Genomic DNA, 48,242 nt, shown 5'->3' with positions numbered 1-48,242 from the left:
GCGTCAAGTTATCGGCGGCTTTGACGCGCGGGGCGAGAGCGGTGACCACCAGCAGCACTCCGGCTAAGGCTGCGTAGGTGGCGCGGAAGCCGATGTGATCGGCGATGAAACCGATGCTGGAGGGGGCGACCAGGATGCCTGCATAGCCGACCATTGTGACGGTCGAAATTGCAGCACCCGCAGCCATGCCGGGATGGTTACCTGCGGCCGAGAATAGGATCGGCACCATATTGGCGACACCCAAACCCGCGAAGGTAAAGCTTGCGATGGCCGTAATGTCATTGGGGGCAAACGCGCCGCCCAGCAGGCCAGCGGCAGAGATAAGCCCCGAAATTTGCAGAGTTTTTACGGCGCCAAAGCGGTTGCGCAAGCGATCTCCTGCAAAGCGCATCAGCGCCATCGCACCTGCAAATCCCGCGAAACCGAGTCCTGAGCGAAACAGGTCGGCGCCAAGCTCGCGCCCAAGATAAATTGCGGCCCAGTCGAGCACGGCGCCTTCCGGCACCATGCAGAATAGCGCCATGAAGCCCAAGATCCATAGGCCGGCGTCACGGGGCAATAGGGCGTGTCGTTCGGGCTTACTTTCGCTTGCGTGAACGGCATCTGCGAGCAGATTAGGGCTGGCGAGCAGCACGGTCACAAGTGCGATTGCGGCGACGATCATCGCTTGGGTTTCAGCGCCCCAATAGGCGATGACATAGCTGCCGGCGAGGCCGCCGGTGAAGCCGCCAAGGCTCCAGAATCCGTGGCTTGAGGACATGATGGCGCGCCCCATACGGCGCTCTACCTCAATCGCGTTGGCGTTTATCGCTACATCCATGCAGCCTATTACTGCGCCCATCAGGGCCATCGCCGGGGCGAGCAGCCAGAGATTTGGCGCGAACACGACCAGCGGCAAGGTGGGAACGCAGGCCAAGCCGAAGGCACGGGCGATGCTGCGCGAACCGTGGGTTTGGATCAGACGGCCTGCAAACAGCATTGCGCCGACCGCTCCGAGGCCAAGCGCCAAGATCAACAACCCCAAGGTGGTGTTGCTGATGCCGTGACGGGTCAACAGGAGCGGAATTTGGGGTGCCCATGCGCCCATGATAAAACCGTTGGTGGCGAACATCGCCGCCACGGCCCAGCGTCCGGCCTTTGCCTGTTGCATCTGTCTCTCCCGTTAGCGCTGACAGGATTAGGCGGTGGTATGGCCAAGCGAAAGGGGCGACGGCTGCACCTTTTGTTTCAATCGTTTCAGCGTTAGCGGCCTAGGCGCGGCGAAGCGCCACTGGAGCGGCCTTATAGGAAGACATCGCGCAGGGGTTGTTGGGGTTGGCCTAGACAGAAGCAAATCCTCAAAGCCGGGTGCGTGGGGTTTGGCTCGTTTATGGTAGCGAAAATCGAACATGTCGGTGGTATCCCGGCAGTTATGTCAAGGCTCGGCGCGTTTAGCCGTTGAGGCAAGCGGTCAGTGCATTGGCGATGCTGCGCATCAGGGTGTCGTAGGCGTCGGGGCCGAAGGCGAGGCTGGAGCCGACCGGGTCGAGGGGTGCTCCGAGTTTGGTGGCGGTGCCTTGCATAAGTTGGGTGAGCATGGCGGGGTCGTGTTGCACCTCGGGGAAGGCGCAGGCGTATTGGCCGGATTTGAGTTGACCTTGCAGTTCGGTGAGTTTGGCAGCGCCGGGGGTGGTGGCATCGCCTAGGGCGAGCGATCCGTGGTGTTGCAGGCCGTAATGGCTGGCGAAATAGCCGTAGGCGGCGTGGAAGGTGACGAAGGGTTTGTGTTTGATATCGGTTAGTTGAGCGGTGATTTCGGCATCCATCGTGGTGATGCGGGCTTTGGCGGCGGCGGCGTTGGCGGTGTAGGTGGTGGCGTGGTCGGGGTCTAGGGTGGCGAGATCGGCGGCGATCAGATCGACCCAGATAGCGGCGTTAGCGGGGTTCATCCAAGCGTGGGGATCGGTGCCGTCGTGGGCGTGGGTGTGTTCGGTTGAATTGGCGTGATCGGCGTCGTCGTGAGGTTCTTCCTCGCCTTGACCGTCGGGATAGGCTTGGGTTTGGGTGGCTTTGGCATACAGCAGCGGCAGCGACACGGCCTCACTATCGGTCATCGCGCGGCTCAACCATGGGGTGAGTTCGGGGCCGATCCAGATCACCGTATCGGCGTCGGCGATGCTTTGCATCTGGCTGGGGCGGAGTTGGAAATCATGCTCATCAGCGCCTTTTTCCAGCAGCAATGCCGGCGTGCCGAGGTCCCCCATCACTTGCGATACAAGGGCGTGGACGGGGGGGATATCGGTGACCACGTTGGGGACTTCGGCGAGGGCAAGCGTCGGCAGGCTGGAAAGGGCGAGTGATATGATATAACGCATCATTACGGTCTTTCATTTGGCGATGAGGGGCGGTATGAATGTTATATTATAACGTGTCAAGGGGGCCGCATGGCGCATCATCATTCTGAGGCTTGCCCCGGGTGCGAGGTGCCTGATCTGGCTTTCGCCGCGCATGACCACGCGCATTGCAGCACGGATGCTTTGGCGCGGGCCGAGGTTATGGTGGCGGAGAAGGGGCTGCGGATGACTCCGGTGCGCCGCCGTGTGCTGGAGATTCTGCTGGAGGAGCATCGGGCTTTGGGAGCATATGATGTGCTGACAAGACTTGTGGCGGACGGGTTTGCCAACCAGCCGCCTGTCGCCTATCGGGCATTGGATTTCCTTGAGGAACAAGGGCTTGCGCATCGTATTCGGCGGCTGAATGCCTTTGCGGCTTGTATGCATCCGGGTGAGGCGCATCAGCCTGTTTTCCTGATTTGCCGGGGGTGCAATGTGGTGGCGGAGGCTCCGGCAGCGCCTGTTACGGCGGCTTTGGGAGAGGCTGCGGAGCAGAGTGGGTTTGTGATTGAGCGGAGCACCATTGAGGCTTTGGGGCTTTGCCCGAGCTGTCAGGTGGCGGCATGAGTTTGCTTTCGGCGCATGGAATCACGGTGCGGTTCGGCAATGAGGCGGTGCTGTCGGACGTGTCTTTGGCGATAGAGCCGGGCGAGATCGTGACGATACTTGGGCCGAATGGCTCTGGGAAATCGACGCTTTTGCGGGCGTTGTTGGGGATTTTGCCGCTCGCCTCGGGGAATATAACCCGCATGCCGGGGTTGCGGCTGGGCTATGTGCCGCAGAAGCTGAGCATTGATCGTTCGATGCCGATGACGGTGCGGCGGTTTTTGTCGCTGCCGGTGCGGGTAGGCGATGCCGAGGCGACGGATGCGTTGGCGCGGGTGGGTTTGCCGGGGTTAGAGTCGCGGCAGATGGCGGGGCTTTCGGGCGGGCAGTTTCAGCGGGTGCTGTTGGCGCGGGCGTTGTTGTCGGCTCCGCAACTGCTGATTTTGGACGAGCCGACGCAAGGCTTGGATCAGCCCGGTGAGGCGGGGTTTTATCGGCTGATCGAGGAAGTGCGGCGGGAAACCGGCGCGGCAATTTTGATGGTTTCGCACGATCTGCATGTGGTGATGGCGGCGTCGGATCGGGTGATTTGCTTGAACGGGCATATTTGCTGTCAGGGCTCGCCTGTCGTGGTGTCGAATGCGCCGGAATATCGGGCTTTGTTTGGGCTGGGCTCGCAGGGGGCGCTGGCTTTGTATCAGCACCAACACGACCACAGCCACGAGCCGGACTTGGTCGATGCCCACGGTCGCGCGCCAACGGACCCGCATCACGGACATAATCATGCTTGATAACCTGCTGGGACTCGACGATTTTCTGGTGCGGGCGGCTTTGGCGGGCGTGGGATTGGCGCTGGCGACCGGGCCGCTGGGGTCGTTCGTGGTGTGGCGGCGGATGGCTTATTTTGGTGACGCAACCAGCCATGCGGCAATTCTCGGCGTGGCTTTGGCGCTGGCTTTGCAGCTGCCGATTGGCGTTGGTACGCTAATTGTGGCGATGGCGATGGCGGGGACGGTTTCGACTTTGGCGGCGCGGGGTTGGGCAGTGGATACCACGCTCGGTGTGCTGGCACATTCTGCGCTCGCGTTTGGATTGGTGGCGATTTCCTATGTGCCGGGGGTGCGGGCGGATTTATCGACTTATCTGTTCGGCGATATTTTGGCGGTGTCTAAGGCCGATCTGGGGTTTATCTGGGCGGGGTCGCTACTGGTGGTGGCGCTGCTGGTTTGGCGTTGGCAAGCGTTGCTGACGGCGACGCTGAATGAGGATTTGGCCCATGCTTCGGGGCTGAACCCGGATCGGGAGCGGCTGGTGTTGACGCTGGCCCTCGCGCTTGTGGTGGCGGTGGCGCTGAAGATCGTCGGTGCTTTGTTGATTGCGGCGATGCTCATTATTCCAGCGGCGGCCGCGCGGGGGTTGGCGCGCAATCCTGAGTCGATGGCGGCTTATGCGACGGGCTTTGGCGCGCTGGCGTGTTTGGTCGGGCTGCGGCTGTCGCTGTGGCAAGACACGCCTGCGGGGCCGTCGATTGTCTCGGCTGCGACGGTGATTTTTGCGCTGGCGGCGGTGTTTGGGCGGATGCGGCGGGGCTAAGCGGGGCCACAATTTCCAGCGAAAATCGTCGCCGTTGGGCGCAAGCGATGCCGCTTTCTGCCACTCATGTCGTTTTTATCCGGGATACGTCGGCTGCCCTTGCTCGTATGGGGCGGCTTGCGGCACATATGGGTGCAAATCCCATTCGGAGAGACTTTATGAAGACTCATGTCAAGGCGCTGGTTGTTGGCGGTGGTGCGGTCGGCAATGGCATTGCCTATCATCTGGCGAAGGCCGGATGGGATACCATGCTGGTGGAGCGCGACGAGCTGACGTCAGGCTCGACTTGGCACGCGGCGGGGCTGCTGCCTTTGTTCAACATGGGCTATGCGACGACGCATATTCATAAATATTCGGTAGATTTTTATAAATCGCTGGAGGCTGAAACCGGGCTGAACGCTGGCTTCGCCGTGGTTGGCAACTTGCGGATGGCGCAGAATGAGGAGCGGATGGATGAGTATAAGCTCTATTCCTCCGTTGCCGAGACGGCGGGGGTTTACCATGAATTTATGACCCCGGCGCAGATGAAAGAGCGTTGGCCGTTGCTGCGCACCGACGATCTGGTTGGGGCGCTGTATCACCGGCAAGATGGCTATATTAACCCGGCGGATGTGACACAAGCGATGGCCAAAGGTGCGCGTCAGCATGGCGTGACGATTGAGCGTAAGGTGCAGGTTGACGGGTATAAGTGGACCGGCAGCGAGTGGATCGTATCCTGCACCCGGATGGTTGAGCAGGGTGGCAATCTGATCGCCTCGGACGACAAGTTTGAGATTAGGGCCGAGCATGTGGTGACGGCGACCGGCAACCATGCGCAGCGCACGGCGCGGCTGTTGGGCGTGAAGATCCCGGCTATTCCGGTGGAACATCAGTTCATCGTGACCGAGCCTGATCCGATGTTGGTCGAATACCGCAAGACGAACCCCGAGCACCCGGTTCTGCGCGATGCCGATGCGAAGTGGTATGTGCGCGAAGAACGTGGCGGCTGGATTCTCGGGCCGTATGAAAAGGGTGCGCCGGCGCGGTTTGAATATTCGGTGCCGGATAGCTTCCGCGCCGATTTGTTCCCGCTGGATTTGGAGCGGATCGAGGCGGAATATATGGCGATGATCCACCGCTTGCCGTCCTCGGAAGTGGTTGGGTTGAAGGACGATTTCAACGGCCCGATCTGCTATACTCCCGACGGCAACCCGCTGGTCGGTCCGGTGCCGGGACTGCGGAATATGTGGATCGCGGAAGGGTTTAGCTTTGGCATCACGGCGGCGGGCGGCACGGGCTATTACCTCGCGCAGTTGATGGTGAATGGTGAGGCCGAGATCGACATGGCTTCGCTCGATCCGCGGCGGTATGGGTCGTGGATCACGACGGAATATGCGGCGCGGAAGAACGAGGAATGCTATGACCACGTCTTCGTGCTGCACCACCCGGATGAAGAGCGTGAGGCGTGCCGTCCGTTGCGGACTGCTCCGGTCTATGATCGCCAGAAGGCTTTGGGCGCGCAGTTTGGGCAGGTGAACGGTTGGGAGCGGCCGATTTATTATGGTCCGCTGGATGCTCCAGAGGATTTTGACCACAAATCGCGCAGCTTTCGGCGCGGGGCTTGGTGGCAATATGCGGTCGAGGAAGCAAAGGCTATTCGCGAAACGGCGGGTCTTATTGATGCGACGGCGTTCACCAAGCATGTGGTGAAAGGACCTGGGGCGACGGCTTTCCTCGATTGGTTCACCTGCAACGCTTTGCCGAAAGTGGGGCGGATCAACCTGACCTACGCGCTGACGCCTTCGGGGACGACGCGGACGGAATATACCATCGTGCGGAACGGTGAGGATGATTATTACCTCGTCTCGGCGGGCGCTTGGACGGCGTATGACGCGGATTTCTTGCGCAAATGTGCGGAAGATAAGGCGCCGGAGTTTGGCTATATCGAAATCCACGATGTGACGACGCAATGGGGGGTGTTCGCGCTGGCGGGGCCGAATGCGCGGAAGATTTTGGCGGAGCTGATCAAGGACGAGAACCCGGAAACCGCGCTGTCGAACAAGCGTTTCCCGTGGCTGTCGGCGCGGCGGATTGAACTCGGGATGTGTCCGGTCAATGCGATCCGGGTAGCGTATACTGGCGAATTGGGCTGGGAATTGCACCATCCGATCGAGATGCAGCGCTATTTGTGGGATCAGTTGATTGCTGCTGGGGCGAAGCATGGCATGAAACTGGTGGGGGCTCGGGCGCAGAACTGGTTGCGTCAGGAGAAATCTTACCGGGCGTTCGGCAATGAACTGGGCCGGGATGCGACGCCATTAGAGGCGGCTTTGGATCGGTTTGTTGATCTGAAGAAGGATTTCCAAGGCAAGCAGGCGATGCTGGATGTGGGTATCCGCTCCAAATGCTGCACGTTGCTGATTGATGGGCCGAGCGATACCGATCCTTGGGGTAAAGAGGCGCTGTTGCTAGATGGCGTGAAGATCGGGCGGTTGACTTCGGGCGGCTATTCGGTGGCTTTTGGCAAGCAGATCGGGATGGGTTATGTGCGGCCTGATCTCGCGGAAGTCGGCACTAAGCTGAAGGTTCGGATGAACCTTGAGCTCTGGGATGCGGTGGTGGTTGAGGATTCACCGTTTGATCCGAGCAATGCGCGGATAAGGGTGGACGGCTGATTGTTCACGTGTGGACACGTTGTAGATCTTTGAGAAATCAGGGGGTTAGCGGGGTTGTTCATCGGTTGTTAAGGGTTGGGGGCGGTGGGAGAGATCCTGCCGCCCTTGGTTTTTTGGGTTGGCCGCCGGGGTTTCACACCCCGGACCCCGTGGGATATTTATGAATAGATGAAATTGGGTGGAGGGGTGCTTGGTGAGGTGGGGAAAATTTTAGGCAAATTGTTGACGTTGTAGGGTGTGGAGTGGAGTCGTAACGGTGTTGCAGGGTCGAATGGGGAAGTCCTAGACGGCTAAAGCCGTGGTTGGCGGCAATGCCAACGAGGTGGCGTTCGTCGGGCGGAACCAACTCAAAGAACAGGTTGGCAAATTCCAGCGTGATGGCAGCCTCGCGCTCACGCAGAACGGGTTGTAAAAACTGTGGTGGTTTTTGCGTTGAGTTGGCTGCTACTTTAATCTGTGCACCAATGCACGCGGCGATCTTCAAGCGCCGCCGATCAACGCGAGGCCGCTGATGGCGAAGTTTTTCTTTGGCATGAACCAGTCGCTGGATGGCTATGTCGATCATGATCGCTTCCCATCTGCGCCCAGCCCGACGCTGTTTCGCAAGTTTATTGAGCAGACGCGCGGCCTCGTTGGCAGCCTTTATGGCCGCCGCCTCTACGAGGCGATGCGGTATTGGGATGACGGCCAGCCTGACTGGACTGCGGCACAGCGCGAATTTGCCGTAGCGTGGCGCGACACACCAAAATGGGTGGTGTCAAAGGCTTTGCAAACCGTCGGGCCAAACGCCAAACTGCTTGGCGATGATTTTGAAGCGGAAATCCGTCGGCTTAAAGCTGAGGTCGAGGGCGAGATTGAAGTTGGCGGACCACATCTGGCGCGCAGCCTTACAGAGTTAGGCTTGATCGATGAGTATCGGATTTACCTGCATCCGGTGGTGCTGGGTCATGGCACGCCTTTTTTCGCAGCCGCCCGGCCGCCGCTGCGTCTAATCGGCAGCGATTGCATCGACGGCGACGTGATGAGGCTGGCTTATGTTCCTGTCTGACGGCGATGGCTTAGGTTAATCGCAGGTCCGCGATCGGGCAGGGCGTTGGCTTGGCGCTGCAGGCGTAGTGGATGCGTGCAGTATGGTGATCCTGCCGCCTCTTGATTTTTGGGCTGGCCGCCGGGGTTTCACACCCCCGCTCCGAAGTTTGTTCGCTCCTTCGAAGCAAACTTCTACGCACCCGTGGGATATTTAGGAACAGGTGAAATTGAGTGAGAGAAGCGCAAATTTTAGTTAAATTGTTTGGGGTGTGAAGGTGAAGCTAGTCGGCGGCTATCGTCGTGTCGATCGCTCGGTGACGTGTTGTGTCAGCTGTGGTTTGCGGCCAGCCATGCGTCCCAGTCACGAGTGCTGCCTGCGAAGGCGTTCAAATCGGTTTTGCCGGGTATGCCGGGGACTTGGCCGGTGCCGCTGTATTGCCAGAACGTCCAGCTGTGGCCGGCATACAGGTCTTGCGGATGGGCTTTGACCGAGCGCAGCCAGAAATCAGCACCTTGGACTTGCCACATCTGGTTGTCCTCAAAGAAGTCGATGGCGGTGTAGAGGATAGGGCGTTTTCCGTAATGCGATCGCAGCGCACTTATAAAAATCTGCGCTTCGGCGCGGATATGTTCAGGGCTGTTGCGCACGCGGCAGGTTGGCGAAGTGGGTGTCCATTCCATATCGAGCACCGGCGGCAGGGCTGCGGTGCTGCGCGGCACATGCGCGATGAACCAGCGGGCTTGCTCAATCGCGGGGCGGCAGTGGTAGTAGAAATGGTATGCGCCGCGGGGGATGCCTGCGCGGGCGGCGCCGCTCCAATGTTGATCAAACAATGGGTCGGACTGATCGCCGCCCTCGGTGGCCTTGATGAAGGCAAAGCTGACGCCGTTGGCCCGGGCGGTTGGCCAATCTATCGAGGGCTGGAACTTTGAGACGTCAATGCCGTGGACGCGGTGACTTTGCGGGCTGACGCGGCCAAAGTCTTGCGGGTTGGCATCGCCGAAATTGGCGCGGCTGGGGGCAGCCGTGGGTGAACTGGTGGACTCGTGGATTTCACGACGACCGCCACCGCAAGCGGCGAGGGTGATGAGCAGCAGAAGGGCAAGGGTGTAGCGCATCGGCGCAAAATGCCAGAGCCTGAGGGGTTTGTCAGTAGGGATAAATGCGCGCGTCGGCGGGAATCCCCGTAAGGTGGGGCGGTCGTGCACGGGAAGGGTTGGAAGGCCAGTTTCACGCCTTCCGGGCGCTTGCAGCTGGATTTGTCCGTTGTGTTTGTGGGGTCGAGGCCCCGGCTTTCGCCGAGGCGGCGTGTTGTGGGGGTTAGCTGAAGCGGGCGGGGGAGAGGGCGGCGACTAGGGCGGCGCTGGCGTTGGGCGGGGTGTTGGTGATCAGGTCGGCTGCGAGTTGGCTGGCGGCGGGGCTCGACTGAAACCCGTAGCCGCCTTGGCCTGCGAGCCAGAAGAACGTGGGGTCGGTGGGGTCGGGGCCGATCACCAGCACGCGGTCGGGGCTGAAAGTGCGCAGGCCGGCCCAGTTTGACAGCAGTTTGGTGACGGGTTCGGTGACGCATTCCTCGTAGCGCGCCAAGCCCTCGGCCAGCACCATATCGTCGGCCCAAGCGTCGTGCGGGTCCATCGGGTGTTCCTCGGCGGGAGAGACGATGAGCGCGCCTGCGTCGGGTTTGGCATACCACGTCTCCCCGCAGCCAAACATCATCGGCCAGTTTGTGACATCGTGGCCGCCGGGGGCGGGGATGCGGGCCATTGAGCGGCGGTTGGGTTGGAACCCTAGGGGGCTGATGCCCGCCATTAAGGCTGTTTGATCGACCCAAGCGCCGGAAGCGTTGACCAGAATGCTCGCCTCGAAGGTTTCGGTGTCGGTGGTGACGCGCCAGCCTTTGGCGGTTTTGCTGATGGCGGTGGCCCGGGCGTTTTGGTGGAACTCGGCACCGTTGTTGCGGGCTTCGCGGGCGAAGGTCTGCAGCAAGAGGTCGGTGTCGATGTCCCATGCGTGATCGGCGATGGCTACGCGGGCAACGGTTTCGGGGTTCAGGATGGGGACGAGGGCGCGGGCCGCGTCGAAGCTGACCTCGGGGAGGTGCATGACGTCGATGTCATGCGCGAAATTGGCATCCTCACCGGGGCGACCGAGAATCATGATGCCGCGCGGCGAGAGCACGTTTGGTAGCGCGCGGAAGAAATCGCCTGAGGCGAGGGACAGCTCAACAACTGGGGCGAGGCCGTAGCGGGGTTCATATAGGGCTGCCGAGCGGCCAGAGGCGTGATGCGCGAGGTTGGATTCAGCCTCGAGCAGGGTGACTTTGCCGTGTTGTGACAGGCGGGCCGCGGCGGAAACGCCTGCGATGCCGCCGCCGATGATCAGGAAATCTGTGTGCATATTCGCCCCTCGGTTTCAGGCGATTGGTCGGCAAGCTTGGGGGGAATGCAAGGGGGGTCGGGGTGGTTTTTTGGTGGCGGAGGCGTTTAGGCGCGGGCGGGGTTAGGATGGGCCACGTGTGGACAAGGGTGCTGGCCGTTAATTTTCAATGGGTTAGTGGGGGTGCCTTAAGGATTTTTTAAGGTTTGGCGGTGATGGAGTGGACTTGTCTAAAGACCCAATGCCTTGCGCAAAGCGGCGTTGGCGCGGGTCTGCCAGCCTTTGCCGCCTTGCTTCAGGCTCGCCAGCACGTCGGGGTCAAGGTAGAGCGTGACGCGCTGCTTGCGTTCCTCGGGCGGTAGGGGCGGGCGGCCAAGGTAGCCATGCTTTTGCAGGTCGGCGACGAGTTCGGGGAAGGCCCAGACGGGACGAAATTTTGCGAGTTCTTCATCGGTCAAGGGCTGTGCGTCGGGATCAGACAGCGCGGCGGCGGTGATCGCGGCGTCTTCCTCGGGCGTCAGCGGGGCCACATACGGCCTTACTTTGCGGGCGTGTTCCATCGTTGCCGTTCCCTTTCATTCGCCTTGCGCAGGCTGATCAACCGCCGGGTCGCACTACGGTCGGTGTAAGCGATGAAATACAACCGCTCGCCAATCATCCCAAGTGCCGCTTTGCGTTCCTCGCCATAGTTAAAACGCTCATCCACCCAGATCTCCGCCGTCTGCCAGTCGAAGCCAGCTATGACAGCAAAATCCACGCCATGCTTGGCGAGGTTGGCTTGGCGCTTTAGCTCGTCCCAGTCCCACATTTATATACATACATTAAGGGGAAATGCAAGGGTGAGGATAGGGGAGGGATGGTTAAGGAAGGGTGAAGGGGGGGTGGTGTCGCGTTGCGCCTATCGCGCGCAGCATCGTCCATTTCTATAGTTGTTTGCGCTTATTCTTTTGTTCAGTAACCGTGAATGTGTTAAATGCAATTCGAGTTGTGGTATATTTTACATAGTTATCAGATAAGCTGCGAAATTTTTTTGCATATTTGCCTGGAAACAAAGGTCCAAATACAACTTCTTTTAGGACAAGGTCATTTCCAAAGTCAATAAATTGCAGGCCATTGCCATCAACGGCGCCTCTAAACTTGATTACATAACGAACTTCATCTTCGTATTGCCAATGTTCATACTTCCTTCGAAAGGCCAGCATTGAGAGGTCAATCTTAGCTTGCTTGTCTAATTCATTCCAACCTCGAGAAATGATAAGATCAGGTCTATATTCCACTTCCATCAATCCTGCGTCGGGCAGGTCAAAGCCTAACGCAACGCCTTGAGCATTCTCTGCGTAATGTGACCAAATTACAGGATTTTCCCACGATTTGCTGAAACAAACTATGCCGCTTTCTTTGGAGGCATGTTCAATGTATTTGGACCAAATTATACGATCTTCACGCGTAGGAAACTTAGTTGCACGGCAGTCAAAGGGATCGTTGAGACTCAGTAGGCTTGAGACCTTTAGTCTTTTCTCCCTTAGAACTCGTTCACCGAATTCGAGGCTAAGGAATTTATATCCCCTCAAACATCCAACTCCTCCACAAACCGAGCGTTTTCCTGAATATACTGGAACCGCAACTCCGGTTTCTTCCCCATCAGACGCTCGACCAAATCCCCGGTTTCGCCCGGTGCTTCCTCGTCAATCGTGACGCGGATTAGTTTGCGGGTTTTGGGGTTCATGGTGGTGTCTTTCAGGTCTTTGGCGTCCATCTCGCCCAAGCCTTTGAAGCGTTGCACGTCAATTTTACCTTTGACGCCCAGACCCTTAGCAAGCCAGATTTCTTTCTCGGCATCATCCGCCACATACAGCCGCCGTGCGCCTTGGGTTAGGCGATACAGCGGCGGGCAGGCGAGATAGAGATGGCCTTTGTCGATCAGCGGGCGCATCTGGGTGAAGAAGAAGGTCATCAGCAGGCTGGCGATATGCGCGCCGTCAACGTCGGCGTCGGTCATTATGACGATTTTATCGTAGCGCAGGTCATCGACTTTGAAGCGGCTGCCCATTTGCACACCAAGCGCCTCACAAATGTCGCGGATTTCGGAATTATCGTTGAGTTTACCGGAGGCAGCCCCCAGCACGTTGAGGATTTTACCCTTTAGTGGCATGATGGCTTGAGTTTCGCGGTCGCGTGCTCCCTTCGCCGAGCCACCTGCGCTATCGCCTTCGACGATGAACAATTCGGTATTGTCGCGGGTTTTTGATGAGCAATCGGTGAGTTTACCCGGCAGGCGCAGCTTTTTAGTGGCAGTCTTGCGCTGGGTTTCTTTCTCTTGCCGACGCTTCAGGCGTTCTTCGGCGCGTAGCACCAAGAAATCCATGATCGCGCCGGCGGATTTGCTGTCGTTGGCGAGCCAGTTATCAAAGTGATCGCGCACGGCGAGTTCAACATAGCGGGTGGCTTCTTCGGTCGCCAAACGGTCTTTGGTTTGGCCGACGAATTGCGGTTCACGGATGAACACCGATATTAAGGCGCAGCCCCCGGCGAGCATATCGTCACGGGTGATCAATTCGGCTTTGCGGTTTTTGGTGAGATCACCGTAAGCACGAATGCCTTTTAAGATCGCACTCCAAAAGCCAAACTCGTGGGTGCCACCTTCTGGGGTGGGCACTGTGTTGCAATAAGATTGCAGGAAGCCGTCGCGCACTGGCGACCAGTTAATCGCCCATTCGACCGAGCCGGGGACTTGGAACTTTTCTTGGAATGAGACTTTGCCCGCGAAGGGGCGGTCGGCGTAGGTGGTTGTTTTCTCTAGCGTATCGGACAGATAGTCGGCGAGGCCGCCGGGGAAGTGGAAGCTGGCCTCCATCGGCGTGTCACCGTCGGGGATGGCGGATTTCCAGCGGATTTCGACGCCGGAGAACAGGTAGGCTTTGGAGCGGACCATGCGGAGCAGGCGCGACGGGCGGAAGTGGTGCGAGCCGAAGATTTGCGCGTCGGGGTGGAAGGTGACGGAGGTGCCGCGGCGGTTGGGGGCTGCGCCGATTTTGGCGATCGGGCCTTGGGGTTTGCCGCGTGAGAAGGATTGGGCGTAGAGCTCTTTGTTTTTGGCGACTTCGACATAGAGGTGATCGGACAGCGCGTTGACCACCGAGGAGCCGACGCCGTGCAGGCCGCCCGAGGTCTCGTAGGCTTTGCCGTTGAATTTGCCGCCCGAGTGCAGGGTGCAGAAGATCACTTCGAGCGCGGATTTGTCGGGGAATTTCGGGTGCGGATCAATCGGGATGCCGCGGCCATTGTCGCGCACGGTGAGGGAGCCGTCGGCGTGGAGTTCGACTTCGATGCGGTTGGCGTGGCCTGCGACGGCTTCATCCATCGAGTTGTCGATGATCTCGGCGGCGAGGTGGTGGTAGGCGCGCTCATCGATGCCGCCGATATACATGCCGGGGCGGAGGCGGACGGCCTCTAGCGGCTCCAACACCTCAATCGAGGAGGCGTCGTAGGTGTCGGGCGTGCTGGAGAGGAGATCGTTGGCCAATGCGTGCTCGATTCTTGTTATGCGGCTTGTTGCGAGCATTAGATCAGATGCGGGGGAGGGCGCGCAAGATGTGGGGGTGTGGCGGTTAGATGTGGGTGCGCAGCCAGTGGGCGAGTTCACCTTCGTCAAGCATGCCTTGGGCGGCGCGGATGATGACGGGGCCGATTTCGAGGGCGGTCCAGGTGATTTGGACGCCGTTGAGGTCGAGGCAGACATCCATGCTTTGGTGAGCGGTGCGTTTATTGGCGTCGTTGAAGCAATGGCCTTGGGAAATGGCGATTGCATAGGCGGCGGCGAGAGCAAAGGCATCGTCGATCATGCCATAAGCAAGGCGGTTGTCGACGCGGGCCAAAGCACCTTCGAGAGCCTTGTTGAGCGCACGACCCTGCAACTCGCCGGGGTTTAGCACGGCGTCATGGATGGCCTCGACCAGTTCGGGGGAATGCAGACGGAGGGTCATTTGTCTTTCAGGTAATCGAGCACGGGCTGGTTGATGGCGCGGCGGCGATTCAGGCTATCTAACACTTCTTCCATCGTTGCTTCACGGTGGTCGGCCTTGCCGACAGCCTCTGCGGGCACCAGATATCCCACCAATGCCGAGTTCTTCAGGATGGCGACAGGTTGGCCGCCGGCGCGGTCGAAGACCTTTTGCGGCTCGCGGAGTTCGGTCATGGTGCAGATCTGGGGTGTGGCGAGACGGGTCATGGCTGGCTCCTGTGATGTGCGGTGAAATATACACTGAAATGTACAAAATGCAAGGAGGATGCGATGCGGGTGTTGTTTACGGGCGGGTCGGGCAAGGCGGGGCGGCATACGGTGGCGTATCTCGCGGCGCAGGGGCACAAGGTGTTGAACGTGGATCGGGTGCCGTTGAAGCATCCGGGTGTGGCGGATTTGAACGCGGATATTTGTGACGCGGGGCAGATGTATACTGCGATGGCCGCGCATATGGATGAGGCGGAGTTGGACGCCGGGGCCGCGCCCGGTTTTGACGCGGTGGTGCATTTTGCCGCCGTGCCTGCGCTGCTGTTGCAGGCCGAAAATGAGACGTACCGGGTCAATGTGATGGGCACGTATAATGTGCTGGAGGCGGCTTGTAAGCTGGGTATCCCCAAGGCGATCATTGCGAGTTCCGAGACGACGTACGGGGTTTGTTTCTCAAACGGCATTGTGGACCCGAAGGTTTTGCCGCTGGAGGAGGATTACGACATTGATCCGATGGACAGCTACGGCATGTCAAAGAAGGTCAATGAGGCCACGGCGCGGAGTTTTCAGCGGCGGTTTGGCAACGATATTTATGCGCTGCGGATTGGCAATGTGATTGAGCCGCACGAATATCGCGCTCGGTTTCCGGGGTTTTTTGCTGCTCCGGGGCAGCGGCGGCGCAACACGTTCAGCTATATAGATGCGCGGGATTTGGGGCAGATCGTTGATCTGGCTTTGCGCAAGGATGGCTTGGGATTTCAGGTGTTCAACGCCACCAATGACACCAATTCGGTTTGCCAGAGCAATCAGGAATTGCTGGCTCGGTTCTTCCCGAACGTGCCATTGAGCCGTCCGATTGGGGCGCATGAGAGTTTGTTGTCGAACCGGAAGGTGCGTGAGGTACTGGGGTTCAAGGAGCAGCATAATTGGCGGAATTACGTGGATGATCCGACGGTGTGAGCGGGATGTGCCCACGCGCGGACGGGGCAAGTTCTTGTTTTATTTCAGGTGGTTAATCGAGTCAGGTAGGAAGTTGTTAAGCGTCTTTGGCAATGCGGCTGAACGCGGTTTTGCAACATCTCAAGCAGCGCGCCCAGCCCGGAAGTAAGGCGCGTGCGCCGCCGGGCAGCGCCTGTCCGCCGCTTCGGGCGGGCGCTGCTTGAGGCTTCTCACTTAACAGGGGCGGCTTACCGAGTGGGGCTTGGAACAGCTGGGGACGAGGCAGAACCTCGCCCCACAGGCACCCGATCAACCCGGCAGCGTCACGATGATCGGGCCTTTGTCGGTGGCGACAACGGTATGTTCATATTGCACGACGGGGGCGGCGGGCTCGCTGTAAAGCGTCCAGCCGTCACGGCCTTGGTTGGCCCAGAGGCCACCAGTGGACAGAAACGGCTCTACCGTGAGCACGAGGCCGCGGTGGATGCGGCGTTTGTCGCGGCTGGGCCAAGTGGGGATTTCTTCGGGGTATTCGTGCAAAGCGCGCCCGATGCCGTGGCTGGCGAGGTTGCGGATCAGGCTGTAGCCGCGCTGATTGGCGAGGCGGCCGACAGCATTGCCGATGCCCGCCAGCGATTTGCCGTGGCTGACTTCGGCGATGCCGATCTGCATGGCGCGTTTGCCGTCCCGGCAAAGTTGGTCAAGCAGGGGTTTGACTTGGCCATGCCGAAAGGTGGCTCCGGTATCGGCGAAGAAGCCATTTTTGGAGGCAGAGACGTCAATGTTTACCAGATCTCCGGCGGCGAGGATGCGGGGGCCGGGGATGCCGTGGGCGATTTCTTCGTTGACGCTGATGCAGGTGGTGCCGGGAAAGTTATAGGTGGCTTCGGGGGCGGAAGTGGCCTCGGCTTGGTCGAGCAGGCTGCGGCCGATGTCGTCGAGTTCTTGCGTGGTCATGCCGGGCTCCATCGCTTTCGCCATCGCGTGCATGGTGTTGGCGACGATGCGACCTATGGCCTTCAGGGCGTCGAGTTCATCTTGGTGGGTGATGGTCATGGGTTTGGGTCCAAGATGAGGGGGTTGGCGTGGCTTTAGCATTGGTTTGAAGGATTGTCTTGGGGTGCTCGGCATTTTGACATTTCAGGCATCGCTTCTACTGCCCGGAATCAAGGCGCTTGCGCCGCCGGGCAGCGCCTGACCGCCCCATCGGGCAGGCGCTTTGTTACGTATCGCTTAGAAGTTCTGGGGGATTGGCCGAGGAATAAAGCGTGCAGAACTTGTGTTGCAGCGCCCACCCGGCGGACAGGCGCTGCCCTGTGTGGTGAGGGTTATGCCGGTTCTGCCAACCGAGCGGCCCACATGGCTTTGAAGGCGGGGCGGGATTGGCAGCGGTCTAGCCATGCGTTCACCGCCGGAAACTCGGCGAGCAGGGTGGGGTGGCCTTGCGCATAGCGCACGACCTCGGCGGTGTTGATGTCGGCGGCGGTGAAGCGATCGCCGACAAGCCACTGATTATGCTCAAGATGCGCCTGCATCCGCGCGAGCGGGCGGCGCAGTTTCTCAACATTGACCGCGATGCTTGCCTGACCCTCGGGGGTTTTGTCGCCGCCGTCGCCGATGATGTACTGGATTTCCAGCGCGGGGGTTTCGATCGAGGTGGCGGCGAACAGCGACCATTGCTCCATCAGAGCCGACTCGGCGTTGGATTGCGGGCCAAGCGGGCCGCCGTGGCAGCGTGCGATATGCAGGGTGATCGCGAGGCTTTCGGTCAGCACAAGACCGTCTTCCTCATAAGCGGGAATCTGGCCTTGCGGATTGACCGCAAGATAGCTTGCACTGGTGGTGTTCAGGGCTGCGTCGGGGGCTTTGGGATCGGGCAATCTGTAGCCTTGGATCACCGGGACATGGGTGAACGGCAGGTCGAGTTCGGTCAAAAGCCACAGCGGGCGCGAGGCGCGAGAGCGGTAAACTCCGTATAGCGTGATCATCGGGGAGCCCTTTCAGAATTGTTCGGATCATTCTTAGGCAAAGTTGACAGCGACCGGAAGGGGCGGGCGGGGGCAATCGGCAGAACGCAAGATTTCGCGTGTTTCCTGCGGTGCCGCAAATGGATTTTACTTGCCCCAAGGTCAACCTTGCGCCACCACATAGGGCATGTCCGAGCCAAAGTCCCGAGTTGAGGCCGCGCTGACCCCTTCGCGCGAAGCTAGAGCCGAGATCGTTGATCGGCTCTACGAGGTTGCGCTCGACCCTATCCGGCTGGAAGATCTGGTCGATGTCTGGGAGGGGCGGATCGGGCCTTTGCGGTCTGGCTCGGGAGATGATCCGGTGCAGTTGGACGACCCGGAGATGGAAGCGCATATGGCGCGGGCCTCGGTTTTTCTGGATCGGTTTGAGGCGACGCGACAGGATGGCGCGTATCGCTCGGTGCTGGAGGATATTCCGCGCTCGGCAGCGTTTTTAAGCGATGGTGGCGCGGTGCTGGCGGGGCATAATCGGCCAGCGGCGGTGGCGTTTGGCTTGGGCGCTGGTGCGCGGCTGAGCGATCTGCCGTTCGAGGTGGAAGATATCGAGTTGTTGCGCGGGGTGATTGCCAAGGTCGCGGCGGGTAAGGCCGAAAAGGTGATGACGCTGCGGATGCGGTCGCTGAAAACCGGCAGTCCGGTGATCGTGCGGGTGGGGCCGGTGGAAAGCCCTGGACCGAAGCCGTTGGCGCTGGTGATGTCAACCGAACTGGTGTGGCCGGAGCGGTTCGAGGAGACGGTGCAAGAGGCGTTCGGGCTGACGGCGGCAGAGGTTGAAATCGTGCGCGGCATCACTTTGGGTTTGCCGGTGAAGGATATTGCCGAGGCGCGCGGGCGGTCGGCCGAGACAGTGCGGACGCAAGTGCGGTCTATCTTGGCGAAGACCGAGACGCACAGCCAATCGGAACTGGTGCGGGTGGTGTTGGGGCTGATGGATGTGGCGGTTCTGCCCTCTGGTGGCGCTGTTGCGCTGGCGAAGGCGGGCACGCTGGAGGCGCTGTCGTTTCAGCAGATGCGCGGCCCGGATGGTCGGCGGTTGGAGTGGATCGAGTTTGGCAATCCTTCGGGTGCGCCATGTTTGTTCATGCATCTCGATTTCGGTCTGATCCGCTGGCCTGCGAGTGCGGAGCGTGCGGCGAGGCGGATGGGGATTCGGGTGATTGTGCCGGTGCGGGCGGGCTATGGGCGCACCGAGCTGCATCCAAAAGGCGTAGACCATTTGGAGGGCGTCACGGCGGATTACATCGCGGTATTGGAGCAGTTGGGCGTGAAGCGGACTGCGGTGATCGCACTGGGTGCAGATTTGCGGTTCGCGATGAGCTTGAGTCTGGAGCGGCCCGAAATGGTGACGGGGATTTTGGGCTGTGCGTGTCAGCTGCCTCTGCGCACCGCGGCGCAGTACGAGCGGATGGATAAGTGGCAGCGGTTTATTCTTGCCAATGCCCGCTATGCGCCGAAAATCCTGCCGTTTCTGGTGAAGGCCGGGTTCTCGCTGGCGCGGAGGTTGGGCAAAGAGAAGTTTTTCGCGCAGGTCAATGGCGGCTCGCCCGCCGATATGGAGGCGTTTGCCGACCCAGAGATACGTGAGGCGATGCTGGCGGGCTCGGAAGTCTGTCTGGGAGAGCGTATTTTGGCGTCGGAAGCTTTTACGCGCGAATGTATCGGCTCGGAAAAGGATTGGTCGCATTTGGTGAAGCGGGTGCAGGTGCCGGTGGTGCTGTTGCAAGGCGACCAAGACCCGCAGACTCCGGTGCAGACCATCCGCGAGTTGATGGCCGAGTATACCCATTTGGATATCACCTTTTTGCCAAACACCGGGCAATTGCTGTTTTTCAAGGAATGGCCACGGGTGTTTGAATTGCTGGAGCGTTTCTTGCCGCGAAGGTAAGGCTGCGAAGGTAAGGCTGCGAACGTAAGGCGGCGAAGGTAAGGCCGCGAAGGTAAGGCGGCGGGGAGGCGCGCGGGGAGATTGACCCCCGCAGGCCACCGAAATATTCAGCCGCCTACCGCAAACGGGGTATGCGGACCGTAGCGAGCATCAGCTATCAGAATGTATGTTCACAAGCGCCTAGCTGGAACCTTTAAGACCAAAGACCTTTCCCCCTGACGTAAGAGCGGCGGCATCTGGGGTGCCGCCGTTTTTTCATGTTTTGCTGCGGGTTCACGCCTCGCTTGGGTATTTCAGGCCGATTTGGGCGCGCAGTTCATCCAAGGTTTGCATGATCTGCACACTTTGAGCCGGCGTCAGCAGCGGGCTTTCTGTCAGGCCGGCTGTGATCAGCGCCTCGGCTTCTTCGGCCTGATACTGCATGCCGCGACCGTGGCGAGGCTCGTCAAACGTCTCAATCACGGTGTTGTCGTTGTTATAGACCCGGAAACTGGTGGGTTCATACCAGACGCGATCAATCTCGATGCGGCCTTTCGTGCCAACCACACAGGCACGATTCGGCCCGGCGCTGCCAGAGGAGGAAAGTGTCGTGGCAATCGCACCCGAGGCATAGTGGAACACCGTGGCAACTTGCGCATCGGCGCCAGTGTCGCGGAAGGTCGCTGCGGCGTGCATTGTATCGGGCTTACCCAGAATATCCCAAGTGAAGGAAATCGGGTAAATCCCAAGATCAAGCAGCGCGCCGCCGCCAAGCGCCAGATCGTTTAGCCGGTGTTTCGGGTCATCGGGCAATTTCTGGCGGTGGTCGGCGGTGATCGAGCGCACCTCGCCAATGGTGCCGTCGGCGATGATCTGACGGACGCGGCGCATGTGCGGCAAAAAGCGCGTCCACATCGCCTCTAGCACCAGGAGCTTTTTGGACTGGGCGAGGTCAGTGATCTCACGCGCCTCGACGGCGTTTATGGTGAAGGGCTTTTCGAGCAGAATATGCTTGCCCGCGTTTAGCGCCAGTTTTGCGGCGGCAAGGTGGTGCGGGTGCGGCGTGGCGATGTAGATGATATCGACATTCGGATCGGCGGCGAGCGCCTCATAGCTGGCATGGGCGGTGGGGATGCCAAACTTGGTGGCAAAGCGCTGGGCGGACTCGAGCGTGCGCGAGCCGACGGCGGTGACGCTGCGGTTGATCAGTTGCAGATCCTTGACGAAAAGCTCGGCGATCCAGCCAGTAGCCAGAATGCCCCAGCGAATGTTCTGTGCCATAAAATGTCCCTTGTCTTGCGTTTGCTGTAAGCCCCGGTTTGTCAGGCGCGGCGGAGAGAATTGCGGCGTAGTATTGCAGAATATTCGATGCGTGCAACGATTGTTGCGAGGACTGTGTGTGCCGCAATGGCAGTTGTTTAGGGGTGGGTTCGCGTTGCAGTTTGTTGATCTCTGAGGATGGAAATTGACAAAGGCCACGCGGTCTATAGCGCGTCTCGCGGCTGCGAGGATACGCGGAAAGCGGCCCAAACAGTGATAAGGCGCTGTAAGGGTCGGTCTTTAGCGAAGATTATTCTAAAGTTTGCCGTTTTTTGAAATGGCCGATGGAGCAGAGGCGAGATAAAATCTAGTAAATTAATCGTGTTTAGGAATCGTGTCGAGGAATTGCTTATGCCAACGCTGAAACTGGTCGGGCTGTCCGGCAACATCACTGCACCTTCGAAAACCCGGGCGTTTGTGGCCTCTGCTGTGGTCTTAGCGGCTGAACGGTTGCACGCCGAGGCTGAGGTCATCGAGATCAATGATTTCGGGGATCAATTGGGGCGAGCGCGCAGTCTGGCTGATCTGGATGCGGCGGGTCAGGCTTTGATTGCGCGGATTGTTGGCGCGGATGCGCTGATCGTTGCGACGCCGATTTACAAGGCGAGTTATCCCGGGCTGTTCAAGCATTTGATTGACCTGCTTGATCCGTTGTCGCTGATTGGTAAGCCCGTGTTGATCGCGGCAGTTGGCGGCGGTGAGCGTCATGCGCTCGCGGTAGAGCATCAATTGCGCCCGCTGTTTGGCTTCTTTGAGGCGCATACATTGCCCACCGCTGTGCATATTTCGGACAAAGACTTTAGCGACGGCGTATTGACGGCGCCCGCTGCCATTGCGCGTCTGGCGCGCGCCGTGGCCCAGTTTGATCTGCATTTTCCGCTGTCGCTGCGTTCCGCAGAGGCCGCCGCGTAAACCCCAAAATCACCGAGTTCACATGACAATTCCTGACAAAATCAACGTGCTATGGTTCATTCCGACCCATGGCGAGAGCCGTTATCTCGGCACCTCGGACGGCGCGCGGCAGGTTGACCTCGCGTATCTGACGCAGGTGGCCAAGGCGGCGGACTCCCTTGGGTTTTACGGCGTGCTGCTGCCGACCGGGCGCAGTTGCGAGGACAGTTGGGTTGTAGCCTCGGCCTTGGTGCCACAGACCGAGCGGCTGCGGTTTCTGGTGGCGGTGCGGCCCGGATTGCAATCTCCGACTTTGGCTGCGCGGATGACGGCGACACTGGACCGGATTTCGGGCGGGCGGTTGTTGATCAACATCGTGACGGGCGGCGATCCTGCCGAGAATAAGGGCGATGGCATCAACCTGCCGCATAGTGAGCGGTATGAGATCACCGATGAGTTTCTGGGAATTTATCGCGCGTTGCTGCGTGGTGAGACGGTGGAGCATACTGGCAAGCATTTCCAAATCGCGGACGGGCGGCTGATCTATCCGCCAGCGCAAAAGCCGTATCCGCCTCTGTATTTTGGCGGATCGTCGGATGAGGGCTTCAAGGTTGGGGCCAAGCATATCGACAAATACCTGACATGGGGCGAGCCTCCGGCACAGGTGGCGGAAAAGATCGCTGTGATGCGGCGTCATGCCGAGGCGGAAGGGCGCGAGGTGTCGTTTGGCATCCGGCTGCATGTGATCGTGCGCGAAACCAGCGCCGAGGCTTGGGCGGCGGCTGACAAGCTGATCAGCAAGCTTGACGATCACACCATTGCCGAGGCGCAGAAGGTGTTTGCGCGGATGGATTCGGTGGGTCAGGCGCGGATGACGGCGCTGCATGGTGGGCGGCGCGACAAGCTGGAGATCAGCCCGAACCTGTGGGCGGGCGTTGGTCTGGTGCGCGGCGGGGCAGGGACGGCTTTGGTTGGCGATGCCGATACCGTGGCAGAGCGGATTGACGAATATCGCCGCATTGGCGTCGATAGCTTCATCTTCTCGGGCTATCCGCATCTGGAGGAAGCCTATAGCTTTGGCGAGCTCGTGCTGCCGAAATTGCCGCTTGCGCATCCGTTGCCGCGCCGCGATTTGGTGGTGAACACCGGGCCTTTCGGCGAAACCATCGCGGGCGATCACAAACCGAAGATGCAGGCGGCGCAATGAGCAAAAGCCATTCCCCGTTAACCGTCGCCATCATCGGTGGCGGTTTGTCTGGGGCGGCGGTGGCTTATCACCTCGCAGGTTTGGCCGAAGTGGACGTGGTGGTGATCGAGCCGCGCGCGGCTTTGGGGCGTGGCGTGGCTTATGCGACGCCCGACCCCGATCATCGGCTGAACGTGCCGGATCAGAAGATGACATTGCGGTCAGATCGGCCGGAAGATTTCAGAGCTTGGCTACATTCGGCGGAGGCTCCGACTTTGCCCGCGAACTCGGCGCGACTTTCGGGTGAGATTTACGCACCGAGGGCAGTGTTTGGCGATTATGTCGCGGCGCAGTTGGCTCCGCTGCTGGCGGCGGGGCGGCTGCGGCATGTGCAGGCGCGGGTGATTGCGGTGGGTCGGCCGGGTAGATATGCGCTGGGGTTGTCGGATGGGGGCCGGGTGATGGCCGATATCGTGGTGCTGGCGGCGACGCATCCGAACCCCGCATTGCCGCGCGAATTGGCGGGGCTTGCGGGCGATACGGCGTTGATTGCGGACCCCTATGCGACAGGTGCGCTGGCTGGGGTTACACCTGACGAGCGGGTGTTGATCGTCGGCAATGGGCTGACCTCGGCGGATATTGTCGCGTCATTGCACAAGCGCGGGCATCGCGGACAGATCACGGCTTTGTCACGGCATGGGTTGCGCTCGCAGCCGCATGGGCCTGCGCAGGCGGAAACTGCGGCGGATTTTGGGCAAGCTCCGGCGCGGACGGCGTTGGGGTTGCTGCGCCGCGTGCGAATGGCTTTGGCGCGGGATGCGGCTTTGGGGCTGACCTGGCACGCGGTGTTTGATCGGCTGCGCGCGCAGGGGCCCGCGATTTGGGCGGCTTTGCCAGCGGTCGAGCGGCGGCGGTTTTTGCGGCATTTGCGCAGCTTGTGGGACGTGCACCGGTTTCGGATTGCGCCGCAGACTTACGAGGCCAATCAGCAGATGCAGCGGTCGGGGCGGCTGATCAGTCTGGGCGCGCGGATTTTCTCGGTTGCGCCGGGGGCTTCGGTGAAGCTGGTGTTGCAAGCGCGTGGCAGTGCGACGCGGTTTGGGCTGGTGGTGGACCGGGTGATTTTGGCAACCGGGCCTGCGCATGGCGGGGTGATTGCGGCGACGCCCGCGCTGGGCGATCTGGCGGCGCTGGGCCTGTTGCAGCCTGATGCGCTGGGGTTGGGATTGATGACCGCAGCCAACGGCCAAGCGGTGCCGCTGTCTGGTGAGCCGGATGGGACGCTGCTGGTGGCGGGGCCATTGGCGCGGGCGACGGTGGGTGAGCTGATGGGGGTGCCCGAGGTGATCACTTGGGCGGAACACATCGCGCGGGAAGTGGCGGTGCAGGTCGCGGCGCGGCGGAAGTTGGTGGCGGCGCAGTAGCGGCGGCAGTTACGCCTGCGCGCCGTCTTCACCGAACAGTTGCGCGAGGATTTTCTGCTCGTAGACCGCGAGATCGGGATGGCCGTGGCGGCGCGGTCTCGGCAGCGGAATTGCCAGATCAAGTGCTACTTTGCCAGCATCCAGCACGATAACCCGGTCGGCTAAGATCACCGCTTCGGCCACGTCATGCGTCACCAGAACGGCGGTGAAGCCTTGGGTCTGCCAGATGCGGCTTAGCAAATGCTGCATTTCAATTCGGGTCAGCGCATCAAGCGCGCCGAGCGGTTCGTCCAGCGCCAGCACGCTCGGCTGACCGATCAATGCGCGGGCGAGGGCTACGCGTTGGCGTTGACCGCCGGACAGAACCGAGGGCCATTCGCCATCGCGGTCCGACAGCCCGACTTTCTCTAGTAGATCATGCGCGCGGGCTTTGGCTTCACTGCGGCTCGCAAGCCCGGTCAGACCAACAGCGACGTTATCGACCACGCGCGCCCAAGGCAGCAGGCGGGGTTCTTGGAACATGATGCGAATGCTGGATTGGCCGGGCTGCACCGGAGCGCGGGTGATCTGGCCGCCGTCGGGCTGATCAAGCCCAGCGAGCAGGCGCAGCAGGGTGCTTTTGCCGCAACCGCTTTTGCCGATGATCGCGACGAACTGGCCTTGCGGCACGGTCAGGTCGATGTTGGACAGCACCGACTTTTCACCGAAGTGCCGACTGACGCTTTGGAAGCTGAAGGCGGGCGGGGCCGAGATTGGGGCGCTGTCAACGCTGCGTAACTGGGGCTTTGGCATCGCTTATGTCCTCGCAGGTTGTTGAGCGGTTTTTTGGAAAGCCGGGTGCCATTGCAGGCAAAGCCGTTCGAGCACGCGCACGAAGCTGTCGGCGAGTTTGCCCAAGAGGGCGTAGATCAGGATGGAAAGCACGACCACGTCGATCATCAGAAACTCGCGCGCCTGCATCGCCATATAGCCCAAACCGGAGGAGGCCGAGATGGTTTCGGCGACGATCAGCGTCAGCCACATGATGCCCAAAGCATAGCGCAGGCCGACGAAGATCGAGGGCAATGCTCCGGGCAAGATCACCCGCAGGAACAGCGCGCGGCGGTCCATGCCGTAGGTGCGGCCCATTTCGATCAGTTGCGGGTCAACGGTCTGGATGCCGAGCAAGGTGTTGACATAGATCGGGAAAAACACCCCGAGGGCGACGAGGAAAAGCTTGGCACCTTCGTCAATGCCGAACCACAGGATGACCAGTGGGATCAAGGCAAGGTGTGGAATGTTGCGGACCATTTGCAGGGTGGTGTCGGTCAGATTGCGGCTGAGCAGCGACAATCCGTTGGCGAGGCCCAAGGCGAAACCGATGCTGCCGCCGATGGCGAGGCCGGTTAAGGCGCGCCACGCGCTGACGCCGATGTTGCGCGCGAGATCGCCGGATTTCAGCACGCGCAGGAAGGCGGCGAAAACTTCGGTGGGGGCGGGGAGGACGTTTTCGGTGATGATGCCAGCGCGGGAGAGGGCTTCCCAGATCAGAAGGATTACGACGGGCAACAGCCAGCCGATTGCTGCGCCAAAGCGGGCTTGAAGGGCGGTCATTTGGGCGATCCGATCAAGAAATGTGGGCGCATCGGTGGGCCTTATGCAATGTGGCGGCTCGGCCCGTTGGGTCAAGCCGCCATTGGTTTGGGAGCAGGATCAGTTCGGGGCGGTCCAGATCGCGTCCGAGATTTTCACCGCTGTGGGGATCAGGCCAAGCCCGAAGAAGCGGTCGGCGGTGGCTTGTTGGCCCGCGATGATTTCCGGCGTGATCGGGTAGATGCCGAACTTCGCGCGGTTGACGGCGAGGGTTTGCGCCTCAATCGGCACGCCGGTGACTTCGGCGACGGTTTCGGCCACCTTATCACGGTTGGCGTCGGCCCAAGTGGCGGCTTCGCCAAGTGCGGCAATCGTCGTGGTGATCACGGCGGCGTTGTCGGCATCGGCGGCGAAATCGCGGTTGGCGAGGAAGTAGGTGTTAACCTTCAGCACGTCGGAAGACTTCGCCAGAATGGTCGGTTGATATTTGGTTTCGGCGATGGCGAAGAAGGGATCCCAGACGGACCACGCGACGATAGCATCCGAGGCGAAAGCGGCGGCGGCATCGGCTGGGCCGAGGTAGACGACTTCGATATCGGACAGCTTCAGACCATTGGCCTCAAGCGCCGCGACGAGCAGGTTGTGCGCGCTGGTGCCTTTGCCGACGCCAACCTTTTTGCCCTTCAGATCGGCGATGGTTTTGATGCCGCTGTCGGATTTCGTGAACACCGCCTCACCGTCGCCGTTCGACGGCAGGGCCGCGACATAGACGATGGCGGAACCTGCGGATTGGCCGAAAATCGGCGGGGCGTCGCCGGTCCAACCAAGGTGGATCGCGCCGACGTTCAGGGCTTCGACCAAGGGCGGGCCAGCGGCGAACTCAACCCATTCAACCGCAACGCCTTGTGGTTCAAGGGCTTTTTCGATCAGGCCCAACTGTTTGGCGACGACCGGAAGGTTGGTTTTCTGGTAGCCGATCTTCAGCGTGGTGACCTTTTCGGCATGGGCGGAAAAGGCGAAAGCCGTGGTGAGAAGCAAGGCGCTTGCGCCAAAAGCCCGTCTGGAAAGCAGCATTGTCGGTGTCTCCCTGTGCCATCAGCGGATGGCGAATTGGCTGGTGAAGGTGTCGATGCGCTAAATCTCGATCAGATTAGTAGATATTGTGGGCGATGCTAGGTTTTTCGTGGAATGGGGCGGTGCGAGTGGGGGTGGACTTGGGCTTTTTGCTTTGACTGGAGGGTGCAAGCTAAGCGGTTGTTTTTCAATGACAGTTATAGGCAGAGGGAGGGAGTCAAGCGGCTCGCCATGTTAAAAGTGGGGAATAAAATTCCCCGAGGGCGATGCAAAACGCGTTCTGTCAACTGTTTGGCGCGCAATTTTAGCAGGCTGAAACGCGCAAGATCGCGGCGGTTAAATCCCCGCTCGCAGCAGATCGCTTAATTTTTCACCGATCATTATGGCGGGGGCGTTGGTGTTGCCGGAAATGATGCTCGGCATGATCGAGCAATCTGCGATTCGCAAATTTTCGATGCCGTGGACTTGCAGGCGATGGTTGACGACGGCTTGCGAGTCGTCGCCCATTTTGCAGGTGCCAACGGGATGGTAAATCGTGGTGGCGGTGTTGCGCGCCCAATCGAGCAGGGCGGCATCATCGGTGGCGTTCGGGCCGGGGCGGAGTTCACCCGAGATTTTGCTGCGTAGCGGGTTCAAGCCAGCGATATGGCGGGCGATTTTGATGCCTTCGACAAGGGTTTGCTGATCGGTTCTGGTGGCGAGATAGTTCGGCTGGATCAGCGGATGATCCATTGGGTTGGGCGATTTCAGGCGAATTTCACCACGGCTTTCGGGGCGCAACTGGCAGACCGACATGGTGAAAGCCGAGAACGGATGCACGCCTTCGCCGGGGCTGTCGGCGGACCACGGTTGGATGCGAAATTGGATATCCGGGGTTTCCAGATGCGGGGCGGTGCGCAGAAACCCGGTGGCGAGGCTCGCGGCCATCGCCATTGGGCCGGAGCGATTCCATGCATATTGCGCGGCCATCGCGAGCTTGTGCAGCGGGTTGCGGGCTTCGTTGTTCAGCGTAGGCTCGTGGCAGGTGAACACAAGGCGGGCTTGCAGATGGTCTTGCAGGTTGCGGCCAACTCCGGGCAGATCGGCAACGACTTCAATGCCTTGGCCGCGCAGGTGGGCGGCCTCGCCTATGCCGGACAGCATCAGGATTTGCGGGGAGCCGATGGCTCCGGCGCTTAGGATGACTTCGCGGTTGGCTTTGATCAGATGCTCGGTGCCCGAGGCGTCGCGGTAGTGAACGCCTGTGACGCGGCGGTTTTCGATAGCCAGCCGCTGCACTTGAGCGCGGGTGATGATGCGCAGATTGGGGCGGTGGCGGGCTGGTTTCAGGAAGGCGGTGGCGGCACTACAACGGCGGCCGTTTTGGGTGGTCAGTTGGAAATAGCCAACGCCTTCTTGGCTGGCACCGTTGAAATCGGCGTTGAACGGGTAGCCTGCGGTTTGCGCGGCCTGCACCCAAGCATCACAGATCGCGCGCGACAGTTTTGGATCGGACACCGAAAGCGTGCCATCGGCGCCGTGATAGTCGTTAGCACCACGTTCTTGCCGTTCAGAGCGCAGGAACAGCGGTTTGACATCATCCCAGCCCCAGCCGGTGTTGCCGAGTTGCCGCCAGTGGTCGTAATCTTGCGGCTGGCCACGCACATAAAGCAGGCCGTTGATCGAGGACGAGCCGCCGAGCACCTTGCCACGCGGCCATGCCAATTTGCGGTTGTTCAGGCCGGGGTCGGGCTCGGTCGTGTAGCACCAGTCGGTCGCCGGGTTGTGCATGGTTTTGAAATAGCCGACCGGGATGTGAATCCACGGGTTCCAGTCACGGCCACCGGCTTCGAGCAAAATAACGCTGGTGTTGGGATTTGCGCTCAGGCGATTGGCTATGACGCAGCCAGACGAGCCTGCGCCGATGATGATGTAATCGGCGGTCAGCTCATTCATCGGCGTCTCTCTGGCAACTTGTTAACAGGCTCGCTTGGGTTGCAAGCCTTGGCTAACACGCATGGCAGACCGGGTGCCAGAGTTGATCGCGTTGAGGATTTGTGAGCAAGCCGCCGAGATGGCGCTGCTGCGAGATGAAATGTGTGGCGACGAGAGGCGCGCGCAGATGGGCGGTGCTTTCATGTGCCAGCAGGCGATTGGCCCAAGCGGTGAGGTTGGGCAGGCCAGTCAGGAAATGCGTGTCGCAGCGTTGGTCGAAGACCTGCAGACGCCACAGCAGGACCGCGCAATCCTGATCGGAGTCGGGCAGGTCGGCGGCGGGCAGGGCTTCGATCTGGTTGCAGCAGGCCGCGCAGTTGGAAGGCCGCCATATCGTAGTGGGTTTGCAGGGTGATCAGCGCAAGACCGGCCAGTGACGCCGCAGCTTGGCGGGTGAGATGCAGCAAAGCTTCATCCGTTGTGCGTGCCTGTTCGGACGCGCGGGTGAAATGGCGATAGGTCATCGGATAGGTCATAGCGGAATCCACCAGTGCAGGTTGTTGTATTACACGACTGAAGATATCGTGTTTACTCTGCACGGTTTTGGGCTGGAGGGGAATTCTAAACTGGGGTGGGTTTGGAGAACGCAGACGCTGCGAGGCGGTGCGGGAGAGAAGATACGTGCTGCTGGTGATGGTGGTTTGCGTTGGATGGATAGCGATCTTGTGTGGAAGTGCAGCGGGTTTGCGCCGGGTTTCGGGCCGATGCAGCCGTGGCTCTGCAACAGGCGGGTGACGGGCTAGAAGAAAGTTACCGTTTTATCGGCCTTGCACAGTGAGCGCATTGCGTTTTTGCCGGTTTGGCAGTGTCTGCGTTATTCGCAGCTTTTGCAAGTTGAACGCGGCGCTATGGTGCGGCAAATCTTTGAGGATTTGTAGATGGTTCGCAATGTGATGGTCTCGGAGGCGCAGGACGCGGTGCTATTCGACTTGGGTCAAATCGTCGAAGATCTGGCCGAAGTGCGCCGGGATTGGCGGCGTAGTCAGGGCGTTACTGCCGAGGCGGGGGGGCGCGAATTGCCCTCGCGTGAGCAGATTGCGGGCATCATGGAAGGCTTGCGCGGGGCGCTGTTTCCGATGCGGCTCGGGCCGCCTGATTTGCAGCCAGAAACCGAGAATGGTTATGTGAGCCACACGCTCGATACGGTGCTGCATGATTTGTTGGCGCAGGTGAAGCTGGAGCTGCAATGGGCGGTGCGCCATGTCGGCCAAGACCTGCCTGACCCGGATGCGGCGGCGCTTCAGATTACCCGCAGCTTTGCGGCGGCGTTGGGGGATATTCGCCGCTTGCTCGACAGTGATATTGTCGCGGCTTTTGCGGCTGACCCTGCGGCTCGCAGCGCCGATGAGGTGTTGCTCTGCTATCCCGGTATCCAGTGCATGATCCATCACCGCATCGCGCACCGGCTGTATCGGCTGGGCGCGCCGTTGTTGGCGCGGTTGATCGCGGAATTGGCGCATAGTGCCACCGGCATTGATATTCATCCGGGTGCCGAGATTGGCGGCAGCTTCTTTGTCGATCACGGCACTGGTGTGGTTATCGGGGCGACCGCCATTATTGGCGAGCGGGTGCAGTTGTTTCAGGCAGTGACCTTGGGCGCGAAAAGCTTTCCGACCGATGCCAGCGGTGCCGCGATCAAGGGGCTGCCACGGCATCCGATTGTCGAGGATGATGTGGTGATTTACTCGGGTGCGACGATTCTGGGCCGTGTCACCATCGGGCAGGGTGCTGTGATCGGTGGCAATGTCTGGATCACCGAAGACGTCGCCGCAGGGGCAATGGTATCGCAAGCCCGACTCACCGGGGTGGAGCGGCAGGTGGTGCGCATTTCGGCATAATGGCTGCGCAGAGCAGTTTTACTGCGCTGCAGCGAAATGCGATAACTTCGTTCTTTGTCCGCCGAAAAAATAGGCAAAGCTTTCTCCAGCTTGAGGTTGCAAATATCTACTAGATTAGTCGATTATTGGGCATCGCCTCGGAAGCCTCTGAAAGCGAAATGAAATTGATACCCTCGGAGAAGATCATGTCGTTGAACTTGTCTAACCTGACCCGTCGTGCAGCTTTGGCCCTATCCGGGGCGGTGCTGGCGGGGATGCTGTCTACGGCGGCGTTTGCCGAGAATACCAAAATCAAGGTCGGCATCATGGGTGGTGAAGATGAAGCGGTTTGGGCGGTGGCAGCCGAGCAAGCCAAGGCCAAGGGGCTTGATCTGGAACTGGTGGTGTTCAACGATTACACCCAGCCGAATGAAGCGTTGCAGAACGGCGAGGTTGACGCCAACGCGTTTCAGCACCAGCCCTATCTGGATGCGCAGATCGCAGCACATGGCTATACGATCAGCCAAGTTGGTTTGACTGCGGTTTGGCCGATTGGGCTTTATTCGAAGAAATATCACTCGGTTGCCGAACTGCCGGATGGCGCGATTGTCGGGATTCCGAACGATCCGGCCAATGCGGGCCGGGCGCTGAACGTGTTGGCCTCGCAAGGCTTGATCAAACTGCGCGACGGTGCGGGGATTTTGGCAACCGCGGCGGATGTTACCGAGAACCCGAAGAACCTTGAGATCAAAGAACTTGATGCGGGCGTCGTCGGTCGTGCGATCGAAGATCTGGATGCTGCGGTGGTGAACACCGACTGGGCGCTGAAATCGGGGCTGGTGCCAGAGACTGATCGCATTGCGCAGGAAGCTGTGAAGGACAATCCGTACAACAACTTCATCGCGGTGAAGACCGATCGCAAGGATGAGGCTTGGGTTAAGGAATTGGTCGCGTCGTATCAGAACGATGCGGTGAAAACCGAGTTTGACAAGGTTTACAAAGGCACTGGCATTTCGGCCTGGTAAGCTTGATGACATCACTTTGGCGGGGCGCAGATTGTGCCCCGTCTTTTCCATTTGCAGAAAACGGCTTGCGATGAATGCGCTAATTGAGATTGAGCGACTGTCAGAAAATGTCGCGCCAGAAAGCGTTGGGCTGCAGGGTGTCAGCCGCAGCTTTGGCGCGGCGGTGGCTTTGCATGACATCAACCTGTCGATCAAGCGCGGTGAGATTGTTGGGCTGATCGGGCGATCCGGTGCGGGCAAATCGACGCTGATCCGTGTTCTGAATGGTTTGGATAAGCCGCAAGCGGGGCGGGTGGTGATTGGCGGGCAGGATATTACCGATCTGGACGAGCGCGCTTTGCAGCCGATCCGCCGTCGGATCGGGATGATATTTCAGCACTTCAACCTGTTGTCGGCCAAAACCGTGGCCGAGAATGTCGCGCTGCCGTTGAAGATTGCGGGGCAGGGGACAGAGGTGCGGCGCAAGCGGGTGATGGAATTGCTCGATTTGGTAGGGCTGGCGGATAAGGCGCAAGCCTATCCGGCGCAGCTTTCGGGCGGGCAGAAGCAACGGGTGGGGATAGCGCGGGCATTGGCACCCGAGCCGGTTTTGCTGTTGTCGGATGAGGCAACCTCGGCCTTGGACCCGGAAACCACCGGGTCGATTTTGGGTCTGTTGGCGCGGGTCAACCGAGATCTGGGGTTGACGGTTTTAATGATCACGCATGAGATTGAAGTGGTGCGGCAGATTGCGCACAGGGTCGTCGTGCTGGACGGTGGCCGCGTGGTCGAAGAAGGCGCGGTGGCGCGGGTTTTGGCCTCACCACAGACCGAGGTTACGCGAGCCTTGGTGCGCGGGTTGTCGCCGAGTTTGCCTGGCGACCTGATGGCTTTGGTTAGGCCCTTAGGCGCGCAGGCTTTGCTGCGGCTGGACGTTTACGGGCCGCAGGCTCGGTTGCCAATATTGTCACGGATTGCCGAGATTACCGGCCAACCGGCGCGGTTGCTGCATGGCGGTTTGAACGATGTGCAGGGCGAGCCTTATGGTCGGATGTTCATTGCTCTGGGGACCGCAGATGCTGCGAAGCTGGCGCAGGTTTTGGCGGCGCTTTCGCCGATTTCCGTTGGTTTGGAGGTGCTTGGCTATGTCCCAGCAGATGTTTGAGCTGTTGCTGAAGGGGCTGTGGGAAACCACGGTGATGACCGGGGTTTCTGGTGCTTTGTCGTTCCTGTTGGGCTTGCCGCTTGCCTTGGTGCTGGTGACAACCGACCGGGGTGGGATATTTGAGAACCTGAGCGTCAACCGGGTTCTGGGCGGCATCGTCAACGCGCTGCGGTCGGTGCCGTTCATCATTCTGCTGGTGGCGGTGATCCCGTTCACTCGGTTGTTGGTCGGCTCTGCGATTGGAATTGCGGCGGCGATTGTGCCGCTGACGATTGCCGCCACGCCTTATTTCGCCCGCATCGCTGAGGTGTCGCTGCGTGAGGTGGATCGTGGGCTGATCGACGCGGCCCGCGCTATGGGAGCGAACCGCTGGACGATTTTGCGCGAAGTGCTGGTGCCAGAGGCTTTGCCCGGGATCGTGTCGGGCTTCACGGTGACGCTGGTGACGTTGATCGGCGCATCCGCGATGGCGGGGGCGGTCGGCGCGGGTGGCTTGGGCGATATTGCCATTCGCTACGGCTATCAGCGGTTTGAGACGGCGGTGATGGTCGCCGTCGTCATTGTGCTGATCGTTATGGTCTGCGGCTTGCAGGCATTTGGCGATTGGCTCACGCGACGGATCGACCACCGCTAGGCTTAGCCCACGCGGTTGCCGTGCACCCAAGTGCCGCGCAGGGCTGCCGAATTGGCAACGCGGGCAACGCGGATGACGTCGGCGCGGGCACCTATTTCCAGCGAGCCTCGGTCGGTCAGGCCCACGGCTTGCGCTGGTGCGGCGGTAACTGTGCGGACACCGCGGGCTACATCGCCCCACAGATCACCGAGCAGCAGGGCGGCTGACAGCAGCGCCGACGGCACGTAATCGGACGAGACGATATCGAGCAGATCGGCCTCGGCCAGACGGTGTGCGGCGACGTTGCCGGAATGGGAACCACCGCGGATCAGGTTGGGCGCACCCATCATCACCTTGATGCCAAGCGCGCGGCAGGCGGTTGCGGCCTCCAGCGTGGTGGGGAACTCGGCAAAATGCGCGCCGTGTCGGGCCGAGGTTGCGACCTGTTCGGCGGTAGTATCGTCGTGGCTGGCGAGCACTGCGCCAAAGCGTCTGGCCTCGGACACCGCTGCGGCTTCGTGGGCTTGGCCAAGCCGGGTCGAGATGGAGACTTGCTCGGCGACATGGCTTTCAAACTCAGACTCCGACAGCCCGTGTTTGCCGCAAACATAGGCGCGGAGTTGGGTAAGGTCGCGAAACTGGCGTTGACCGGGGGTGTGATCCATCAGGCTGACAATGCCGATGCGATCTTCCGGGCCAAACTTCGCCAGTTCTGCAATGAGGGTTTCAGAGCAAACTTCGGCGCGCAGATGCAGGAAATGGCTGATCCGCAACGCACCTTTATTGCGCAGGTCTAGGATTTCATTGGCCAAAGTGCGGGCGTATTCGCCAAGGTCGCCCTTTTTGCTTGAAGTGATCGAGCCAACCCGCAGCGCATCAAACACTGTGGTGATGCCGGTGCTGGCAAGTTCGGCGTCATGGGCGATGATGGCGCTGGCATGTGGCCAGTTGACCTTTGGGCGCGGCTCGATATGGCGTTCGAGGTTGTCGGTGTGCAACTCAATCAGCCCCGGCATCACCAGATCGCCTTCGCAATTCACAGCGCCTACGGACACCGAAGTGCCGTGGTCGATGGCGGTGATCACGCCATTTTCCAGCCGGATCGCGCCGTGGATAACTTCGTTCGGCAAGACCAGAGTGGCATTGGCAAGGATGGTCTGGGACATGGGGGCGGCTTTCGTTATGGTCAGGAGGGAATGGCGAAATTCTGTCACAGCGGTGTGACAAAACCCGGGTATCGGCGGCGGTTATGGAAAATATGAAGCGATACGCTGTCTATTACGCGCCAAAGGCGGGGGCTTTTGCCGAGGCCGCTGCGGCATGGCTGGGTTGGGATGCGCAGAAGGGTTGTGCTGTTGGGCAGCCAGCCGTGGCGTTGCCACGCAGCTTGGCAAATATCACAGCCGAGCCGCGCAAATACGGCTTTCACGGCACGCTGAAACCGCCGTTTCGGCTGGCGGATGGCGTCAGCTTCGATGATCTGAGCAACGCTGTTGCAAGCGTTGCCGCCAGACTGCATCCGCTGGTGATGGCGGGGTTGGAGATGGTCAATCTGCAGGGCTTTCTGGCCTTGGTGCCGCAAGGGGATCTCGCGCCATTGCAAGCTTTGGCGGCTGAGGTAGTGGGTTTGCTGGAGCCGTGTCGTGCGGCTTTGAGCCCGCCAGAGATCGCCCGCCGTAAGCCCGATAGCCTGACTGTGCGGCAGCGCGAATTGCTGGCGATTTACGGCTATCCCTATGTGATGGAACAGTTTCGGTTTCATTTGACGCTGACCGGGACGCTGGCTGATGCCGAGCTTGCTGCCGTCACTCGGGCGGCGCTTGCGCATATCAAAGCCGTGCTGCCGCGACCGTTCAGGCTGGATGATCTGTGTTTGTTTGGCGAGGATGATCGCGGGCAATTCCATCTGCTGCACCGTTACTCCCTGAGTGCTTGAAGCAGTTGGGCTACGCCTTGCGCCGGGGTGCCGGTGTTGCGGATATCGACAACGCGGGTGCCTTCGGGCAACTCGTAGCTGGCGCGGTCAAGACGGGCAGTGATTTCGGCGCGGGTTTCACGGCCCCGTGCGGCAAGGCGTTCGGCGAGCACATCTGAGGGTGCGGAGATGCGGATTACCGTGAGGTCAGGGAAGGCCGTCAGCGCCGCGGTTAATGCCCCGCGAGAGCCGTTGACCAGAACGGTGCCGCCTTCGCTTAAGGATGCGACTTCACGCTTTGGCACGCCGTAGCTCAGGCCGTGCGCTTGCCAGTGCAGGGCAAACTCATCTGCGGCCAAACGCTGTTGGAACTCTGGCGGGGTGACACCTTCAAACGGCTCGCCGGTATCGGTTGATGGCCGAGTGATGACGCGCCGCGCCCAATGCAGTGTTGGATCGGCGGCTTTGGCCCCAGCGAGCAGGGTGTCTTTGCCGACACCCGAGGCACCCACCACAAGGAACAAATGGCCGGTCATGCGGCAACTTTTGGGGTGAAATCGCGGACATCGACCACCCGATCGCAGACTTGCGCACGGGCGGCCTCATCATGGAAGATCCCCAAGATTGCAGCGCCGCGCGCCTTGGCTTCTGCGATCAAATCCAGCACCACCGCCCCATTTACCGCATCCAAGCTGGCGGTGGGTTCATCCAGCAACAGCGCGGGGTAGGGATACGCGAAGCCGCGTGCGATATTGACGCGCTGCTGTTCGCCGCCGGAAAAGGTAGTGGGTGACAGGTTCCACAGGCGTTCGGGGATATTCAACCGCGTCAAAAGACTGGCGGCGCGGTCGCGGGCCTGATCGGCGGGGACGCCGAGGTTCAAGAGCGGCTCGGCCACCACCTCAATCGTTGGCACACGCGGCACGACGCGGAGGAACTGGCTGACATAGCCCAGCGTCTTGCGCCGAAGTTGGATGATCTGGCGCGGGGCTGCTTGTGCAACGTCCAGCGTGCCGACCCGGATCATGCCAGACGCCGCGAGATAATTGCCCCAAACCATCCGCATCAGCGTCGATTTGCCCGCACCTGACGCGCCAATCAAGCCGACACATTCGCCGGGACGCACATGCAGGTTTGCATTCGCCATCACCGGGAGCACCGCAGCGCCCTGATTGTGCAGCGTAAAGCTTTTCGCAAGGTCACGAATTTCGATCATAGTGTGGGCTCTCGTTTAAAGAAAATCGGGATGGAGGCTGGCATCGGATCAGACCTGCAACACGGAAGAAACCAGCAGCTGCGTGTAGGCGTGCTGCGGATCGTCAAGCACCTGATCGGTCAGCCCTTGTTCCACCACATGACCGCTCTTCATCACCATCAGCCGATCCGCCAGCAGCCGCACCACCGCCAGATCATGCGTGACGATGATCGCCGAAAGTCCCATATCGCGCACAAGGCCGCGCAGCAGATCAAGGAGCCGCGCCTGAACCGACACATCCAGCCCACCCGTGGGTTCGTCCATGAACACAAGGCGCGGGCCGGTCACCAGATTGCGGGCGATTTGCAGGCGTTGCTGCATACCGCCGGAAAACGCGCGCGGGCGGTCGTCGATGCGGTCGGCGGCAATCTCTACGCGGCCGAGCCAATCAATCGCCTTGTCGCGGATATCGCCGTAATGCCGCGCGCCGATTGCCATCAAACGCTCGCCCACATTGCCGCCCGCAGATACGCCCATCCGCAAACCATCGCGCGGGTTTTGATGCACGAAAGCCCAGTCGGTGCGCGCCATGCGGCGGCGGTCAGCCTCGGCCATCGTCACGGTATCGCGCGGGCCTTGCGCCGTTTGAAAGATCACGCTGCCCTGATCGGGGGGCATATGACCCGCAAGGCAGGACAGCAGCGTTGACTTGCCCGAGCCGCTTTCGCCGACGATTCCCAGGACTTCGCCGGGAAACAGATCAAACGACACGTCGGCGCAGCCAATCCGCGCGCCGTAACGCTTGGTCAGCCCTTGCACCGACAGCAGCGGCTGATCGGTTTCGGCGGTTAGGTTGAGATTTAGCATTCCCATCACACAGTCTCCTGCATCGGCACACCCAAGGGGCCGAGATGCCCGGCCTCACGTCGGGTTCGGCAGAAATCGGTGTCGGAGCAGACAAACATCCGGCCGCCCTGATCGTCGGTGATCACCTCATCGAGGTAGCTGTCAGAGGCAGCGCACAGATCGCAGTCATGCGGGGCTTTAGAGGGCACAAACGGGTGATCGTCAAAATCGAGGCTCACCACATGGGTGTAGGGTGGCAGCGCGTAAATCCGCTGCTCACGCCCCGCGCCGAACAGTTGGATCGCGGCGGAGTTTGACAGTTTCGGGTTGTCAAACTTTGGGATTGGCGACGGGTCCATCACATAGCGGCCTTCAACCTTCACCGGATAAGCGTAGGCGGTGGCGATGGTGCCGTGCCGCGCGATATCCTCGTATAGTTTGACGTGCATCAGGCCGTATTCTTCAAGCTCGTGCATCTTGCGGGTTTCGGTTTCGCGGGGTTCCAGAAACCGCAGCGGTTCGGGGATCGGCACTTGATAAACCAAGATTTGGCCCTCGGTCAGCGTCGCTTCGGGGATGCGGTGGCGGGTCTGGATAATGCTGGCCTCGGCTGTGGCTTCGGTAACGGCCACCCCGGCGGTGCGCTGGAAGAATTTGCGGATTGAGACGGCGTTGGTGGTGTCATCGGCACCTTGGTCGATGACTTTCAGCGTATCCTCGGGCGTCAGACAAGCGGCAGTCACCTGCACGCCGCCAGTGCCCCAACCGTAAGGCATTGGCATTTCCCGGCTGGCGAAGGGCACTTGATAACCCGGCACTGCAATGCCCTTCAGGATCGCACGGCGGATCATTCGCTTGGTTTGCTCGTCGAGATAGGCGAAGTTGTAAGCCTGATCGGTCATTCCGCAGCCTCTTGTGTGGCAAAAACCTCGGCGCGCAGACGGCGCACCAATTCCAGTTCCGATTGAAAATCAACGTAATGCGGCAGCTTGATGTGTTCGAGAAAGCCAGTTGCCTGCACGTTATCTGCGTGCATCAACACGAACTCTTCATCCTGCGCCGGGGCGCCGGTGTAGTCTTCACCCAGTTCCGCCCATCGCAAGGACCGATCCACCAGAGACATCGCAATCGCCTTGCGCTCGGTTTGCCCGAACACCAAGCCGTAACCGCGGGTAAACTGCGGGGCCACGGTTTTGCTGCCTTTGAACTGGTTGACGGTTTCGCATTCGGTCAGCTCAATCTCGCCAATTTCCACGGCGAAGCCCAATTCGGGGATGTCCATTTCGACCGCCACCGTGCCGATGCGCAACTCACCCACGAAAGCATGGGTGCGCCCGTAGCCGCGCTGGGTTGAATATGCCATCGACAGGATAAACCCCTCATCGCCGCGCGTGATGGCTTGCAGACGCAGGGCGCGGTTTGCGGGCAACTCCATCGGCTCGCGGGTCAGATCGGCAGGCTGGGCGTCGCCTGTCGGTTCGGTTTCAATCATGCCCTCGCGGTTGAGAAACTCGGTGACATGCGGTACGGGCGCGGTGCTAGCGGGCGCTGTCGGAGCGGCGGGAACCTCGCCCTCTGCGGCCAGTTTGAAATCGAGCAGTCGGTGGGTGTAATCAAAAGTCGGGCCAAGGATCTGGCCACCGGGAAGGTCTTTGAAGGTTGCGGAAACCCGCCGGATCACCGCCATTTCTTCAGTTTTGACCGGGAGGGAGGCGCCCAAACGCGGCAGGGTGGTGCGGTAGGCGCGGATGAGAAAGATCGCCTCAATCAGATCGCCGCGCGCTTGTTTGATCGCCAAAGCCGCCAGATCTGGATCGTAGAGCGAGCCTTCGGCCATCACGCGGTTGACCGCCAGCGCCAGTTGCTCGCGGATTTGCGCCACCGACAGTTCCGAAACCGTCGTATCGCCGCGCCGCTCTTCGGCCAGCCACGCATGGGCATTGTCAATCGCCCGCTCACCGCCTTTTACCGCAACATACATCAGCTTTCCTCCACGATGGTTGAGCGGGGCAGGCCAGCGACTTGGGTTCCGCAGGTCAGAAAGGCATCGAAGCCGAGCGGGAACAGGGTGCGATTGGCGCGGAAGGCTGCGGTTTCGGGCAGAGACAACTGCGCCGAAGTGGCGATGCCGGGGCCGGTCAGGCGTTGGCCTTGTGGGGAAAGATCGGGCATTTCGATGATTAGGGTGGCCGAGCGATCCGGATAGTCGGGCTGGCCTACTGCGAAGCGCGTCACAGGCTGCAAGGCGTCCCAATCGCCGACGGCAAACATTGCATCCTCGGCTGCCATCAGCGGCGCGCCACAGTGAAAAGTGATCCAATCGCGCAAGGCGGCGCAGTCATACGCGCCCGCCAAATGCACCGACGTTGTGCCATCGCAAAGGATCAGCAGCAGCACACCTGCGGCGACAGACAGCGGGGCCGGAGGCATAGCGCCCGTCACCTCACGGATTTCGCCGGGTCGGGCCAGAGCCTCAAGCGTGCCACGAAAGGCGCGGGCGGATTGTAGGGGGGCGTCGGCAAAGCCGCCCAGCAGAGCATCGGGGTTCATTGATCTTCTCCGCGCACTAGGGTGAAAAACTCAACGCGGGTGGCGGCGGCTTTGGCGGCCCGCGTGGCGCGACGCTGCGCCTCGCCTTCCGCCAAGGGCTGCAAAACGCTGATCTGCAAAGCGGCGGCTTGATCGGTTTGCAACAACGCATCCAGCACGGCGGCGCGGGTGGCATGGGCTTTGTCGCGCCCCTGCACATGACCATGCCCAACGGTGCCCGAGCCAAGCCGTAGCGCGCAGCGTGTTACCGTCATCTCGCCCAAATTGAACGGCTGACCGGTGCCGCCAATCCGCCCGCGCACCATCACAGCGCCGATTTCAGGCGCGCGCAGGAAATCATGCGGCGGAAGTTGCGGGAACAGCGTCGCCAGATGTGCTGGCTTGGCGCGGGCCAGCAGGCCCATCCACGCCTTGCGATCCGTTGGCTGTGGGGCGGGGTGTACGATCATTTCAATCTCGACATCTAGCGGAGCTTCTATACAACTAGACAAATTATTATGCCCGAGGTGGACAAAATGCACGTGAAGTTTTCGTAACAATGACTCGGCTCGCGATTTGGAAATCCATTGCCGACACGCTGTCGGGTGAAATCTCGGCCAATCGCTACGGTCCGGGTGACAAGTTACCGACTGAAGCAGAGTTGGCGGCGCGGTTTGGGGTCAATCGGCATACCGTGCGCCACGCGATCGCGGCGCTGGTGGCGGCAGGCACTGTGCATAGCAGGCGCGGGGCGGGGGTGTTTGTGACTGCCACGCCGACGGAATATGCGCTGGGGCGCAGGGTGCGGTTTCATCAGAATGTGATGGCGTCGGGGCGCACGCCGTCACGGCAGATTTTGCGGCTTGAGACCTGTGCGGCGGACGCGCGCGAGACGGCGGCTTTGGCGTTGCAACCGGGCGCGCTGGTGCATGTGATTGAGGGGTTATCGTTTGCGGATGCGGCGCCGTTGGCGGTGTTTCGTTCAGTGTTTCCGGCGGCACGGTTTGCGGGGCTACTCGACGTTATGGGACGGTTGCAGTCGATTACGGCGGCTTTGGCGGAGCTTGGGCTGGCGGATTACACGCGCGCCAGCACTGCGATCACCGCTGTTTCGGCTGATCCGCTGCTGGCGCTGCATCTGCGGCTGACGACGGGTGCTTCGGTGTTGCGGTCGGTCGCAGTGAACGTTGATCTGGCCGGGGTTCCGGTGGAGTTTGGCACGACTTGGTTCGCCGGAGAGCGGGTGACATTGACCGTGCCGGGTGAGCAGTTGGCTTAGGGCACATGCAACGACGCGTAGGCGTTTGTCCGCCAAGATGTGATCAGCGCGTGTCGTTCATTGCATTGCTTAAGGAGCCGAAATCTTGATTGGAGCGGAAATCTGTCTGATCGGGTTTTCTTGGACAATTCTTGCGCCCGCCCTAGCTTGCCTGCGAGGCCACGCAATTGGCTGGCCTTGAGGATATGATTGGAGGCAAAGATGCCAAGCAGCAGATTGATCCTGGGTACGGCACTGGTTGCCATCGCGAATTTCGCTGTGTCCGATGCGGATGCTCAAAGCGTCAACGCGGGCGCGCTCGCGGCCAGTACGACGCGGCCGTTTCAAAGCCAGACGGTTGCCGAGTTTAACACACCATGGGCGTTGGCGTTTTTGCCTGACGAGCGCATGTTGGTGACAGAGAAGCCGGGTGCGCTGTATTTGGTGACGGATAGCGGGGAAAAAACCGAAGTGTCGGGGGTGCCAGCGGTAGCGGCTTCGGGTCAAAACGGCTTGCTTGACGTCGCGATTGCGCCTGATTTCGCTGAAAGCAATTACGTGTATCTGACCTATGTGGAGCCAGACCCTGACGGCGCACGCTTGGCCCTTGCCCGCGCCAAGCTTATTGAAGACGGCGCGGAGGCTCGGCTTGAGGATTTTTCGGCGATCTGGCGGCAGACCCCGGGCGGTGGCAGGGGGCAGCCCGGCGGGATCATCGCCATTGAGCCGCAAGGTGCGCATTTGTTTCTGACCGTCGGAGATCGCATGGATCCAGAATCCGCCCAAGATCCTGATATGGCGCGCGGTAAAGTGCTGCGGCTGGGCTTAGACGGCTCTACGCCCGATGACAATCCGATGGTGGGTGAGGGCGGGGTTAAGGCGCAGACATGGACGACTGGCCATCGCAACCCGTACGGACTTGCGTTTGATGCCAGGGGTCAGCTTTGGCTGCACGAAATGGGGCCGCGGGGCGGGGATGAGTTGAACATGATCGAGCCGGGGCAGAATTATGGCTGGCCAGTGGTTTCCAACGGCAACAACTATAGCGGCTCGGACATTCCCGATCACGAGACACGACCCGAGTTTGCGCCGCCTGCGGTTTACTGGACGCCAGTGATCGCGCCTGCGGGGCTTGCGTTTTACGAAGCTGATTTGTTTCCGGCGTGGAAGGGGTCTGGTCTGATCGGAGGGCTTGCGGTGCAAGCATTGGTGCGGGTTGGCTTTGGGAGCGGGCCTGCGGATGAAGCTGACCGTTGGGATATGGGCGCGCGTATTCGTGACGTTGCTGTAGCGTCTGACGGTGCGGTCTGGGTTTTGGAAGACGCTAGCCCCGGGAAATTGCGGCGTTTGACTCCGGGGGAGTGACCCAGTCATGCCAGATCATCTGGATGCAGAAGGCTGCGGCCAAATCTAGCCGCAGGTTCCACAGTCAGCGCCGGACAAAATCGCCCGACGCACAAGATTGCAGGTTCATTTGAAGCGACTTTCGCTGACCATGGCGCGGTAGGTGCTGCGCATCTCGCCCCGGTCGGAGTAGCAACCGCGCAGGTAACGCTCGCCACTGGTGGCGCTATAGGCGGCGCGGCCGTGCACGATGCGGTGGTTGTCAAACACGATACATTCGGTGGCGTTCAGCCGGAACCGCATCATGTATTTGTCCGATTGCAACATGCGGCCAAATTTGCAGAACGCCGGGTAGTAGGCGTCGAGGAACTGTTGTGGCAGATCGAAGATGTCGGCCATGTGCTGACTGATGGTGACGCCGGTGACTGCGCCGTATTCGTCAAGCTCGATCACACGTTGCAGGGATCGCACGTCGTAGTGGTCATGCTCACAGTAGTAGGGGATGTGGGTTTCGGACAGCAGGCGGAACGCCTCGGGGTCTTCTTTGCGCAGGTCGTTGGCGACCGCGACGCCATCCAAGAACAGGTTCCGGCCACCCTCAACGCTATTGGCGCGGCAGTGCAGGAACTGCATTCCGGGGGCGAGATCTTCCGCCGGGGTGTCGGTGTGCATTTCCAACGCTTTGGCGGTGTAGGCGAGGTTGGTCGGCTTGATATGGGTGCGCACGTCAAAGAACTCGCCAAAGAATGTCGGGCGGACGTGGCCGATCAGGCGGACGGTTTCGGTCAGCCCTTCATCGCTGTCGGGCACGTCTGTTACGATTGCGACACCTTCAACCAGCAAAGCTTCGATCCAGCGCGCAACCTCGGCCTTGTCGGCGAGCAGTTTGGGCTGCGAAAACTTGGCGATATTGGCGTAGTGATCACTAAACCACGCGCGGCGCGGCAGGTTGGCTGGGTCTTGGCGACGCTCACCTTTGGCATAACGCTCAAGGAAATCCATCGGATAGGTGGAGCGGTGGCCGTCGTTCCACACCACGGTCAGGCCGTCAGCGGTAAGCTCGGTGCTTTGCGCCTTTGGGGCAGCGTCAAGATGGAAAATGTCGAAGGTGCGCTCACGGGTTTGGCTGTCAAACGAGGTCGGGCAGTTGTCGCGCAGCCAGTAGGCGTTGAAATAACCTGTGCGGCCTGAAGCGAGTTGCACGGTCAGGCCGTTTTCAGACAAAACCACCGAAGTGTCGATTGCGATGTTCATAGCGTGTTTTCCTATATGGGGGCGTAGCTTCGCCCGCAGTCGACTCTCCCATATCCGCATCAATAGGCGCTGGCGTTGAGAACTATAACGCGGTAAAAATTGTGCTTAAGTTAACTTGGGGATTATGATGTCAGCGCAACGCTTGCCCCCGTTGAGGTTGTTCGCGGTGTTCGAGGCTGTCTTGCGCAGCGGCAGCCCGCAACGGGCGGCGGCAGAGTTGAATGTGTCGCAGCCTGCGATCAGTCAGGCGATCAAGTCGCTGGAAACTCATATCGGTGCGCCGCTGTTGGACCGTAGCACGCGACCACCAACGTTGACCGAAGCCGGGCGGATTTTGCAGCGGGCGGTGACAGAGGGTTTGGGCCGGATCACCGAAGCCATCGCGCAAATTCACGCAATGCAGCGGGTGTCGCCGGGGTCGGTGACGGTGGCCTGTTCTGTGGGCACGGCGACTTATTGGTTGATGCCCAGACTGACCGAGTTTTATGGCGCGCATGGCGATGTATCGGTGAATGTGATGACCACGGCGCAGGGCACGCCACCGATCACGCCGGGGATCGATCTGGCGATCCGTTATGGCTTGGGGAACTGGACCGATGGGCGGGTTTTGACCCTGTTTGCCGAAAGCGTCGTGCCGGTTTGCCATCCGAGCTTGCGGCAACGGGTGCAGGAAGCCGGGCAGGGGTTTGACAGTCTGCCGCTGCTGCATGTCAATTCGGGCGAGGACAGTTGGCTGAGTTGGCGGGATTATGCGCGTGCGGTGGGGTTGCCAGAGCCGCGTGGCACCGGGCGCAGTTTCACCAATTATGTGCAGGCGACACAGGCGGCGCTGGATGGGCATGGTGTGATGCTGGGGTGGGAGTCCAACACCTCTGATCTGATCCGGCGCGGCAGGCTTGTGGTGCTGCCCTTCCCGCGATTGCAGCCGAAAGAGGCGTTCTATCTGGTGATCCCACCGCATCGCGCGGATCAGCCAGCGGTGCGCACGCTGGCCGATTGGCTGAGCGGTTTTGCCGGAAGTGAACGGCCCGTTGTGCAAGGCTGACAGGTGGTTTGTCACCTGTCAGCAGCACTTCAGTTGGTGGCGGTATATTTGCGCAGCAACCCTGCTGTGGCCGACAGCAGAACGATCAGCACTCCGTAACCCACGGCCGTTACGGTCAAGCCGAGATGCGGCAACAGCAGCCCTGCGATCAAAGTCGGCGCTCCGAACGCCATATAGCTGAGCGTCAGGATTGAGGCGAACAGTTCGGCACGCTCATTCGGTGCGCTTAGCGGGATCAGCGTGCGCAGTGCACCGTAAAAGCAGGTGCCGAAGCCCTTTCCGGCCACGGCCAGCGCCACGAGGTAAAGCGGCAGTGACGGCAGCGCCATGCCGATCAGGGTCAACGCGGTGCCGATCGAAAGCGCCGCGGTGCCGCCGAGGGTGATCTGGCGCGGGCTGCGATGGCGGGCCAGAAAGCAAGCAAGCGCGCCCATGCCTGACAGCAGCGTCACCACAAAGGCTTGCATCAAGGTGCTGTGTATCCCGAAGATGCGCGACACGATTGGCGCGCCGAGTGAAAGATAGAGCCCACCGGTTGCCCAACCTGCGATGATTGCGGGTGCGGCTTGCCAGAATGCGTCGCGAGCGCGCGGCGGCAATCCCAGACGAGGACGTAGGGCTTTCAGCAAGCCTTCATGGCGAGGTGAGGTTTCGGGAAGCGCCCATGTGGCAACCGAGAGCACAAGGCTAAGCACAATAAGCGTGCCGAAGATATCAAACTTCGGAGCCTGCGCCACGCCCATGATGAAGCCGGCAACCAATGCGCCAAGGGCGAGGCCAACCAAAGGGATAACCGAATTGGCGATGGCAGCGATGCCGGTATGCGACGGCGGTTCCAGATCGACGATTGTTGCGGAAAGCGTGGAGAGTAGCAACGCGCAAGAGATACCCTGGATTGCGCGGGCCATCAGCAAACCCTCAACCGTGGTGGCTTGCTCAAAAACCAGCAACGACAGCGCCAGCCCGGCAAAGCCCGCAGACAGCACCGGACGTCTGCCGAGATGGTCAGAACACGATCCGGCAGTCAGCAGCGTCGCCAGCAGAAACACCGTATAGACCGCGAAAATCCCGGTCAGCACTGGGTCGGAAAAGCCGATGTCGCGTTGCAGCACCGGGTAAAACGGCGAAGGCGCGCTGGCACTGGCCATCATAAGCATCAGCCCGATCAAGACGATAGCGAAGCCTGCGTAATGTCTGGCGGTATAGGGGGTGTCGATCTTCATAAAATACTCACAAAGGCACAGATGCCGGGTTATTGTTCGATTATTTTCGAACAATTTCCTACTACCAATCTGGCGATTGTTCAACTATATTCGAACCATGAGCGAGAATATACCTTTTCCAGTCGGTGAGCTGCCGCACCCTGCGCGGGAGGAGTTGATCCTTTCGCAGGTGCTATTCGCTTTGAGCGATCCGGCGCGACTTGCCATTGTCAGTCAGTTGGTCGAGGGGCCGCTCGATATGGCGCGCTGTTATCTAACAGACCCGACTATCGCCAAATCCACGAAATCTCATCTGATGCGGGTGCTGCGCGAGGCTGGCGTGATACGCAACGAGCCGAAGGGCAGAGGGCGAACGCTTAGCCTGCGCCGCGAGGATCTGGATTATCGCTTTCCGGGCTTGTTGGATGCAATACTGTCGAGCGCGCCGAGTGGTGAGCGTTTGGATTTGACTTGAGCCTCAGGCTAAACCGTCGTGCGGAAGTGACGTTCGCGACCGTAAAGTGAGACGAGCAGCAGGATGATCGCTCCGAACGCGGCTTGCACGGAGGCGGGCGAAAAGTTCAAGCCAATCAATAGCGTGTTGATCTCGGTCAGCACCCAGACGCCTGCGATGGTGCCGATAAAGCTGCCGCGCCCGCCGACCAAAGCGGTGCCACCGACCACCACAGCGGCGATGGTTTGGAACAGGTAGGGTTGGCCGACATCGCCATAGGCCGAGCCGGTGAAGCCTAGCAGCAGCACGCCTGCCATTGCGGCAAACACCGATGAGGCGGCGAAGGTGACGGTCCATATCCGCAGCGGGTTGATCAGCGCGTAGGGGGCAGCGCCGGGGTTGGAGCCGAGCGCGTAGAGCCTGCGTCCGTAGGGCGTGCGCTCTAGCACCAGCACGATCAGTATGGTGAGGATCAGTAGGGCAGGGATCAGCGCGGGCACCGGTAGCGGGCCGAAAGAGCCGCCGATGGAGACGAATTGCGAGACGGCTTTGGGGGCGGAACCCGACGGGAAGCCTTTGGTCCAGATCAGCACGAGGCCCTGCACGATCATGCCGACACCGAGGGTGACGATCAGCGGATGCAGGTTCAGCCCACGCGAGAGTGCGCCATTGAACGCACCGATCAGCGCGGCGAGGCCGAAGACCACGACGCAGACCAGCCCAAAATGCCAGCCTTGACCGTAAAGCTGGGCGGCCACCACATTGGCGAAACCCATCACGAAGGGGATCGACAGGTCAATGCCACCGAGGATCACCACCAGCGTTTGGCCGATGGAGGCCACCGCCAGCAGGCTTGCGATCACCAGCATGGCGCGGATGGCGAAGGGGGCGGAATAGCCCGGGATCAGGGCAGTGCCGATGCCATGCAGCATTAGTGCCACGGCGAACGCTCCGATCACGCGGGCCTTGATGCTGTCTAGGTTAAGGGTCATGCGTGGCTCCGTTTGGCGCTGCGGTCTTGCAAGGCGATCAGCACCACGGCGACCACAAGGATGGTGCCATAGGCGACTTGCAGCACATAAGTTGAGACGTTGAAGGCGGTCAGCAGGCTTTGCAGCAGGAAAATGTCGATGGCTCCGATGGCAGCCCCTAGCAGGCCACCGCGCCCGCCTGCGAGACTGACGCCGCCCAAAGCGACGGCTGCGATGGCGATCAGGGTATAATTCGCGCCAACCTTAGGGTCTGCCGAGCCGATCAGGGCGGTCAACATCATGCCAGCGGCGCCCGCCAAAAGCCCGGTCAGCACATAGGCCAGAAAGCGGGTCAGCGTGACGGGAACGCCTGCGGTATAGGCGGCGCGGTCGTCAGAGCCTACGGCCCTCAGTTGCGCATGAAACGGCGTGCGGCAGAGCGCCCACCACAGGGCGGCGATGATGCCTCGGGGGAGGAAGCTCCACACCCCAGCCATTGCTTTCAGCCAATCGGGGGCGGGGCCGTTGGGGGCGGGCAGGATGGTCAGCGTCAGGCCGCC

Annotated in this window: 48 protein-coding genes and 1 pseudogene; 20 read left to right on the top strand and 29 right to left on the bottom strand. The window is 60.5% G+C overall.

Going from position 1 to position 48,242, the window contains the following annotated elements:
• On the bottom strand, window positions 1-1,150 hold a 1,150-nt coding region (locus JWS10_RS12615; RefSeq protein ID WP_299507923.1), incomplete at its 3' end, for an MFS transporter.
• 280 nt (window positions 1,151-1,430) lie between these two features.
• Window positions 1,431-2,357 carry a zinc ABC transporter substrate-binding protein gene (locus JWS10_RS12610; protein WP_299507921.1) on the bottom strand — a complete coding sequence of 309 codons (927 nt, stop codon included), beginning with the start codon at window positions 2,355-2,357 and terminating at the stop codon, window positions 1,431-1,433.
• A gap of 66 nt (window positions 2,358-2,423) precedes the next feature.
• Between JWS10_RS12610 and JWS10_RS12605 the strand changes: the two genes are divergently transcribed.
• The 5 genes from JWS10_RS12605 to JWS10_RS12585 all read left to right on the top strand — a co-directional run bounded on the left by JWS10_RS12605 (window position 2,424) and on the right by JWS10_RS12585 (window position 8,213).
• Window positions 2,424-2,939: a Fur family transcriptional regulator gene (locus JWS10_RS12605; protein WP_299507919.1), complete on the top strand. Its 516-nt coding sequence runs from the start codon at window positions 2,424-2,426 to the stop codon at window positions 2,937-2,939.
• Complete coding sequence (locus JWS10_RS12600; RefSeq protein ID WP_299507917.1) at window positions 2,936-3,709, top strand: metal ABC transporter ATP-binding protein; 774 nt, start codon at window positions 2,936-2,938, stop codon at window positions 3,707-3,709. Before JWS10_RS12605 ends, JWS10_RS12600 begins: the two co-directional genes overlap by 4 nt.
• Window positions 3,702-4,511: a metal ABC transporter permease gene (locus JWS10_RS12595; RefSeq protein WP_299507915.1), complete on the top strand. Its 810-nt coding sequence runs from the start codon at window positions 3,702-3,704 to the stop codon at window positions 4,509-4,511. Before JWS10_RS12600 ends, JWS10_RS12595 begins: the two co-directional genes overlap by 8 nt.
• 158 nt (window positions 4,512-4,669) lie before the next feature.
• Window positions 4,670-7,165: an FAD-dependent oxidoreductase gene (locus JWS10_RS12590; protein WP_299507913.1), complete on the top strand. Its 2,496-nt coding sequence runs from the start codon at window positions 4,670-4,672 to the stop codon at window positions 7,163-7,165.
• Between the two features lie 511 nt (window positions 7,166-7,676).
• Window positions 7,677-8,213 (top strand): dihydrofolate reductase family protein, encoded by a 537-nt coding sequence (locus JWS10_RS12585; RefSeq protein ID WP_299507911.1) that lies wholly within the window; start codon window positions 7,677-7,679, stop codon window positions 8,211-8,213.
• A gap of 308 nt (window positions 8,214-8,521) precedes the next feature.
• On the opposite strand, the gene JWS10_RS12580 is transcribed toward JWS10_RS12585, so the two are convergent.
• The 8 genes from JWS10_RS12580 to JWS10_RS12545 all read right to left on the bottom strand — a co-directional run bounded on the left by JWS10_RS12580 (window position 8,522) and on the right by JWS10_RS12545 (window position 14,799).
• A complete protein-coding gene (locus tag JWS10_RS12580) occupies window positions 8,522-9,313 on the bottom strand; it encodes a GH25 family lysozyme (RefSeq protein WP_299475118.1) in 792 nt (263 codons plus the stop codon).
• 202 nt (window positions 9,314-9,515) lie between these two features.
• Window positions 9,516-10,592 carry an FAD-binding oxidoreductase gene (locus tag JWS10_RS12575; RefSeq protein WP_299507909.1) on the bottom strand — a complete coding sequence of 359 codons (1,077 nt, stop codon included), beginning with the start codon at window positions 10,590-10,592 and terminating at the stop codon, window positions 9,516-9,518.
• A gap of 209 nt (window positions 10,593-10,801) precedes the next feature.
• Window positions 10,802-11,131: a BrnA antitoxin family protein gene (locus JWS10_RS12570; protein WP_299507906.1), complete on the bottom strand. Its 330-nt coding sequence runs from the start codon at window positions 11,129-11,131 to the stop codon at window positions 10,802-10,804.
• On the bottom strand, window positions 11,110-11,379 hold the full coding sequence (locus JWS10_RS12565) for a BrnT family toxin (protein ID WP_299507904.1): 270 nt from the start codon (window positions 11,377-11,379) through the stop codon (window positions 11,110-11,112). Before JWS10_RS12565 ends, JWS10_RS12570 begins: the two co-directional genes overlap by 22 nt.
• 115 nt (window positions 11,380-11,494) lie before the next feature.
• On the bottom strand, window positions 11,495-12,142 hold the full coding sequence (locus JWS10_RS12560; protein WP_299507901.1) for a DUF2971 domain-containing protein: 648 nt from the start codon (window positions 12,140-12,142) through the stop codon (window positions 11,495-11,497).
• Window positions 12,139-14,094, bottom strand: a complete 1,956-nt coding sequence (parE, locus tag JWS10_RS12555; protein WP_299507898.1) for a DNA topoisomerase IV subunit B — start codon at window positions 14,092-14,094, stop codon at window positions 12,139-12,141. Before parE ends, JWS10_RS12560 begins: the two co-directional genes overlap by 4 nt.
• A gap of 85 nt (window positions 14,095-14,179) precedes the next feature.
• A complete protein-coding gene (locus JWS10_RS12550; RefSeq protein ID WP_299507895.1) occupies window positions 14,180-14,554 on the bottom strand; it encodes a type II toxin-antitoxin system death-on-curing family toxin in 375 nt (124 codons plus the stop codon).
• Window positions 14,551-14,799 (bottom strand): hypothetical protein, encoded by a 249-nt coding sequence (locus tag JWS10_RS12545; protein WP_299476343.1) that lies wholly within the window; start codon window positions 14,797-14,799, stop codon window positions 14,551-14,553. The genes JWS10_RS12550 and JWS10_RS12545 overlap by 4 nt, the downstream gene beginning before the upstream one ends.
• A 63-nt stretch (window positions 14,800-14,862) precedes the next feature.
• On the opposite strand from JWS10_RS12545, the gene JWS10_RS12540 reads away from it, so the two are divergent.
• The gene (locus JWS10_RS12540; RefSeq protein WP_299507892.1) at window positions 14,863-15,759 is read left to right on the top strand and encodes an NAD(P)-dependent oxidoreductase; all 897 of its coding nucleotides are present in this window, start codon (window positions 14,863-14,865) and stop codon (window positions 15,757-15,759) included.
• Between the two features lie 288 nt (window positions 15,760-16,047).
• Here JWS10_RS12540 and map read toward each other — a convergent pair whose 3' ends face one another.
• Window positions 16,048-16,794 carry a type I methionyl aminopeptidase gene (gene map, locus JWS10_RS12535; RefSeq protein ID WP_299507889.1) on the bottom strand — a complete coding sequence of 249 codons (747 nt, stop codon included), beginning with the start codon at window positions 16,792-16,794 and terminating at the stop codon, window positions 16,048-16,050.
• 272 nt (window positions 16,795-17,066) lie between these two features.
• On the bottom strand, window positions 17,067-17,726 hold the full coding sequence (locus tag JWS10_RS12530) for a glutathione S-transferase family protein (protein ID WP_299507887.1): 660 nt from the start codon (window positions 17,724-17,726) through the stop codon (window positions 17,067-17,069).
• 166 nt (window positions 17,727-17,892) lie between these two features.
• Between JWS10_RS12530 and JWS10_RS12525 the strand changes: the two genes are divergently transcribed.
• Window positions 17,893-19,650: an alpha/beta fold hydrolase gene (locus tag JWS10_RS12525; RefSeq protein ID WP_299477415.1), complete on the top strand. Its 1,758-nt coding sequence runs from the start codon at window positions 17,893-17,895 to the stop codon at window positions 19,648-19,650.
• Window positions 19,651-19,923: 273 nt separating this feature from the next.
• Here the strand turns inward: JWS10_RS12525 and JWS10_RS12520 are convergent, their stop codons facing one another.
• Window positions 19,924-20,910 carry a Gfo/Idh/MocA family oxidoreductase gene (locus JWS10_RS12520; RefSeq protein WP_299507886.1) on the bottom strand — a complete coding sequence of 329 codons (987 nt, stop codon included), beginning with the start codon at window positions 20,908-20,910 and terminating at the stop codon, window positions 19,924-19,926.
• Between the two features lie 390 nt (window positions 20,911-21,300).
• Here JWS10_RS12520 and JWS10_RS12515 point away from each other — a divergent pair, with 390 nt between their 5' ends.
• From JWS10_RS12515 to JWS10_RS12505, 3 genes are read left to right on the top strand one after another with little or no spacing between them, the layout of a single operon-like run.
• Window positions 21,301-21,861 (top strand): NAD(P)H-dependent oxidoreductase, encoded by a 561-nt coding sequence (locus tag JWS10_RS12515; protein ID WP_299507884.1) that lies wholly within the window; start codon window positions 21,301-21,303, stop codon window positions 21,859-21,861.
• Window positions 21,862-21,901: 40 nt separating this feature from the next.
• Entirely contained in the window at window positions 21,902-23,047 is a 1,146-nt protein-coding gene (gene ssuD, locus JWS10_RS12510; protein ID WP_366943539.1) for an FMNH2-dependent alkanesulfonate monooxygenase, read from the top strand.
• Window positions 23,044-24,450 carry an FAD/NAD(P)-binding protein gene (locus JWS10_RS12505; protein ID WP_299507880.1) on the top strand — a complete coding sequence of 469 codons (1,407 nt, stop codon included), beginning with the start codon at window positions 23,044-23,046 and terminating at the stop codon, window positions 24,448-24,450. The genes ssuD and JWS10_RS12505 overlap by 4 nt, the downstream gene beginning before the upstream one ends.
• 9 nt (window positions 24,451-24,459) lie before the next feature.
• Here the strand turns inward: JWS10_RS12505 and JWS10_RS12500 are convergent, their stop codons facing one another.
• The 4 genes from JWS10_RS12500 to JWS10_RS12485 all read right to left on the bottom strand — a co-directional run bounded on the left by JWS10_RS12500 (window position 24,460) and on the right by JWS10_RS12485 (window position 29,031).
• A complete protein-coding gene (locus JWS10_RS12500) occupies window positions 24,460-25,242 on the bottom strand; it encodes an ATP-binding cassette domain-containing protein (protein WP_299481576.1) in 783 nt (260 codons plus the stop codon).
• Window positions 25,243-25,245: 3 nt separating this feature from the next.
• A complete protein-coding gene (locus tag JWS10_RS12495) occupies window positions 25,246-26,043 on the bottom strand; it encodes an ABC transporter permease subunit (protein WP_299507878.1) in 798 nt (265 codons plus the stop codon).
• 99 nt (window positions 26,044-26,142) lie between these two features.
• Window positions 26,143-27,096, bottom strand: coding sequence for an aliphatic sulfonate ABC transporter substrate-binding protein (locus JWS10_RS12490; RefSeq protein ID WP_299507876.1), 954 nt, complete (start codon window positions 27,094-27,096; stop codon window positions 26,143-26,145).
• A 336-nt stretch (window positions 27,097-27,432) separates the two neighbouring features.
• Window positions 27,433-29,031: a choline dehydrogenase gene (locus tag JWS10_RS12485; RefSeq protein WP_299507874.1), complete on the bottom strand. Its 1,599-nt coding sequence runs from the start codon at window positions 29,029-29,031 to the stop codon at window positions 27,433-27,435.
• 61 nt (window positions 29,032-29,092) lie between these two features.
• Between JWS10_RS12485 and JWS10_RS12480 the strand changes: the two genes are divergently transcribed.
• From JWS10_RS12480 to JWS10_RS12460, 5 genes are all read left to right on the top strand, one after another.
• A complete protein-coding gene (locus tag JWS10_RS12480) occupies window positions 29,093-29,425 on the top strand; it encodes a hypothetical protein (protein ID WP_299507872.1) in 333 nt (110 codons plus the stop codon).
• A gap of 523 nt (window positions 29,426-29,948) precedes the next feature.
• Entirely contained in the window at window positions 29,949-30,908 is a 960-nt protein-coding gene (gene epsC, locus JWS10_RS12475) for a serine O-acetyltransferase EpsC (protein ID WP_299507870.1), read from the top strand.
• A 158-nt stretch (window positions 30,909-31,066) separates the two neighbouring features.
• Window positions 31,067-31,912 carry a MetQ/NlpA family ABC transporter substrate-binding protein gene (locus JWS10_RS12470; protein ID WP_299507868.1) on the top strand — a complete coding sequence of 282 codons (846 nt, stop codon included), beginning with the start codon at window positions 31,067-31,069 and terminating at the stop codon, window positions 31,910-31,912.
• Between the two features lie 70 nt (window positions 31,913-31,982).
• Window positions 31,983-33,056 carry an ATP-binding cassette domain-containing protein gene (locus JWS10_RS12465; protein ID WP_299507866.1) on the top strand — a complete coding sequence of 358 codons (1,074 nt, stop codon included), beginning with the start codon at window positions 31,983-31,985 and terminating at the stop codon, window positions 33,054-33,056.
• Window positions 33,037-33,690 carry a methionine ABC transporter permease gene (locus tag JWS10_RS12460; RefSeq protein WP_299479374.1) on the top strand — a complete coding sequence of 218 codons (654 nt, stop codon included), beginning with the start codon at window positions 33,037-33,039 and terminating at the stop codon, window positions 33,688-33,690. The genes JWS10_RS12465 and JWS10_RS12460 overlap by 20 nt, the downstream gene beginning before the upstream one ends.
• Window positions 33,691-33,692: 2 nt before the next feature.
• Here the strand turns inward: JWS10_RS12460 and JWS10_RS12455 are convergent, their stop codons facing one another.
• Window positions 33,693-34,835 (bottom strand): alpha-D-ribose 1-methylphosphonate 5-triphosphate diphosphatase, encoded by a 1,143-nt coding sequence (locus JWS10_RS12455; protein WP_299507865.1) that lies wholly within the window; start codon window positions 34,833-34,835, stop codon window positions 33,693-33,695.
• Between the two features lie 83 nt (window positions 34,836-34,918).
• Between JWS10_RS12455 and JWS10_RS12450 the strand changes: the two genes are divergently transcribed.
• Window positions 34,919-35,605 (top strand): DUF1045 domain-containing protein, encoded by a 687-nt coding sequence (locus JWS10_RS12450; protein ID WP_299507864.1) that lies wholly within the window; start codon window positions 34,919-34,921, stop codon window positions 35,603-35,605.
• On the opposite strand, the gene phnN is transcribed toward JWS10_RS12450, so the two are convergent.
• Genes phnN through phnG form a run of 7 tightly spaced genes read right to left on the bottom strand, consistent with a single transcriptional unit; the run spans window position 35,587 to window position 40,624 of the window.
• Entirely contained in the window at window positions 35,587-36,120 is a 534-nt protein-coding gene (gene phnN / locus JWS10_RS12445; RefSeq protein ID WP_299507862.1) for a phosphonate metabolism protein/1,5-bisphosphokinase (PRPP-forming) PhnN, read from the bottom strand. The two genes, JWS10_RS12450 and phnN, sit on opposite strands and share 19 nt — an antisense overlap.
• Window positions 36,117-36,800: a phosphonate C-P lyase system protein PhnL gene (gene phnL / locus JWS10_RS12440; protein WP_299507861.1), complete on the bottom strand. Its 684-nt coding sequence runs from the start codon at window positions 36,798-36,800 to the stop codon at window positions 36,117-36,119. Before phnL ends, phnN begins: the two co-directional genes overlap by 4 nt.
• 48 nt (window positions 36,801-36,848) lie before the next feature.
• Window positions 36,849-37,646 (bottom strand): phosphonate C-P lyase system protein PhnK, encoded by a 798-nt coding sequence (gene phnK, locus JWS10_RS12435; RefSeq protein ID WP_299479677.1) that lies wholly within the window; start codon window positions 37,644-37,646, stop codon window positions 36,849-36,851.
• Between the two features lie 5 nt (window positions 37,647-37,651).
• Window positions 37,652-38,527: an alpha-D-ribose 1-methylphosphonate 5-phosphate C-P-lyase PhnJ gene (locus JWS10_RS12430; RefSeq protein WP_299507859.1), complete on the bottom strand. Its 876-nt coding sequence runs from the start codon at window positions 38,525-38,527 to the stop codon at window positions 37,652-37,654.
• Window positions 38,524-39,606 (bottom strand): carbon-phosphorus lyase complex subunit PhnI, encoded by a 1,083-nt coding sequence (locus JWS10_RS12425; RefSeq protein WP_299507858.1) that lies wholly within the window; start codon window positions 39,604-39,606, stop codon window positions 38,524-38,526. The genes JWS10_RS12430 and JWS10_RS12425 overlap by 4 nt, the downstream gene beginning before the upstream one ends.
• Window positions 39,606-40,175, bottom strand: a complete 570-nt coding sequence (gene phnH, locus JWS10_RS12420; protein WP_299507856.1) for a phosphonate C-P lyase system protein PhnH — start codon at window positions 40,173-40,175, stop codon at window positions 39,606-39,608. Before phnH ends, JWS10_RS12425 begins: the two co-directional genes overlap by 1 nt.
• Complete coding sequence (gene phnG / locus JWS10_RS12415) at window positions 40,172-40,624, bottom strand: phosphonate C-P lyase system protein PhnG (protein ID WP_299507853.1); 453 nt, start codon at window positions 40,622-40,624, stop codon at window positions 40,172-40,174. The genes phnH and phnG overlap by 4 nt, the downstream gene beginning before the upstream one ends.
• 89 nt (window positions 40,625-40,713) lie before the next feature.
• Between phnG and phnF the strand changes: the two genes are divergently transcribed.
• Both phnF and JWS10_RS12405 read left to right on the top strand, forming a co-directional pair.
• Window positions 40,714-41,433, top strand: coding sequence for a phosphonate metabolism transcriptional regulator PhnF (gene phnF, locus JWS10_RS12410; RefSeq protein ID WP_299507846.1), 720 nt, complete (start codon window positions 40,714-40,716; stop codon window positions 41,431-41,433).
• Between the two features lie 201 nt (window positions 41,434-41,634).
• On the top strand, window positions 41,635-42,777 hold the full coding sequence (locus JWS10_RS12405) for a PQQ-dependent sugar dehydrogenase (RefSeq protein WP_299507844.1): 1,143 nt from the start codon (window positions 41,635-41,637) through the stop codon (window positions 42,775-42,777).
• A 105-nt stretch (window positions 42,778-42,882) separates the two neighbouring features.
• On the opposite strand, the gene JWS10_RS12400 is transcribed toward JWS10_RS12405, so the two are convergent.
• Entirely contained in the window at window positions 42,883-44,010 is a 1,128-nt protein-coding gene (locus JWS10_RS12400; protein ID WP_299507842.1) for a TauD/TfdA family dioxygenase, read from the bottom strand.
• A 127-nt stretch (window positions 44,011-44,137) separates the two neighbouring features.
• Between JWS10_RS12400 and JWS10_RS12395 the strand changes: the two genes are divergently transcribed.
• The gene (locus JWS10_RS12395; protein WP_299507840.1) at window positions 44,138-45,055 is read left to right on the top strand and encodes a LysR substrate-binding domain-containing protein; all 918 of its coding nucleotides are present in this window, start codon (window positions 44,138-44,140) and stop codon (window positions 45,053-45,055) included.
• Window positions 45,056-45,084: 29 nt separating this feature from the next.
• Here JWS10_RS12395 and JWS10_RS12390 read toward each other — a convergent pair whose 3' ends face one another.
• Window positions 45,085-46,278, bottom strand: a complete 1,194-nt coding sequence (locus tag JWS10_RS12390) for an MFS transporter (RefSeq protein ID WP_299507838.1) — start codon at window positions 46,276-46,278, stop codon at window positions 45,085-45,087.
• A gap of 97 nt (window positions 46,279-46,375) precedes the next feature.
• On the opposite strand from JWS10_RS12390, the gene JWS10_RS12385 reads away from it, so the two are divergent.
• A complete protein-coding gene (locus JWS10_RS12385) occupies window positions 46,376-46,732 on the top strand; it encodes a transcriptional regulator (protein ID WP_299507836.1) in 357 nt (118 codons plus the stop codon).
• A gap of 8 nt (window positions 46,733-46,740) precedes the next feature.
• Here JWS10_RS12385 and JWS10_RS12380 read toward each other — a convergent pair whose 3' ends face one another.
• Together JWS10_RS12380 and JWS10_RS12375 are read right to left on the bottom strand one after the other, a co-directional pair.
• Window positions 46,741-47,703, bottom strand: a complete 963-nt coding sequence (locus tag JWS10_RS12380) for an ABC transporter permease (RefSeq protein ID WP_299507834.1) — start codon at window positions 47,701-47,703, stop codon at window positions 46,741-46,743.
• Window positions 47,700-48,242, bottom strand: a pseudogene (locus tag JWS10_RS12375) (ABC transporter permease); the annotation flags it as partial. The gene JWS10_RS12380 and the pseudogene JWS10_RS12375, both read right to left, overlap by 4 nt.

The sequence above is a fragment of the Cypionkella sp. genome, from assembly GCF_028290025.1.
GTDB lineage: Bacteria > Pseudomonadota > Alphaproteobacteria > Rhodobacterales > Rhodobacteraceae > Cypionkella.
This window is presented reverse-complemented; position numbering and strand designations above follow the sequence as displayed.

What these genes read in the sequence shown, in the direction of transcription:
- JWS10_RS12610 (WP_299507921.1), bottom strand. Translation starts at nt 2,357, where the DNA reads ATGATGCGTTATATCATATCACTCGCCCTTTCCAGCCTGCCGACGCTT.
- JWS10_RS12605 (WP_299507919.1), top strand. Translation starts at nt 2,424, where the DNA reads ATGGCGCATCATCATTCTGAGGCTTGCCCCGGGTGCGAGGTGCCTGAT.
- JWS10_RS12600 (WP_299507917.1), top strand. Translation starts at nt 2,936, where the DNA reads ATGAGTTTGCTTTCGGCGCATGGAATCACGGTGCGGTTCGGCAATGAG.
- JWS10_RS12595 (WP_299507915.1), top strand. Translation starts at nt 3,702, where the DNA reads ATGCTTGATAACCTGCTGGGACTCGACGATTTTCTGGTGCGGGCGGCT.
- JWS10_RS12590 (WP_299507913.1), top strand. Translation starts at nt 4,670, where the DNA reads ATGAAGACTCATGTCAAGGCGCTGGTTGTTGGCGGTGGTGCGGTCGGC.
- JWS10_RS12585 (WP_299507911.1), top strand. Translation starts at nt 7,677, where the DNA reads ATGGCGAAGTTTTTCTTTGGCATGAACCAGTCGCTGGATGGCTATGTC.
- JWS10_RS12580 (WP_299475118.1), bottom strand. Translation starts at nt 9,313, where the DNA reads ATGCGCTACACCCTTGCCCTTCTGCTGCTCATCACCCTCGCCGCTTGC.
- JWS10_RS12575 (WP_299507909.1), bottom strand. Translation starts at nt 10,592, where the DNA reads ATGCACACAGATTTCCTGATCATCGGCGGCGGCATCGCAGGCGTTTCC.
- JWS10_RS12570 (WP_299507906.1), bottom strand. Translation starts at nt 11,131, where the DNA reads ATGGAACACGCCCGCAAAGTAAGGCCGTATGTGGCCCCGCTGACGCCC.
- JWS10_RS12565 (WP_299507904.1), bottom strand. Translation starts at nt 11,379, where the DNA reads ATGTGGGACTGGGACGAGCTAAAGCGCCAAGCCAACCTCGCCAAGCAT.
- JWS10_RS12550 (WP_299507895.1), bottom strand. Translation starts at nt 14,554, where the DNA reads ATGACCCTCCGTCTGCATTCCCCCGAACTGGTCGAGGCCATCCATGAC.
- JWS10_RS12545 (WP_299476343.1), bottom strand. Translation starts at nt 14,799, where the DNA reads ATGACCCGTCTCGCCACACCCCAGATCTGCACCATGACCGAACTCCGC.
- JWS10_RS12540 (WP_299507892.1), top strand. Translation starts at nt 14,863, where the DNA reads ATGCGGGTGTTGTTTACGGGCGGGTCGGGCAAGGCGGGGCGGCATACG.
- map (WP_299507889.1), bottom strand. Translation starts at nt 16,794, where the DNA reads ATGACCATCACCCACCAAGATGAACTCGACGCCCTGAAGGCCATAGGT.
- JWS10_RS12530 (WP_299507887.1), bottom strand. Translation starts at nt 17,726, where the DNA reads ATGATCACGCTATACGGAGTTTACCGCTCTCGCGCCTCGCGCCCGCTG.
- JWS10_RS12525 (WP_299477415.1), top strand. Translation starts at nt 17,893, where the DNA reads ATGTCCGAGCCAAAGTCCCGAGTTGAGGCCGCGCTGACCCCTTCGCGC.
- JWS10_RS12520 (WP_299507886.1), bottom strand. Translation starts at nt 20,910, where the DNA reads ATGGCACAGAACATTCGCTGGGGCATTCTGGCTACTGGCTGGATCGCC.
- JWS10_RS12515 (WP_299507884.1), top strand. Translation starts at nt 21,301, where the DNA reads ATGCCAACGCTGAAACTGGTCGGGCTGTCCGGCAACATCACTGCACCT.
- JWS10_RS12505 (WP_299507880.1), top strand. Translation starts at nt 23,044, where the DNA reads ATGAGCAAAAGCCATTCCCCGTTAACCGTCGCCATCATCGGTGGCGGT.
- JWS10_RS12500 (WP_299481576.1), bottom strand. Translation starts at nt 25,242, where the DNA reads ATGCCAAAGCCCCAGTTACGCAGCGTTGACAGCGCCCCAATCTCGGCC.
- JWS10_RS12495 (WP_299507878.1), bottom strand. Translation starts at nt 26,043, where the DNA reads ATGACCGCCCTTCAAGCCCGCTTTGGCGCAGCAATCGGCTGGCTGTTG.
- JWS10_RS12490 (WP_299507876.1), bottom strand. Translation starts at nt 27,096, where the DNA reads ATGCTGCTTTCCAGACGGGCTTTTGGCGCAAGCGCCTTGCTTCTCACC.
- JWS10_RS12485 (WP_299507874.1), bottom strand. Translation starts at nt 29,031, where the DNA reads ATGAATGAGCTGACCGCCGATTACATCATCATCGGCGCAGGCTCGTCT.
- JWS10_RS12480 (WP_299507872.1), top strand. Translation starts at nt 29,093, where the DNA reads ATGGCAGACCGGGTGCCAGAGTTGATCGCGTTGAGGATTTGTGAGCAA.
- epsC (WP_299507870.1), top strand. Translation starts at nt 29,949, where the DNA reads ATGGTTCGCAATGTGATGGTCTCGGAGGCGCAGGACGCGGTGCTATTC.
- JWS10_RS12470 (WP_299507868.1), top strand. Translation starts at nt 31,067, where the DNA reads ATGAAATTGATACCCTCGGAGAAGATCATGTCGTTGAACTTGTCTAAC.
- JWS10_RS12465 (WP_299507866.1), top strand. Translation starts at nt 31,983, where the DNA reads ATGAATGCGCTAATTGAGATTGAGCGACTGTCAGAAAATGTCGCGCCA.
- JWS10_RS12460 (WP_299479374.1), top strand. Translation starts at nt 33,037, where the DNA reads ATGTCCCAGCAGATGTTTGAGCTGTTGCTGAAGGGGCTGTGGGAAACC.
- JWS10_RS12455 (WP_299507865.1), bottom strand. Translation starts at nt 34,835, where the DNA reads ATGTCCCAGACCATCCTTGCCAATGCCACTCTGGTCTTGCCGAACGAA.
- JWS10_RS12450 (WP_299507864.1), top strand. Translation starts at nt 34,919, where the DNA reads ATGGAAAATATGAAGCGATACGCTGTCTATTACGCGCCAAAGGCGGGG.
- phnN (WP_299507862.1), bottom strand. Translation starts at nt 36,120, where the DNA reads ATGACCGGCCATTTGTTCCTTGTGGTGGGTGCCTCGGGTGTCGGCAAA.
- phnL (WP_299507861.1), bottom strand. Translation starts at nt 36,800, where the DNA reads ATGATCGAAATTCGTGACCTTGCGAAAAGCTTTACGCTGCACAATCAG.
- phnK (WP_299479677.1), bottom strand. Translation starts at nt 37,646, where the DNA reads ATGCTAAATCTCAACCTAACCGCCGAAACCGATCAGCCGCTGCTGTCG.
- JWS10_RS12430 (WP_299507859.1), bottom strand. Translation starts at nt 38,527, where the DNA reads ATGACCGATCAGGCTTACAACTTCGCCTATCTCGACGAGCAAACCAAG.
- JWS10_RS12425 (WP_299507858.1), bottom strand. Translation starts at nt 39,606, where the DNA reads ATGTATGTTGCGGTAAAAGGCGGTGAGCGGGCGATTGACAATGCCCAT.
- phnH (WP_299507856.1), bottom strand. Translation starts at nt 40,175, where the DNA reads ATGAACCCCGATGCTCTGCTGGGCGGCTTTGCCGACGCCCCCCTACAA.
- phnG (WP_299507853.1), bottom strand. Translation starts at nt 40,624, where the DNA reads ATGATCGTACACCCCGCCCCACAGCCAACGGATCGCAAGGCGTGGATG.
- phnF (WP_299507846.1), top strand. Translation starts at nt 40,714, where the DNA reads ATGACTCGGCTCGCGATTTGGAAATCCATTGCCGACACGCTGTCGGGT.
- JWS10_RS12405 (WP_299507844.1), top strand. Translation starts at nt 41,635, where the DNA reads ATGCCAAGCAGCAGATTGATCCTGGGTACGGCACTGGTTGCCATCGCG.
- JWS10_RS12400 (WP_299507842.1), bottom strand. Translation starts at nt 44,010, where the DNA reads ATGAACATCGCAATCGACACTTCGGTGGTTTTGTCTGAAAACGGCCTG.
- JWS10_RS12395 (WP_299507840.1), top strand. Translation starts at nt 44,138, where the DNA reads ATGTCAGCGCAACGCTTGCCCCCGTTGAGGTTGTTCGCGGTGTTCGAG.
- JWS10_RS12390 (WP_299507838.1), bottom strand. Translation starts at nt 46,278, where the DNA reads ATGAAGATCGACACCCCCTATACCGCCAGACATTACGCAGGCTTCGCT.
- JWS10_RS12385 (WP_299507836.1), top strand. Translation starts at nt 46,376, where the DNA reads ATGAGCGAGAATATACCTTTTCCAGTCGGTGAGCTGCCGCACCCTGCG.
- JWS10_RS12380 (WP_299507834.1), bottom strand. Translation starts at nt 47,703, where the DNA reads ATGACCCTTAACCTAGACAGCATCAAGGCCCGCGTGATCGGAGCGTTC.